General features: G+C 66.4%; 46 protein-coding genes (1 of these 46 cut by a window edge). 18 read left to right on the forward strand and 28 right to left on the reverse strand.

Annotated features, from left to right (window positions below; translation table 11 throughout):
* A protein-coding gene (locus tag CEX88_RS19755; RefSeq protein WP_094294768.1) for a TetR-like C-terminal domain-containing protein crosses the window boundary here: on the forward strand, window positions 1-167 show its end. 403 nt of this gene lie to the left of the window's left edge; 167 of the gene's 570 nt are visible here — the last part of the coding sequence; the start codon falls outside the window, past its left edge; the stop codon is at window positions 165-167.
* Between the two features lie 71 nt (window positions 168-238).
* A complete protein-coding gene (locus CEX88_RS19760) occupies window positions 239-1168 on the forward strand; it encodes a COX15/CtaA family protein (RefSeq protein WP_197506181.1) in 930 nt (309 codons plus the stop codon).
* Here the strand turns inward: CEX88_RS19760 and CEX88_RS19765 are convergent.
* Window positions 1118-2059 (reverse strand): ATP-grasp domain-containing protein, encoded by a 942-nt coding sequence (locus CEX88_RS19765; protein ID WP_094294769.1) that lies wholly within the window; start codon window positions 2057-2059, stop codon window positions 1118-1120. The genes CEX88_RS19760 and CEX88_RS19765 overlap by 51 nt on opposite strands.
* 18 nt (window positions 2060-2077) lie before the next feature.
* On the opposite strand from CEX88_RS19765, the gene CEX88_RS19770 reads away from it, so the two are divergent.
* Window positions 2078-3049, forward strand: coding sequence for a quinone oxidoreductase family protein (locus CEX88_RS19770; RefSeq protein ID WP_066850425.1), 972 nt, complete (start codon window positions 2078-2080; stop codon window positions 3047-3049).
* Window positions 3050-3051: 2 nt separating this feature from the next.
* Here CEX88_RS19770 and CEX88_RS19775 read toward each other — a convergent pair whose 3' ends face one another.
* Window positions 3052-3978 (reverse strand): heme o synthase, encoded by a 927-nt coding sequence (locus tag CEX88_RS19775; protein WP_066850427.1) that lies wholly within the window; start codon window positions 3976-3978, stop codon window positions 3052-3054.
* Between the two features lie 188 nt (window positions 3979-4166).
* Here CEX88_RS19775 and tkt point away from each other — a divergent pair, with 188 nt between their 5' ends.
* The 7 genes from tkt to CEX88_RS19810 all read left to right on the forward strand — a co-directional run bounded on the left by tkt (window position 4167) and on the right by CEX88_RS19810 (window position 12729).
* Window positions 4167-6260: a transketolase gene (gene tkt / locus CEX88_RS19780; protein ID WP_094294770.1), complete on the forward strand. Its 2094-nt coding sequence runs from the start codon at window positions 4167-4169 to the stop codon at window positions 6258-6260.
* 20 nt (window positions 6261-6280) lie between these two features.
* Window positions 6281-7399, forward strand: a complete 1119-nt coding sequence (tal, locus tag CEX88_RS19785) for a transaldolase (protein WP_094294771.1) — start codon at window positions 6281-6283, stop codon at window positions 7397-7399.
* Window positions 7396-8922, forward strand: a complete 1527-nt coding sequence (zwf, locus tag CEX88_RS19790; protein WP_094294772.1) for a glucose-6-phosphate dehydrogenase — start codon at window positions 7396-7398, stop codon at window positions 8920-8922. Before tal ends, zwf begins: the two co-directional genes overlap by 4 nt.
* Window positions 8919-9830: a glucose-6-phosphate dehydrogenase assembly protein OpcA gene (gene opcA / locus CEX88_RS19795; protein ID WP_094294792.1), complete on the forward strand. Its 912-nt coding sequence runs from the start codon at window positions 8919-8921 to the stop codon at window positions 9828-9830. The genes zwf and opcA overlap by 4 nt, the downstream gene beginning before the upstream one ends.
* Window positions 9827-10567, forward strand: a complete 741-nt coding sequence (pgl, locus tag CEX88_RS19800; protein WP_066850435.1) for a 6-phosphogluconolactonase — start codon at window positions 9827-9829, stop codon at window positions 10565-10567. The genes opcA and pgl overlap by 4 nt, the downstream gene beginning before the upstream one ends.
* A gap of 140 nt (window positions 10568-10707) precedes the next feature.
* On the forward strand, window positions 10708-12144 hold the full coding sequence (locus tag CEX88_RS19805) for an HNH endonuclease signature motif containing protein (RefSeq protein WP_094294773.1): 1437 nt from the start codon (window positions 10708-10710) through the stop codon (window positions 12142-12144).
* 213 nt (window positions 12145-12357) lie between these two features.
* A complete protein-coding gene (locus CEX88_RS19810; protein ID WP_066842294.1) occupies window positions 12358-12729 on the forward strand; it encodes an ATPase in 372 nt (123 codons plus the stop codon).
* A 15-nt stretch (window positions 12730-12744) separates the two neighbouring features.
* On the opposite strand, the gene CEX88_RS19815 is transcribed toward CEX88_RS19810, so the two are convergent.
* From CEX88_RS19815 to uvrC, 16 genes are all read right to left on the reverse strand, one after another.
* Complete coding sequence (locus tag CEX88_RS19815) at window positions 12745-13548, reverse strand: SDR family NAD(P)-dependent oxidoreductase (protein WP_066842296.1); 804 nt, start codon at window positions 13546-13548, stop codon at window positions 12745-12747.
* A gap of 10 nt (window positions 13549-13558) precedes the next feature.
* Window positions 13559-14185: a TetR/AcrR family transcriptional regulator gene (locus CEX88_RS19820; protein ID WP_066842297.1), complete on the reverse strand. Its 627-nt coding sequence runs from the start codon at window positions 14183-14185 to the stop codon at window positions 13559-13561.
* Window positions 14185-15330, reverse strand: a complete 1146-nt coding sequence (locus CEX88_RS19825) for a sulfotransferase family protein (RefSeq protein WP_066842298.1) — start codon at window positions 15328-15330, stop codon at window positions 14185-14187. The genes CEX88_RS19820 and CEX88_RS19825 overlap by 1 nt, the downstream gene beginning before the upstream one ends.
* Complete coding sequence (locus tag CEX88_RS19830) at window positions 15327-16550, reverse strand: DUF1214 domain-containing protein (protein WP_231987634.1); 1224 nt, start codon at window positions 16548-16550, stop codon at window positions 15327-15329. The genes CEX88_RS19825 and CEX88_RS19830 overlap by 4 nt, the downstream gene beginning before the upstream one ends.
* Window positions 16551-16653: 103 nt before the next feature.
* Window positions 16654-19452: a phosphoenolpyruvate carboxylase gene (gene ppc, locus CEX88_RS19835; protein ID WP_094294774.1), complete on the reverse strand. Its 2799-nt coding sequence runs from the start codon at window positions 19450-19452 to the stop codon at window positions 16654-16656.
* A 51-nt stretch (window positions 19453-19503) separates the two neighbouring features.
* Window positions 19504-19737: a preprotein translocase subunit SecG gene (gene secG, locus CEX88_RS19840; protein ID WP_066842301.1), complete on the reverse strand. Its 234-nt coding sequence runs from the start codon at window positions 19735-19737 to the stop codon at window positions 19504-19506.
* Window positions 19738-19783: 46 nt separating this feature from the next.
* Complete coding sequence (gene tpiA, locus CEX88_RS19845; protein ID WP_064426640.1) at window positions 19784-20569, reverse strand: triose-phosphate isomerase; 786 nt, start codon at window positions 20567-20569, stop codon at window positions 19784-19786.
* Window positions 20570-20583: 14 nt separating this feature from the next.
* Window positions 20584-21822 carry a phosphoglycerate kinase gene (locus tag CEX88_RS19850; protein WP_094294775.1) on the reverse strand — a complete coding sequence of 413 codons (1239 nt, stop codon included), beginning with the start codon at window positions 21820-21822 and terminating at the stop codon, window positions 20584-20586.
* A gap of 4 nt (window positions 21823-21826) precedes the next feature.
* Window positions 21827-22846 carry a type I glyceraldehyde-3-phosphate dehydrogenase gene (gene gap, locus CEX88_RS19855; protein ID WP_066842305.1) on the reverse strand — a complete coding sequence of 340 codons (1020 nt, stop codon included), beginning with the start codon at window positions 22844-22846 and terminating at the stop codon, window positions 21827-21829.
* Window positions 22847-22924: 78 nt separating this feature from the next.
* Window positions 22925-23635 carry an ABC transporter substrate-binding protein gene (locus CEX88_RS19860; protein ID WP_064428485.1) on the reverse strand — a complete coding sequence of 237 codons (711 nt, stop codon included), beginning with the start codon at window positions 23633-23635 and terminating at the stop codon, window positions 22925-22927.
* Window positions 23636-23639: 4 nt separating this feature from the next.
* Window positions 23640-23912 (reverse strand): nucleotidyl cyclase domain-containing protein, encoded by a 273-nt coding sequence (locus tag CEX88_RS19865; protein WP_126315865.1) that lies wholly within the window; start codon window positions 23910-23912, stop codon window positions 23640-23642.
* Window positions 23913-23917: 5 nt separating this feature from the next.
* On the reverse strand, window positions 23918-26593 hold the full coding sequence (locus CEX88_RS19870) for an ATP-binding protein (protein WP_338016230.1): 2676 nt from the start codon (window positions 26591-26593) through the stop codon (window positions 23918-23920).
* A gap of 42 nt (window positions 26594-26635) precedes the next feature.
* Window positions 26636-27613 (reverse strand): DNA-binding protein WhiA, encoded by a 978-nt coding sequence (whiA, locus tag CEX88_RS19875; RefSeq protein ID WP_094294794.1) that lies wholly within the window; start codon window positions 27611-27613, stop codon window positions 26636-26638.
* Entirely contained in the window at window positions 27610-28623 is a 1014-nt protein-coding gene (gene yvcK / locus CEX88_RS19880) for a uridine diphosphate-N-acetylglucosamine-binding protein YvcK (protein ID WP_094294777.1), read from the reverse strand. Before yvcK ends, whiA begins: the two co-directional genes overlap by 4 nt.
* Entirely contained in the window at window positions 28620-29519 is a 900-nt protein-coding gene (gene rapZ, locus CEX88_RS19885) for an RNase adapter RapZ (RefSeq protein WP_197506180.1), read from the reverse strand. The genes yvcK and rapZ overlap by 4 nt, the downstream gene beginning before the upstream one ends.
* 11 nt (window positions 29520-29530) lie before the next feature.
* Window positions 29531-31525 (reverse strand): excinuclease ABC subunit UvrC, encoded by a 1995-nt coding sequence (gene uvrC / locus CEX88_RS19890; protein ID WP_094294778.1) that lies wholly within the window; start codon window positions 31523-31525, stop codon window positions 29531-29533.
* Window positions 31526-31578: 53 nt separating this feature from the next.
* Between uvrC and CEX88_RS19895 the strand changes: the two genes are divergently transcribed.
* Entirely contained in the window at window positions 31579-33543 is a 1965-nt protein-coding gene (locus tag CEX88_RS19895) for a gamma-glutamyltransferase family protein (protein ID WP_202931578.1), read from the forward strand.
* Window positions 33540-34007: a GNAT family N-acetyltransferase gene (locus CEX88_RS19900; protein WP_094294779.1), complete on the forward strand. Its 468-nt coding sequence runs from the start codon at window positions 33540-33542 to the stop codon at window positions 34005-34007. Before CEX88_RS19895 ends, CEX88_RS19900 begins: the two co-directional genes overlap by 4 nt.
* On the opposite strand, the gene CEX88_RS19905 is transcribed toward CEX88_RS19900, so the two are convergent.
* Genes CEX88_RS19905 through CEX88_RS19915 form a run of 3 tightly spaced genes read right to left on the reverse strand, consistent with a single transcriptional unit; the run spans window position 33994 to window position 36235 of the window.
* On the reverse strand, window positions 33994-34443 hold the full coding sequence (locus CEX88_RS19905; protein WP_066842318.1) for a PH domain-containing protein: 450 nt from the start codon (window positions 34441-34443) through the stop codon (window positions 33994-33996). The genes CEX88_RS19900 and CEX88_RS19905 overlap by 14 nt on opposite strands.
* Entirely contained in the window at window positions 34440-34919 is a 480-nt protein-coding gene (ribH, locus tag CEX88_RS19910) for a 6,7-dimethyl-8-ribityllumazine synthase (protein ID WP_066842320.1), read from the reverse strand. Before ribH ends, CEX88_RS19905 begins: the two co-directional genes overlap by 4 nt.
* Window positions 34916-36235 carry a bifunctional 3,4-dihydroxy-2-butanone-4-phosphate synthase/GTP cyclohydrolase II gene (locus tag CEX88_RS19915; RefSeq protein WP_064395633.1) on the reverse strand — a complete coding sequence of 440 codons (1320 nt, stop codon included), beginning with the start codon at window positions 36233-36235 and terminating at the stop codon, window positions 34916-34918. Before CEX88_RS19915 ends, ribH begins: the two co-directional genes overlap by 4 nt.
* Before the next feature lie 179 nt (window positions 36236-36414).
* Between CEX88_RS19915 and CEX88_RS19920 the strand changes: the two genes are divergently transcribed.
* Window positions 36415-36741 carry a hypothetical protein gene (locus CEX88_RS19920; RefSeq protein ID WP_094294780.1) on the forward strand — a complete coding sequence of 109 codons (327 nt, stop codon included), beginning with the start codon at window positions 36415-36417 and terminating at the stop codon, window positions 36739-36741.
* A 34-nt stretch (window positions 36742-36775) separates the two neighbouring features.
* On the opposite strand, the gene CEX88_RS19925 is transcribed toward CEX88_RS19920, so the two are convergent.
* Window positions 36776-37375: a riboflavin synthase gene (locus tag CEX88_RS19925; RefSeq protein WP_094294781.1), complete on the reverse strand. Its 600-nt coding sequence runs from the start codon at window positions 37373-37375 to the stop codon at window positions 36776-36778.
* 103 nt (window positions 37376-37478) lie between these two features.
* On the opposite strand from CEX88_RS19925, the gene CEX88_RS19930 reads away from it, so the two are divergent.
* Together CEX88_RS19930 and CEX88_RS19935 are read left to right on the forward strand one after the other, a co-directional pair.
* Window positions 37479-38183: an LppX_LprAFG lipoprotein gene (locus tag CEX88_RS19930; RefSeq protein ID WP_094294782.1), complete on the forward strand. Its 705-nt coding sequence runs from the start codon at window positions 37479-37481 to the stop codon at window positions 38181-38183.
* Window positions 38183-39766 carry an MFS transporter gene (locus CEX88_RS19935; RefSeq protein WP_420799234.1) on the forward strand — a complete coding sequence of 528 codons (1584 nt, stop codon included), beginning with the start codon at window positions 38183-38185 and terminating at the stop codon, window positions 39764-39766. Before CEX88_RS19930 ends, CEX88_RS19935 begins: the two co-directional genes overlap by 1 nt.
* Here the strand turns inward: CEX88_RS19935 and CEX88_RS26120 are convergent.
* Entirely contained in the window at window positions 39763-39933 is a 171-nt protein-coding gene (locus CEX88_RS26120; protein ID WP_202931579.1) for a hypothetical protein, read from the reverse strand. The genes CEX88_RS19935 and CEX88_RS26120 overlap by 4 nt on opposite strands.
* A gap of 174 nt (window positions 39934-40107) precedes the next feature.
* Here CEX88_RS26120 and CEX88_RS19940 point away from each other — a divergent pair, with 174 nt between their 5' ends.
* From CEX88_RS19940 to CEX88_RS19950, 3 genes are read left to right on the forward strand one after another with little or no spacing between them, the layout of a single operon-like run.
* A complete protein-coding gene (locus CEX88_RS19940; protein WP_202931580.1) occupies window positions 40108-40662 on the forward strand; it encodes a type 1 glutamine amidotransferase domain-containing protein in 555 nt (184 codons plus the stop codon).
* A 47-nt stretch (window positions 40663-40709) separates the two neighbouring features.
* Window positions 40710-41759, forward strand: a complete 1050-nt coding sequence (locus tag CEX88_RS19945; RefSeq protein ID WP_094294784.1) for an ABC transporter permease — start codon at window positions 40710-40712, stop codon at window positions 41757-41759.
* A 4-nt stretch (window positions 41760-41763) separates the two neighbouring features.
* Window positions 41764-42825: an ABC transporter ATP-binding protein gene (locus CEX88_RS19950; protein ID WP_094294785.1), complete on the forward strand. Its 1062-nt coding sequence runs from the start codon at window positions 41764-41766 to the stop codon at window positions 42823-42825.
* Here CEX88_RS19950 and ribD read toward each other — a convergent pair.
* From ribD to CEX88_RS19975, 5 genes are read right to left on the reverse strand one after another with little or no spacing between them, the layout of a single operon-like run.
* A complete protein-coding gene (gene ribD, locus CEX88_RS19955; protein WP_094294786.1) occupies window positions 42812-43813 on the reverse strand; it encodes a bifunctional diaminohydroxyphosphoribosylaminopyrimidine deaminase/5-amino-6-(5-phosphoribosylamino)uracil reductase RibD in 1002 nt (333 codons plus the stop codon). The two genes, CEX88_RS19950 and ribD, sit on opposite strands and share 14 nt — an antisense overlap.
* Complete coding sequence (rpe, locus tag CEX88_RS19960) at window positions 43810-44487, reverse strand: ribulose-phosphate 3-epimerase (protein ID WP_094294787.1); 678 nt, start codon at window positions 44485-44487, stop codon at window positions 43810-43812. The genes ribD and rpe overlap by 4 nt, the downstream gene beginning before the upstream one ends.
* A gap of 4 nt (window positions 44488-44491) precedes the next feature.
* Window positions 44492-45865: an RsmB/NOP family class I SAM-dependent RNA methyltransferase gene (locus CEX88_RS19965; RefSeq protein ID WP_094294788.1), complete on the reverse strand. Its 1374-nt coding sequence runs from the start codon at window positions 45863-45865 to the stop codon at window positions 44492-44494.
* A 7-nt stretch (window positions 45866-45872) separates the two neighbouring features.
* Window positions 45873-46802: a methionyl-tRNA formyltransferase gene (gene fmt / locus CEX88_RS19970; protein ID WP_094294789.1), complete on the reverse strand. Its 930-nt coding sequence runs from the start codon at window positions 46800-46802 to the stop codon at window positions 45873-45875.
* Between the two features lie 42 nt (window positions 46803-46844).
* A complete protein-coding gene (locus CEX88_RS19975; protein WP_094294790.1) occupies window positions 46845-47381 on the reverse strand; it encodes a LemA family protein in 537 nt (178 codons plus the stop codon).
* Window positions 47382-47442: the final 61 nt, after the last annotated feature.

A 47442-nucleotide genomic window follows, 5' to 3' on the forward strand; every position in this document is an offset into this window, starting at 1 on the left:
GTATCGCCCGCGGCGACGTGCGCGCCGACGTTCCCGTCGAGATCGCCCGCGAATTGGGACAGAGCGTGCTGTGGCATCGGCTGCTGATCACCGGCGACCGCATCGACGACGATCTGGCGGTGCAACTGGTCGATGAGGTGCTGGTGCCGTTCGTGTCGCCGCGGTAGCCGCTCACCCGCTACTACGGCTTGTAGTTGCGCTGCTCTACCATCGAACCGTGCGACGTGCCTTTTTGCGGCTGGTCGATCTGCTGCCGCTGCCGAGCCTGCGGGCCCAGCGCGTCATCGCGTTCCTCGTCATCCTGACCCAGGGCGGGATCTCGGTGACGGGCGCCATCGTCCGTGTCACCGCGTCCGGCCTGGGCTGTCCGACGTGGCCGCAGTGTTTCCCGGGCAGTTTCACACCGGTGCCGGTCGCCGAGGTGCCGGTGGTGCATCAGGCGGTCGAGTTCGGCAACCGGATGGTCACCTTCCTCGTCGTGCTCACCGCGGCGGCTGCCGTGCTGGCCGTGACGCGGGCCCGTCGCCGCCGCGAGGTGCTCGTCTACGCGTGGCTGATGCCGGTGTCGACGGTGGTCCAGGCGGTGATCGGCGGCATAACGGTGTTGACCGGGCTGCTGTGGTGGACGGTCGCGATTCACCTGCTGGCGTCGATGACCATGGTCTGGCTGTCGGTGCTGTTGTTCGTCAAGATCGGCGAGCCGGACGACGGGGTCCTCGTCCGGCGGGCGCCAAAAGCGTTGCGGCAGCTGGCCCTCCTCAGTGCCGCGGCCCTGGCCGCCGTGCTGGTGACGGGCACGCTGGTGACCGGCGCGGGCCCACATGCCGGCGACAAGAGCGTGGACCGCACGATCCCCCGCCTCGAGGTCGAGATCACCACGCTGGTGCACGCTCACTCGGCGCTGATGGTGGCTTACCTGTCGCTGCTGATCGGCCTCGGCTTCGGCCTGTTGGCGGTGCGCGCACCCCGTCCGGTCCTGCTGCGGCTGGTTGTCCTTGTCGCGCTGGTGGTGTGTCAGGGTTTGGTCGGCACGGTGCAGTTTTTCACCGGTGTACCCGCCGCGTTGGTGGCGGTGCACGTCGCGGGTGCCGCGCTCTGCACCGCGGCGACCGCCGCGCTATGGGCGTCGATGCGAGAGCGGGCCAAGCCCGAACCGGTCGAGCGCTGATTCGACGGCGACGACGAACTCGCGCTGCTGTCGGCCTCTGGTCGTTTCGTCCAGCTGCATCCAGCCCAGCGACGGTTCGACGAGTTCGACTTCCAGCACGCGCGGGTCCGCGCGCCCGCCGATGACGTCGACGCGCGCGTAGAGCAACTCCTCCGCGGAGAGGTCGAGGTGCGCAGCCGCCGCCGCAAGTGCCTGGTGCCCGACGTCCCAGACCTCGAAATCGGGATCGGCGGGGCTGAGGGACTCCTGTGCGTAGGTGCCCGACTCGTCGAACGGAGGCGCCTCGCCGGGGCGCTGCAGGATCGGGCCCTTCCTGAAGGCGTGCGACTGCGCGCCGCCGATGAACACCAATGCGGTCTCGCCGTCTTCGATGCCCGGGTCGTAGGGCTGGATCAATACGGTCCGACCGGCCGCCAGCAACCGGTCGGCATGGCGCCGCGCATCCTCCCGATTCGAAAAGCGAAGGGTGTCAACCGATCCCACGCCGACAGCAGGTTTCACCACGACTTCGGCACTGTTCGGCAGCCTCACCGCGTCGCCGGGGTCGAAGAATCGGCCCGGGACCGTCGGCACACCCGCTGCCGCCAGGTCGGCCAGGTAGCGCTTGTCGGTGTTCCAGGGCACCACCCTGGCCGGGTTCAGCAGGTTGCGGACCCGTCGCGCCCAGGACAGGAACTCGTCGAGCCGATCGATGTAGTCCCACGTCGCCCGCAGGATCACCAGATCTGCCCTCAAGGTCGCCGGGTCATCCCAGGACATCCAGCGCGCGTGGAGTCCGTGCTTTCCCAGGGCCGCGACCAGGCCGGCGTCGTCGCCGTCCCCCTCCGGCAGTGCGGGGCATCCGGCCAACACGATGCGCGGATGGAACACGTCGGGCCGCGCAAGCTTCATAGTTGGCACGATAGAACCATGCATGCCATCGAAGTCGCCCAGACCGGCGGACCCGAAGTCCTCACCTACGTCGAGAAAACACAGCCCACGCCGGGCCCCGGGGAGGTGCTCATCAAGGCCGAGGCCATCGGCGTGAACTTCCTCGACACCTACTTCCGGTCGGGCCAGTACCCGCGGGAGACGCCGTTCATCGTCGGCAACGAGGTGTGCGGCACCGTGGCGGCGATCGGCGAAGAAGTCGCCGCGCTGAAGGTCGGCGATCGCGTCGTCACCGCTCAAGCCAACGGGGCCTATGCCGAATACAGTCTCGCCCCAGCTGATTTCGTGGCCTACGTACCCGAAGGCGTGGCTCCCGACGCGGCCGCCGCATCCCTGCTCAAGGGTATGACGGCGCACTACTTGATCAAGTCGCTGTATCCGGTACAGCAGGGCGACTCGGTTCTGGTGCACGCGGGCGCGGGCGGCGTCGGGCTCATCCTCACCCAATGGGCGACAAGCATGGCGGTACGCGTGATCACCACCGTCTCGACGCCGGAGAAGGCGGAGCTGTCGCGTCAGGCGGGTGCGGTGCACGTGCTCGACTATCCCGACGATCCGGCCGCGTTCGGCGCCGAGATCAAAGACATGACCGACGGTGGCGTCGCAGCCGTGTACGACGGGGTGGGAGCGGCCACGTTCGAAGCCAGCCTGGCCAGTCTCAGGGTGCGGGGCACGTTGGCGTTGTTCGGCGCTTCGAGCGGACCGGTGCCGCCGTTCGACCCGCAGCTGCTCAACGCCGCGGGCTCACTGTTCCTGACCCGTCCGACACTCGTGCACTACACCCGCACGGCCGACGAATTCGCCTGGCGTGCGGGCGAACTTCTCGATGCGATCGCCTCGGGCACGCTGACGATCACGGTCAGTGAGCGCTACCGGCTCGCCGATGCCGAGCAGGCGCACCGCGACCTGCAGGGCCGCAAGACGGTCGGTTCGGTGGTGCTGGTGCCCTAGGGCTAGAAAACGGTGGGCAGCGCCAGGACGGAGTCGACCGCCAGGGCCAGGAACACCACGGCGAGGTAGTTGTTCGACTGCAGGAACAGCCGCAGCGGCTTGACCGCCTCGCCGCGACGCACGCCGTTGTAGAGCTGGTGCGCCATCACCAGGAACCATCCGCCCGCCAGCAGCGCCACCGCCGCGTACAGCCAGCCCGTGACGGGCGTCAGCGCGAGCGTCGCGGCCACCGTCAGATACGTGTAGATCAGGATCTGCTTGGTGACCTGGCGTTCGGTGGCGACCGCGGGAAGCATCGGGACGCCCGCGGCGCGGTAGTCCTCCTTGTAGCGCATCGCCAGCGCCCAGGTGTGCGGCGGAGTCCAGAAGAAGATGATGGCGAACATGACCAGCGCGGGCCAGGCGATCGTCCCGGTGACCGCCGACCAGCCGATCATCACCGGCATGCAGCCGGCCGCGCCGCCCCACACCACGTTCTGCGAAGTGCGGCGCTTGAGCAACAGCGTGTAGACGAGCACGTAGAACGCGATCGTCGCGCCGGCGAGATGGGCCGACAGCATGTTCGTCGTCCACCACAGCCAGAAGAACGACGCGACGGACAGGGCCAGCCCGAAGATCAGCGCGTGACTGCGCGGAACCGTGGCACGCGCCAGCGGCCTGCGCTCGGTGCGCTTCATGACCTTGTCAATGTCGGCGTCGGCAACGCAGTTCAATGCGTTGGCGCCCGCCGCGGCCAGCAGTCCGCCGAACAGGGTGTTCAGAATTAGGAGCGGATCGACCGTGCCCCGGCTCGCCAGCAGCATGGCCGGGATCGTGGTGACCAGAAGCAGTTCGATGACGCGCGGCTTGGTCAGTGAGACGTAGCCGAGGAACTTGTCGCGAATCCGAATCTGCGCCCCGTCGACGAGGTGCACGTCGCGAACTCTCACGCAGTTACTCCTGTCGAAATGGTCCCAGCGCGCGGGCATCTACTACAGACGATGGTAGACCGCACGACAACACCGGCCTAATCCTGCCCAGACATCTCGCGCCGGCAGCCTGCATTGGACGACCATCCCGCACTAGGGTGGTTGAACGTGCAGCTGAGAAATGCTCTATGCCGACCAGGAGTGCGCCTGTGACCACACTCGAAGAAATCTCCGCGCTGACCCGCCCGAACCACCCAGAGGACTGGACCGAATTGGACTCGGTGGCGGTCGACACCGTCCGGGTGCTGGCGGCCGACGCGGTGCAGAAGGTCGGCAACGGCCACCCGGGAACGGCGATGAGTTTGGCGCCGCTGGCCTACACGCTTTTCCAGCGCCAGATGCGCCACGACCCCAGCGACGTGCACTGGCTCGGCCGCGACCGCTTCGTGTTGTCGTGTGGTCATTCCAGCCTGACCCTCTACATTCAGCTCTATCTCGGCGGATTCGGGCTCGAGCTGGACGACATCGAAGCCTTGCGGACGTTCAAGTCCAAGACCCCCGGCCATCCGGAGTTCCGCCACACCGATGGCGTGGAGATCACCACCGGCCCGCTCGGGCAGGGTCTGGCATCCGCGGTCGGTATGGCGATGGCCTCGCGCTACGAGCGCGGTCTGTTCGATCCCGACGTGCCGTGGGGTGAGAGCCCGTTCGACCACTACATCTATGTGATCGCCTCCGACGGTGACATCGAAGAAGGCATCACCAGCGAGGCGTCGTCGCTGGCGGGCACGCAGCAGCTAGGCAACCTGATCGCGTTCTACGACAAGAACCAGATCTCGATCGAACACGACACCAATATCGCGCTGTCCGAAGACGTCGCGGCCCGCTACCGCGCCTACGGCTGGCACGTGCAGGAGGTGGAGGGCGGCGAGAACGTCGTCGGCATCGAACAGGCCATCGTCGAGGCGAAGAAGGTCACCGACAAACCGTCGTTCATCGCGCTGCGCACGATCATCGGCTACCCGGCGCCCAACAAGATGAACACCGGCGACGTGCACGGTTCGGCGCTCGGCGAGGAGGAGGTCGCGGCCACCAAGAAGATCCTCGGCTTTGACCCCGACAAGACCTTCGAGGTGCGGCCCGAGGTCATCGAGCACACCCGCAAGCTGGTGGATCGCGGCAAAGAGGCACATGCGAAGTGGCAGATCGACTTCGACGCATGGGCCGAGCGTGAGCCCGAGCGCAAGGAACTGCTGGACCGGCTGCTGGCTCAGAAACTGCCCGACGGCTGGGATTCGGACCTGACCTATTGGGAGCCGGGCTCCAAGCCGTTAGCCACCCGCGCCGCGTTCGGCCAGGTCCTCAACGACGTCGCGCCCAAGCTGCCCGAGTTGTGGGGCGGTTCGGCCGACCTTGCGGGCAGTAACAACACCACGATCAAAGGCGTGAATTCGTTTGGCCCGCCGTCCATCTCGACCGACGACTTCACGGCCGACTGGTATGGCCGCGTGCTGCACTTCGGCGTCCGCGAACACGCGATGGGCGCGATCCTGTCCGGCATCGTGCTGCACGGCCCGACCCGCGCGTTCGGTGGCACGTTCCTGCAGTTCTCTGATTACATGCGGCCCGCTGTGCGACTTGCATCGCTGATGGACATCGACACCATCTACATCTGGACCCACGACTCGATCGGTCTCGGTGAGGACGGCCCGACCCACCAGCCGATCGAGCACCTTGCGGCGCTGCGCGCGATCCCGAACCTGTCCGTGGTCCGGCCGGGCGACCCCAACGAAACGGCGTACGCCTGGCGCAGCATCATCGCCCGCGGCAACGGCAGCGGTCCGGTCGGTTTCATCCTGACCCGCCAGGGCATCCCGGTGCTGGAGGGCACCGACGCCGACGGGGTGGCCCGCGGCGGCTACGTCCTCGGCGGCGGTAACCCCGCCGACGACGCGGACGTGATCATCATTGCGACGGGCTCCGAACTACAGCTGGCGGTGGAGGCGAGAAAGCAGTTGGCGGAAAAGGACATCACGGCCTACGTGGTGTCGATGCCGTGCGTGGAATGGTTCGAGTCGCAACCGCGCGAGTACCGTGATTCGGTTCTGCCTCCGAGCGTTTCGGCGCGCGTGGCGGTCGAGGCGGCCGTCGCGCAGAGCTGGTACAAGCTCGTCGGCGACACCGGGGAGATCGTCTCGATCGAGCACTACGGCGAGTCCGCCGACTACAAGACGTTGTTCCGTGAGTTCGGGTTCACCCCCGAGGCCGTGGTGGCCGCCGCGGAGCGATCGATAGACAACTGAGGTCTAGGAAAGGCACAGCTATGGCTCAGAATCCGAATCTCGCGGCAATATCCGAGGCAGGCGTGTCGGTGTGGCTCGACGATCTGTCGCGCGACCGACTGCAGACAGGAAATCTGCAGGAGCTCATCGACACCAAGAGTGTCGTCGGGGTGACCACCAACCCGTCAATCTTCCAGGCCGCGCTGTCCAAGGGACACGCCTACGACGATCAGGTCAATGAGCTGGCCGAGCGGGGCGCGGACGTGGACGCCACGATCCGCACCGTCACCACCGACGATGTCCGCAACGCCTGCGACGTATTGGCCAAGCAGTACGAGCTTTCCGACGGCGTCGACGGCCGGGTGTCGATCGAGGTGGACCCCCGGGTCGCGCACGACACCGACAAGACCATCCTGCAGGCGATCGATCTGTGGAAGACCGTCGACCGGCCGAACCTGCTGATCAAGATTCCTGCGACGATGGCGGGCCTGCCCGCGATCACGGCGGTGATCGCCGAAGGAATCTCGGTCAACGTCACGCTGATCTTCTCCGTGGAACGCCACCGGCTCGTGATGGATGCCTACCTCGAAGGCCTGGAGAAGGCCAAGGAGGCCGGCCACGACCTGTCCAAGATCCATTCGGTCGCTTCGTTCTTCGTGTCCCGGGTGGACACCGAGATCGACAAGCGCCTTGAGAAGATCGGATCGCAGGAGGCGCTGGATCTGCGGGGTAAGGCAGGTGTCGCCAACGCGCGACTCGCCTACGCCGCATACGAAGAGGTGTTCGTCGGGGGCAAACGCTACGAAGCGCTCAAGGGTGACGGCGCCCGTGTGCAACGTCCGCTGTGGGCCTCCACGGGCGTCAAGAATCCGGAGTACTCGGACACCTTGTACGTCACCGAGTTGGTGGCCCCGAACACGGTGAACACCATGCCGGAGAAGACGATCGACGCGGTCGCCGAACACGGCGTGATCACCGGCGACACCGTGACGGGCACGGCCGATGAATCGCAGGCGCTGTTCGACAAGCTGGCCGACGTCGGTATCGACCTACCCGACGTGTTCCGGCTCCTCGAGGACGAGGGTGTGGAGAAGTTCGAGAAGTCGTGGCTCGAGTTGCTCGAGGCGACGCAGGAACAGCTCGACGCCGCCAAGAAATGACGGACTGGGTGAATCCGCTTCGCGACAAGCGCGACAAGCGGATGCCGCGGATCGCGGGGCCCTGCGGGATCGTCATCTTCGGCGTCACCGGCGACCTGTCGCGTAAGAAGTTGATGCCGGCGATCTACGACTTGGCCAACCGCGGCCTGCTGCCTCCGTCCTTCTCGCTGATCGGATTCGCCCGAAGGGACTGGGCCGACGAGGACTTCGGTGAGGTGGTCTACGAGGCGGTGAAGAAGCATGCCCGCACGCCGTTCCGGCAGGAGGTGTGGGACCGCCTGGCCGAAGGCTTCCGGTTCGTGCAGGGCACGTTCGACGACGAGGCGGCGTTCGGCCGGCTTGCCGAGACCCTCGAGAAACTCGATGCCGAACGCGGAACGGGCGGCAATCACGTTTTCTACCTGTCCATTCCACCGAAGGCGTTCCAGCCGGTGTGCGAGCAGCTGCACAAGTCGGGGCTGGCCAACCCACAGGAGGGTCGCTGGAGCCGGGTGGTGATCGAGAAGCCGTTCGGCCACGACCTGGCGAGTGCGCAGGAACTCAACGAGGTCGTCAACAGCGTGTTCCCCGAGGAGTCGGTGTTCCGCATCGACCACTACCTCGGCAAGGAGACGGTGCAGAACATCCTCGCGCTGCGGTTCGCCAACGAACTGTACGAGCCGATTTGGAACAACAACTACGTCGACAGCGTGCAGATCACGATGGCCGAGGACATCGGGCTCGGCGGACGCGGAGGCTATTACGACGGAGTCGGTGCCGCGCGCGACGTCATCCAGAACCACCTCCTGCAGCTGCTGGCCCTGACCGCCATGGAGGAGCCTGTCAGCTTCGGTCCGAAGGAACTACAGATCGAGAAGATCAAGGTGTTCTCGGCCACACGACCGATGCAGCCACTGAACGAGACCACCGCGCGTGGGCAGTACGCCTCGGGTTGGCAGGGCAGCGAGAAGGTGGTTGGTCTGCTCGAAGAAGAAGGCTTCTCGAAGGATTCGAAGACCGAGACCTACGCGGCCATCGCCCTGGAGGTGGACACCCGACGGTGGGCCGGTGTGCCGTTCTTCCTGCGCACCGGAAAACGGTTGGGGCGCAGGGTGACCGAGATCGCGCTGATCTTCAAGCGCGCACCGCATCTGCCCTTCGACAAGACCATGACCGAGGAACTCGGCCAGAATGCACTGGTGATCAGGGTTCAACCGGACGAGGGCATCACGACCCGGTTCGGCTCCAAGGTGCCCGGTAGCGCCATGGAGGTCCGCGACGTCAACATGGACTTCTCCTACGGGTCGGCGTTCGCCGAGGACTCCCCGGAAGCTTATGAGCGGCTGATACTCGACGTGCTGCTCGGTGAACCCTCGCTGTTCCCGGTGAACAGAGAGGTCGAATTATCCTGGGAAATCCTGGATCCCGTACTGGACTACTGGGCCGCGCACGGCAAGCCAGAGGCGTACGAATCGGGTACCTGGGGCCCGGCCTCGGCCGACGAGATGTTGCATCGCATGGGCCGGGAATGGAGGCGGCCATGATTGTCGACCTGCCGGATACGAACACCAACGACATCAACAAGAAGATCACCGGTCTGCGCGAGGAGGGCGGTGCGATCACGCTGAGCCGAGTGCTCACCCTGGTGATCTCGCTCGACTCCGACGAGCTGCTGGAAGAATCCATCGAAGCCGCCAACTTCGCCAGCCGCGAACACCCCTGCCGGGTGATCATCGTGGTGCCCGGGGACCGCAACGCCGACGACGCGCGCTTGGACGCGCAATTACGTGTCGGCGGGGATGCCGGCGCCGGGGAGATCGTCGGGCTGCGCCTGTACGGCGAGCTCGCCGACCATGCGAGCGCCGTGGTGCTGCCCTTCTTGTTGCCGGATACACCGGTGGTGGCGTGGTGGCCCGCTGGTGGGCCTGCGGTGCCCGCCAAGGATCCGTTGGGCCGGTTGGCGATCCGTCGGATCACCAACGCGACGCAGTGTTCGGACCCGTTGGCCGCGATCAAAGGTCGACTGGCCGGCTATACCGCCGGAGACACCGACCTCTGCTGGGCGCGGATCACGTACTGGCGGGCCCTGCTGGCCGCGGCCGTCGACCAGGAACCGCACGCGCCGATCGCTTCTGCGGTGGTTTCGGGTCTACGGGACGAGCCGTCGCTCGACGTGCTCGCGGGTTGGCTCGCCGCACGCATCGACGGTCCGGTGCACCGCGAGGTGGGCGAGCTGAAAGTGGAGCTGATGCGCGACGGTGAGACGATCACTCTGCGTCGGCCGCAGACCGGCGTCACCGCGACACTGAGCCGCACCAGCCGCCCCGAGGCGCGAATCCCGTTGGCGCGCAGGGAAGCCAGAGAGTGCCTGGCCGAGGATCTGCGCAGGCTCGACCCCGATGAGATCTACCACGAGGCCCTGCAGGGAATCGACAAGGTGCAATACGCATGAGCGCGACCATCGAGCGTTATCCGGACGCCGCGACACTGGTGGCGGCCGCAGGTGATCGGCTTGTCGCAGCCATCGTCGCAGCCATCGACAAGCGTGGGTCGGCGCACATAGTGCTGACGGGCGGGGGCACCGGTACCAATCTGCTGAAGCGCGTGGCGGAGAAGGGCACCGAGATCGACTGGGCGAAGGTGCATCTCTACTGGGGTGACGATCGCTTCGTGCCGGCAGACGGTGACGAGCGCAATTACAAGCAGGCCCGTGAGGCGCTGCTGGATCGTGTGAGCATCCCGGATGGGAACGTGCACCCGATGGCCGCCAGCGGTGCGGAGTTCGGCGACGACCTCGACGCCGCCGCGGCCGCATACGAGCAGGTGCTGGCCGCCAACGCCGAGGGCGGCCAGCCAGCCCCCGACTTCGACGTACATCTTCTCGGAATGGGTGGCGAGGGGCACATCAACTCCCTGTTCCCCCACACCCCAGCGGTACGTGAGACCGAGCGTCTAGTAGTCGGTGTCGAGGACTCCCCCAAGCCTCCGCCGCGCCGAATCACGTTGACGTTGCCCGCGGTTCGACGGTCGCGGGAGGTATGGCTGGTGGTCTCCGGCGACGGGAAGGCCGACGCGGTTGCAGCGGCGATCGGCGGTGCTGACGCCGACGAGGTGCCCGCGGCGGGTGCGGTGGGTCGCAAGGCGACCGTGTGGCTGCTCGACGAGGCAGCGGCAAGCAAGCTTGGCTGATTGAGGCGGTGGAGCTCAGTGCCGCTCTACGACGAACGCCTCGATCCGCCGCTCGCCGGCCCAGACTTCTTCCTTGCTGAGACCCGGATACATGCGGTTGAACAGAATCAATGTCGGTGGGCGCGACTAGTATCGCACACATGTTCGAAACGCTCGACGACGCGGCGTTGGTTGAGTCCATCACCGCGGCTTCGCGCGAGCAGAGCGCGGCCTGCGGCCGTGAACTCATGGCGATCGGTGAGCTCTACGCCCGCCGCGCCCCCGAGGACGACGACGAACGAGCGAATTGGGCGATCGACGGCCACGCCAATGTGGTCGCCGAGGTCGCGGCGGCGCTCAACATCAGCCGGGGGCGAGCCGCCAGTCGCCTGCACTACGCGATCGACCTGCACGAGCGCTTGCCCAAGGTCGCCGAAGTCTTCGCGCGCGGGCAGATCGACTTTCGGATGATGACCGCTCTGGTCAACCGCAGCTCCAACGTCAAGGACGATGATCGCCTCGCCCGGCTCGACGCGGCTTTCGCGAAATGGTCGCCGAAATGGATGAAGCTGTCCGGGCCGAAACTGCATGAACGCATCGACATGTGGGTGGAGAAGTTCGACCCGGACGGAGTTCGGGAACCGAAGCCGCCCAACGACGACCGCTACGTCGAGGTCGGTCCGATCGGTCCTGGCATGGTCGGGGTCTGGGCCAAACTCGCCTTCGCCGACGGCATGGCTTTCGACACGCGACTCGACGAGATCGCCGCAACCGTATGCCGCGACGATCCGCGCACCGTTTCGCAGCGCCGTGCGGACGCGATGACGGCGATGAGCGCGGGGCAGATGCGGCTCGAGTGCGGCTGCGGGGCCGAGGATTGCCAGAACGGGTCCCCCGGCGGGCCCACCAGTCAGGTCGTCATCAATGTCATCGCCGAGCAGGCCACGATCGAGGGTCGGTCGGACAATCCGGGGTACCTGCCAGGCTTCGGCGCGGTGCCCGCCTCGATGTTGCGCGAGATGATCGCGACCGCGCAGGTCCGCCCGGTTCCGCTACCCGAACCCTGCGCCGAGCAGGGCTACCGGCCGTCTGCGGCGTTGGCTCGTTTCATCCGATGGCGCGACCTGACGTGCCGCTTTCCCGGTTGCGATGTGCCCGCATCCGCGTGCCAGATCGACCATACGGTCCCGTACCCCATGGGACCCACTCATCCGTCGAACTTGAAGCTGCTCTGCGGCTTTCACCATCTGCTGAAGACTTTCTGGTGCGGCTCCGACGGGTGGTCAGACCGACAATTCGCGGACGGCACTGTCATATGGACGGCGCCCAACTGGCAGACGTACACCACCACCCCTGGCGGTGCCGAGTTCTTCGAACAGCTAGGTAGGCCCACGGGCGACATCACGGTGGCATCGCACCCGAGCGGACCAGGCGACCTTCATCGCGGCGCGAAGATGCCAACCCGCAGGCGGACCCGCGCAGAGGACAAGGCGTATCGGATCGCGCTGGAACGTCAGCACAACGCCGCGCGCAACCGCCGCATTCAGTTCTTGCTAGCCGAACGGCTCGCCAGGGACGACGAACCACCGCCGTTCTGACCAGCGTTCAGCCCGAGAGGACCGAGAGATCATCGTCGTGTCCGTCGCGAAAGCCTGCGTCGTAGTCGGCCCTTGCGGTCCTGGTATCCGATCCGGCCATGACCATTCGCGGATCCACGGGGCACTGCCGGGACGCGGTTTCCTCTTGGTTCACATCTGTTCAGACGCCGGGTTACGGCCAGCGGTTCCCCGGCTGCGGTCATAATGGCCCTCATGGCAGACAAGGGTGGTCGACCGGTCCGCACAGGACCAGAACGCATCAGGAAGCTTGCCCAGGCGGCGCTGAACGCCGACGTCACCGTCGAGCAGGTCGACACCATCCTGGAGGGGCTGAGCGAGACGCTCGAGGACCTCAACAGCTCCACGGCCAACCTCGACGCCACCCTGGAGCGCTTCAACGAGACGATCAACCAGATCAATCAGCTGGCCCCCCGCCTGAACGCCGTGGTGGACCGCATGGAGGGCATCGTCGGGCGGGTGGAACGCATCGTCGGCCTCGGTGAGTCGGTGATCTCACCGCTCGCCGCGACCGAGCAGGTGGTGCGCGGAGCCGTGAACAAGGTGCGCCGCTCCGCAGGTCTCTAGTTCTGCCGGCGAGGCTCAGACGAAATCGGAGCCGCCGTCCACGTTGACGGTGGCACCGGTGACATAGCCGTTGCGCCTCGACGCCAGATAGACGGTGATCGATGCGATCTCCTCGGGCAGGCCGGCCCGGCCGAGATCGCACGGTTGATGGAAGTTGTTGTCGATCCAGGTCATCACGTCGGTGGGATCGGTGGCGTCGAGCCCGTCGGCGGCCAGAATATCCTTGAGCACCTCTGTGAAGCTTGCCGTCACGATCGTGCCGGGGCAGATGCAGTTGACCAGAATTCCGTCCTTGGCAAGGCTTTTCGAGAGATTCTTGGTGACGCTGCTGAGCGCCGCCTTCGACGCGGTGTAGGCGACGATCCGCGGGTTCTGGCGCTGGATCGAGTGCGCCGAGAGCGTCACGATCCTGCCCCACTCCGCGGCCCGCAGCATCGGCAACGCGGCCCGGATCACCCGGACACCCGACATCGTGCCTAGCGTGAAAGCCTGCTCCCACTGCGCATCGTCGAGATCTCCGAAGTACCCGTCTCCCGGCCCGACCGTGTGAATCAGGCTGTTGATCTCCCCCCACCGCTGGTCCACGGTGTCGAAGCCGGCGGCAATGGACTCGGGGTCGGCCATGTCGACGCTTATTCCGACGGCGTCGGCTGCACCCGCCTCGCGAAGCTTCGCCGTGGCCGTGTCGAGGGCTTCGACGCCCCTGGCCATCACCGCGACCCGGGCGCCCTCCTCCGCTAGCGTCGTCGCGATCGCCAAACCCATGCCCTTGCTGCCGCCTGTCACGACGGCAGCCGATCCTGCTAAGCCCAAGTCCATCGATTCACCTTCACGTGGGTTCTGCTACGCCGAGTCCGCGCATGCAGAAACGGATGATGTGTTCGCGCACCGCATGCTGATCGCTGTCGCCGGTCGTCCATTGGCGCTCAACGCTCGCCCAGATCGCGCCGTGGATCGACAATGCGTCGGCAACAGGGTCGATACCTGGGAAAAGTCCGGCAGCCCTTCCCTTCTCGAGCTGCTCGACGAGCGGCTTGAGGATCTCACCGTAGGCATCGCCGACCAACTCGGGCGCCGAGGACATCTGCGTCTGCGCCTCGAGCGACATTCGTCGCAAGTCTGATCGGATCTCCTGATTGAAGGCCAGATCCAGGCGCCCGTCGATCCATGCCGCTACCGCTTCCACCGGGTCGTCCGCCGCGGCCATCTTCCGCGTGAGCCTGCGCATCTCGGTGCGCGCCAACTGCAGGAACACCGCGGACACCAGTTCGTCTTTGGAACCGAAATGCCGATAGAAGGCACGTGTGCTCAACGCGGCCCGCTCGAGTACCCGGGCCACGTTGACCGACGCGATCCCCTCCTCGCGAAGAATCTCGGTGGCCGCGTGGACCAAAGCATCGCGCACGCCCGGATCGGGGTCCATCTTCTTGCGTCTCCGCCGGGCTACCGTGTCCATCACGCGGTGGCGTCGTAACTCGCGAGGTAATCGGCGAAGGCTTCGTGCACCTGCTCGGGAGTCAAGCCGTAGTCGGTGAGCTCGTATGTGTGCTCGCCGCGCGCGCCGGGACGGTGGCCGTCCGCCCACTCCTGCACCCGCCTGCGGGCTTCGTCGGTGAATGTCAGATCCAGCCGGTGGTAACTGTTCTCGAGGGCGCCGATCGGGTCGGCGTTCAAGTCGGCGAACGACACGTCGGTGAACCGGTCATCTCCGAAGCGCTTTCGGAAGTTCATTGCGCGCCTTACGGCTTCGACCCAGCACTGGAGTTGCTCGGCGCCCAGTTCATGAGGGTCGTCGCGATCGCTGCTCCAACTGCGGACGTACCGGATCAAGCTGCACACCGAGCCCAGTACCTTCGCCGGATCGCGGTGGCACCACAAGAACTTCGCCTCCGGATACGCCTCGACAAGAGCGCCAAGCGAGAACATGTGCACCGGCGTCTTCAGGTGCCATAACGTCGGCGGGCAATGCCACTGCAGGAGTTTGAGCACCTGGCGGTGGAAAGCGTATGTCTCGCGCATATCGCACTGCATCAGCCAGGCGAGGTACCCGGGCACCCGCACCACCCCGTCGAAGTGGAAAGTGCGAAAGCTCATGCCCATCAGGTCCTGGCATTCGGTGGGAGCCTCCGGCTCCGAATTCATCATGGTCCGCATGCGCGGAAACATGCTGTCCATGATGGCGATCGACTCGGCCGCCTGGGCGATCCGCGGATCGTCGTGCTGAGACGACGCTTCCGGTGGCGGAGTGCACGCCTGAGACTCCCACATCCGCAGCGAGCGGAACTGCGGATCACTGGCGACCAGTTGGCTCAGCGCCGTCGTTCCGGTTCGCGGTAACCCGATGACGAACACCGGGCCACCGACGACCTCGTCGTCGATCTCGGGATGCTGCCGATAGGTTTCGACGATCCGCAACCGTTGTATGAGTGCGTTGCTGATGGTCGCGTGCTGAATGACGTTTCCCATCTCGTTGAGGTCCGCTTCATTGTTCAGGGCGTCGACGGTGCGCTCCAAACCCTCGCGATAGTAGGGCGAACCGAAGTCGTCGAGGCCCGTCGCCACCCGTGCGCCTTCCTCGAGTTCGTCCACGATGAAGGTCATGCGGAGAACCTTTCGTGGACCGCGCGCCGCCGCGCCGCGATGACGGCCGCACGCTGCTCGGGACTGACGGTCGCGGAGTCGGCAGGCAGTTGGGAGCTGACATCGGCGAACTTGACCACTCGTACATCCGGGGTCGGTGCGGTCTCCGTGCGCACACACCGCAAGATCATCGCCCCGTTGCTGTGTCCAGCCGTGTCAAGCCAATTGGCGACGCCGGGATCGCGCGAACTGACGACCACCCGCAGAATCCCGTCGGCGTCGATCGTCGCTTGGTGCGCGTTGAGGCTGGATTGATGCTTGCCGTAATGAATGGTCTCCCACCAGGGGTTGCCCAGAGAGTAACTCCAGTACACGCCCCGCGGTGGTTCGACCTCCATGATCAATGCCTCGTCGGGTTCGAGTTCGTAGCGACCGATGACCGGGCGATTCTCAGCTGCCGCACCGATATCGGAGCGGTCGATCGGAGGCATGAAACCGTTGGCCGGCGGGCCCGCGTTGAAGTCGAGAAAGAATTTGAGGTTGTCGTGGACGAAGTCCCCCAGCGCGTGGATCTGGCGTGCGACGGCCACGCCGGTCGCTTCGTGCCGGTCCCTCGGTTCGACCTCGTCGCCGATGCGCTCGATCTGCAGCGAGGAGGGCTTCTCCGTTTCCCAGTCGTAGAAGAAGTGCCTCACCACCAGAGTGGGATGGTCGCCGTCCAGCCGCATCCAATTGCCGGGTTGTTCATCGGCCGAGAGCACCACTTCGAAATTGCCGTCGGCGTCCCGTTCGAGCTCATCGACCAGGCAATTGGAAGCGGATGCGATCCCGTCCATGGTCTGCAGGCCGACATACCGTGCCGTGCCCCGATTTCCGAACAGTCGGTATGTCTCGCCGTTGCGCAGCGCGGCTCGCAGGTAGAGACAGTCCGGGCACTCCATTCCCCACGTCAGCACGTCATCGGTGCTGGTGCGGGTCACCGCCAACACCGGATCACGATCGGCCCGCAGCGCCTCGTCGATGCCGACGGCCAACAACACCAACAAGTGGCGCATTCCGGATGCGTAGTCGACGTTGTTTCGGTTGACGTCGGTGGACGAGACGATCGAGCCGGCGGTCCTCAAGCGATCCAAGAGATGCCCCCACGCCGGGGCCAGCTCACCCACGTCGCTACCCGGGCCGGTCAGCCCCGCCTGGGCAACGGAGAACGGCAGCCACGCCATCGGGTTCGCGTCGCCCACGAGTCTCTCCAACCGTCAGGCAAGCTTAGATGAAAACTATGTTTTCACTTAAGACGCTTCGACTGTGACACCTCACGGCAGGAGTGTCAACGCTTGACCCGTGTCAGCCGCTGTTGCGCAGTGCGCTTGCCAACCCGCTCATCGTCAGCAGGATGCCGCGCTGGACGAGTTCGTCGTCGTCCCCGGATCGGTAGCGCCGCAGCAACTCGACCTGGAGATGGTTCAGCGGTTCCAGGTACGGGAAGCGGTTGAACACCGAACGGGCCAGCGCGGGATTGTCCGCCAACAGATCGTCCTGACCGGTGATGAGCTTGTGCATCCGGATCGTGCGCTCGTGCTCGGCGGCGATCTTGTCGAACACCCGCCGCCGCAACTCCTCGTCGTCGACCAGCTCGGAGTAGCGGGCCGCCAACCCCAGGTCCGATTTGGCCATGACCTGCGCCATGTTCGACAGCACCGTACGGAAGAACGGCCACCGCCGGTATAGGTCCCGCAACACCTCGACGCGGTCCTCCTCCGACTGCGGACCCTCGGCAATCCACTCCTCGAAAGCCGTGCCCGTGCCGTACCAGCCGGGCAGCATGACCCGCGACTGGCTCCACGCCAGCACCCACGGGATGGCGCGCAAGTCCGAGATCGACGTCGTCGGCTTGCGCGACGATGGCCGGCTACCGATGTTGAGCGCGCCGATCTCACTCACCGGGGTCGACGCCTTGAAATAGTCGACGAAGCCCGGTGTCTCGTGCACCAATTCGGCGTATGCGCGCTGAGCGCGTGCGGCCAGGTCGTCGAGCACTTCGTAGGCTGGGCCGGCCTCGTCACCGAGACCTTCCACATCGAGCAGCGTGGCCTCCAACGTGGCGGCCAGAAGGGTCTCGAGATTGCGGTACGCCGCTTGTGGTTCGGCGTATTTCGCCGCGATCACCTCACCCTGCTCGGTGAGGCGCAGCGATCCGTTCACCGCGCCAGGAGGCTGGGCCAGGATGGCATCATAGCTCGGCCCTCCGCCTCGACCCACGGTGCCACCGCGACCGTGAAAGAGGCGCAACCGAATTCCGGTCTTGCGCGCCGACTCCACCAGGTCCAGTTCCGCCCGGTACAACGCCCAGTTCGCCGCGAGGTAGCCGCCGTCCTTGTTGGAGTCGGAGTAACCGAGCATCACCTCCTGGCTCTCCCCGCGCGCGGACACGACCGAGCGGTACACCGGAAGATCGAGCGCCGCTTCGAGAATCGACGATCCACGCTGCAGATCGTCGATGGTCTCGAAAAGCGGGACGATGCCGACGGGTGCGTACGGCGTCTCCCCCGAGACGTCCAGCAGCCCGACCTCTTTGAGCAGGATCGCCGCCTCCAACATGTCCGAAACGGACTCGCACATCGAGATGATGTAGTTCGGAATCGCCCGAGACCCGAAGACCCGCACCGCTCGCGCAGCCGCCGCGACGATGTCGAGTTCTTTGCGGGCCAGCTCGGACAGTTCAGCGCCGGCCTTGACCAGCGGACGCCGAGTCGACAGCTCACCCGCGAGCAGCTCCACCCGGTCCGCCTCGTTCAGCGAGCCGTAGTCGGGATGCACACCGGCCCAGGCCAACAGCTCGGCGACGACCTCCTCGTGCACGTCGGAGTTTTGCCGCATGTCGAGACCACTGAGGTGAAACCCGAACGTGCGCACCGCCTCCCGCAACCTGGCCAGCCGGTCGTCGGCCAGCACCGCGCTGCCGTTGCTACGCAGCGACTCGTCGACCACATCCAAGTCGGCGAGCAGCTCTGCCGGCGATTCGTAACGCTCGAGCCCCAGATCGAGTTCGTGTTCGGGCTGCTCGTCGAGGATCTCCTTCGCCGTCGATGTCAGGCGGGAATGGATTACGCGCAGCGCTCGCCGATAGGGTTCGTCGGCCCGCGCGGGTTCCTCGCACCGCGCGGCCAGCGCTTCGAGCGCGTCGCTGATCCGCACCAGCCGCGCCGACATCGACAGCTCCTCTTCCAGCGCGGTGATCTCGGTGAAGTAGTGGTCCAGTGCCGTGTAGGCGGCTCTGCCGGTCGCGCGCCGGACGACGTCGGCGGTGACGTTCGGGTTGCCGTCCCGGTCCCCGCCTATCCACGAACCGGGCCGCACGATCGGCTCGTCGAGCAGCCCGGTGTCGGGCCAGCGGGCCTGCAGTTCAGTGCGGACGTCGGCGTTCACCTGCGGTATGACGTCGAAGAACGCGGCCGGGTAGTACCGCAGGCCTGTCTCGATCTCATCCTGGATCTTCAAGCGCGACAACCGAACCAGCGCGGTCTGCCATAGGGTCAGGATGTGGCGGCGCAATTCGAGTTCGATGTCGCGACCGTCGGCATCGCTGCGCCCGTGCAGGCGTAAGCGCATCAGCTCGGTGATGCGGTGTTGGGTGTCGAAGATCGTGCGGCGCCTGGTCTCGGTCGGATGCGCAGTGATCACCGGCGAAACCATTGCCCCGGTGAGGGCTTCGGCGACGGTGTCGGCATCGAGGTCGACGGCGTCGAGTTTGGCGTAGGTGGCGGCAAGGCTGCTGTTCTGCGGCGGCTCCCCTGCTTCGACATGAATCGCTCGACGACGTTCTCGGTGAATGTCCTCGGCGACGTTGGCCAACAGAGCGAAGTGGGTGAAGGCACGGATCACCGGGATCGCCCGACGGATGTCGATGCCCTCGAACATTCCCGCCAGTTCCGCGCGGTCGATCTCAGAGCGGCGCACACGGAACGACTCGACGCGGGCACGCTCGACGAGGTCGAACACCTCGTCGCCGTTCTGCTCGCGCACGGTGTCGCCGAGTATCGCGCCGAGAAGGCGGATGTCCTCTCGCATCGGCTCGGTGGCGTCACGCCCCACCTTGGTCCGCCTGACCGCGCCTATCGGTTCGAGCCCGGCGATTTCAGCCATGACTCAAGTATCGACGGGCCACAGTCGGCCCGCACGGCGAGGTGCTGGGAATCAGCTGTACTTGATCAGCAGCGCGACGCCGACGATCGAGACAAGCCAGATGCCGGTGACGAATAGCGTCAGCCGATCCAAGTTCTTCTCCACCACCGTCGACCCCGACAGGCTGGACTGGACGCCGCCACCGAAGAGCGTGGACAGACCGCCGCCCTTGGCGCGATGCAGCAGCACCAGGAGCACGACCAGGAGGCTGGTCACGACCAGGGTTATCTGCAGGGCCAATTCCATGGGCGCAAGACTACCTAATCGACGACGATGCTCACCAATCGGACGGTCAGGGCAGGGGGCCGCCGGCCGCGATGGCCGACAGGGTGGCGAACTGCTCGCCGTCGAGCGAGGCGCCCCCGACCAGAGCGCCGTCGATGTCCTCCTGCGCGACGATGTCGCCGACGTTCTTCGCGTTCACCGACCCGCCGTAGAGCACCCGCACACCGGCCGCCAGCTGCGGCGTCGCCAACTTGCCCAGCTCGTCGCGGATCGCCTTGCAGACCTCCTGGGCGTCGGCGGCGCTGGCCACCCGGCCGGTGCCGATGGCCCACACCGGCTCGTAGGCGATCACGGCCTGGCCGATCTGTTCGTTCGAGAGGCCCGCCAGCGACCCGCGCAACGACTCGACATTGTGCTCGACGTGGTTACCCGCCTCGCGCACTTCGAGTTGCTCACCGATGCAGATGATCGGCACCAGCCCGTGCCGGAAGGCGGCCGCCGCCTTCGCCGCCACGACGGCGTCATCCTCATGGTGGTACGTGCGCCGCTCGGAGTGCCCGACGACGACGAAGGTGCATCCCAGCTTGGCCAGGAACGCGCCGCTGATGTCGCCGGTGTAGGCGCCGGAGTCGTGCTCCGAGAGATCCTGCGCGCCGTAGGTGAGCAGCAGCTTGTCGCCGTCGACCAGGGTCTGCACGCTACGCAGGTCGGTGAACGGAGGGATCACCGTCACATCGACCTTGTCGAAGTACTTCGCAGGCAATGCGAACGCGATCTTCTGCACCAGTGCGATCGCTTCGAAGTGGTTGAGGTTCATCTTCCAGTTGCCGGCGATCAGCGGCTTGCGGCTCACGATTCCAGGACCTCTCACTCTTTTTCTAAAACAGCGATGCCGGGCAGTTTCTTGCCTTCAAGGTATTCCAGTGAGGCCCCGCCCCCGGTGGAAATGTGGGAGAAGCCCTCTTCGTCCAGGCCGAGCTGACGGACCGCGGCAGCCGAATCGCCCCCGCCGACGACGCTGAAGCCACCCTTACCGGTCGCCGCGATGATCGCCTCGGCGACGCCTTTGGTGCCCGCCGCGAAGGCCGGGAACTCGAAGACGCCCATCGGCCCGTTCCAGAACACGGTCTTGGCGTTCGACAGCAGCGTGGTGAACCGTTCGACCGAGCCGGGACCGATGTCCAGGCCCATCTTGTCGGCTGGGATCTTGTCCGCGGCGACGATCTCGGCCGTCGCATCGGCTGCGAACTTGTCGGCCACCACGATGTCGACCGGCACGTGGATCACGTCAGCGTAGGTGTCGAGCAGCTTGCGACACGTCTCGATCATGCCTTCCTCCAGCAGCGAGGTGCCGACCGAAACGCCTTGTGAGGCAAGGAAGGTGAAACACATACCGCCACCAATGATCAGGCTGTCGGCCTTCTCCGCGAGCGACTCGATGACCGCCAGTTTGTCCGACACCTTGGACCCGCCGAGCACGACGGCGTAAGGCCGGTCGGTGGAGGTGGTCAGCTGTTCGAGCACCTTGACCTCCGCGGCCACCAGGGTGCCCGCATAGTGCGGCAGCAGGGTCGCGACGTCGTACACCGACGCCTGCTTGCGGTGCACCACCCCGAAACCGTCGGAGACGAAAGCCCCCGGCGAACCGTATGCGCCGCTGACGAGTTCGGCGAGTTGCCGGGCCAACGCCATCCGTTCGCCATCGTCCTTGCTGGTCTCGCGGGGGTCGAAGCGGATGTTCTCCAGCAGCAGGATGTCGCCGCCGGTCAAGCCTTCGGCACGGGCCAGTGCGTCGGTTCCCACGACGTCACCGGCCAGTTGCACGTGGCCGCCGAGTTGCTCGCCCAACGCCTTGGCGACCGGAGCCAGTGACAGCTTCGGGTCGGGGCCGCCCTTGGGTCGACCGAGATGCGCGGTGACGATCACCTTGGCGCCGGCATCGGAGAGCGCCTTCAGCGTGGGCACCGACGCGGTGATGCGACCCGGGTCGGTGATGTTGCCGTCATCGTCGAGCGGAACGTTGAGGTCCGACCGGACGAGCACTCCCCGATCCGAAACACCTTCACCAAGAAGGTCTTCCAGAGTCTTGATGGAAGACGAAGCCACGGCGTTACAGCGACTTGCCGACAAGCGCGACCAGGTCGACCAGCCGGTTGGAGTAACCCCACTCGTTGTCGTACCAGGACACCGTCTTGGCCTGGTTGTCGATCACCTTGGTCAGACCCGCGTCGAAGATAGAGCTGTGCGGGTCGGTGACGATGTCGCTGGACACGATCGGTGCGTCGTAGTACTTGAGGATGCCCTTGAGCGGACCCTCCGCGGCGGCCTTGAACGCCGCATTGATCTCGTCGGCGGTGGCCGACTTGGACAGCTCCGCGGTCAGGTCGGTGCACGAACCCGTGGGGATCGGCACGCGCAGCGCGTAGCCGTCGAGCTTGCCCTTCAGCTCGGGGAGGACGAGGCCGATCGCTTTGGCGGCGCCGGTGGAGGTGGGCACGATGTTCAGCGCGGCGGCGCGGGCGCGACGCAGGTCCTTGTGGGGACCGTCCTGCAGGTTCTGGTCCTGCGTGTAGGCGTGGACCGTTGTCATCAGGCCCTTGACGATGCCGAACTCGTCGTTGAGCACCTTGGCCAGCGGGCCGAGGCAGTTCGTGGTGCACGAGGCGTTGGAGATGATGTTCTGGCTGCCGTCGTACTTTTCGTCGTTGACGCCCAAGACGATGGTGATGTCCTCATCGGTGGCAGGCGCGGAGATGATGACCTTCTTGGCGCCGGCGTCCAGGTGGCCTTGCGCCTTGTCGCGCTTGGTGAAGATGCCGGTGGACTCGACCACCACGTCGACCCCGAGGTCGCCCCACGGGAGGGCCGAGGGGCCCTCCTTGATCGACAGTCCCTTCATCTTGTGCCCGCCGATGATGATGTCCTCGCCGTCGACCTCTACGTCTTCGGGTAGCCGGCCCAGGATCGAATCGAACTTCAGGAGGTGCGCGAGGGTCTCGTTGTCGGTGAGGTCGTTGACAGCGACGATCTCGATGTCGGTGTTCCTGCCTTCGTGCTTCTGCGCGTCCAGCGCGCGGAAGAAGTTGCGTCCGATGCGGCCGAAGCCGTTCACGCCTACCCGGATGGTCACTGTTTCTCCCTTGATCGCCTCAACGTGTAGTGCTCGGCCGCCAGCCTAGTCGTGTGATAGCGGCCACGCGTCACCTGGTCAGTGCGCGGTCAGGCGCTGGTCGGCATAGGGGTTGCCGAGCCATTTACGGCGGATCCGTTGCAGCGTGCCGTCGGCCTCCAACTCGGCTTGCGCGACTGTCAGCCGACCGAGAAGCACCTGGTCACCGCGCGGAACGGCAATCGCAATGTCCTCGACCGTGATGCCGCGCTGGACGACCTCGACGCCAGGGACCGGCTTGACCAGTTCGGTCAGCACCGGCGCAAGCTTCATCACGGCATCACAGCCACCCGTCGAGAGGTCGCTCAACGCGTCGCGAATCGCGGTGTACTCATAGACGCGGACGGCACCGGCCTTGCCATCGGCGACGAGTCGCTCGGCGATCGGCCGGCTGGTGTTGCCCCGCTGAACGCCGATGGTCAGGCCTTCGAGGTCGTCGACGGACGTGACACGCGGCAGCCGGCGAGTGTCGACAGCCAGCGCCTGACCGGAGATCACGTAGGGCGGGAGGAACGTCGCCTTCTCCTCGCGCTGGGGCGTGACGGTAGTTCCGGCGGCGACGCAGTCGTACTTCGACCCGAGACCATCGAAGATGCCGCCGAAGTCGGCGCCGTCGTAGGGTACGAATTCGACTGTCGCGCCGATCTTCTCGCTGAGCGCGCGCATCAGGTCGATGTCGAGCCCACCGTCGTCGGGCATCCCGTTGAAGGGTGGGTCGGGCATCGCCACACCGACTCTCAGCGTCTCCATGGGTTCACCGTAGTTGCTGCAGCTGCGCGCGGGCCTGATCGATCTGCTCGTAGGCGTAGGTCGCGAGTTCGGCCACGAGGATGTGACCGCCGGGCCCGGCCGCCATCACCCGGTGGAGGACTGTGCCGAAGTAGTCCCCATCGCGAACCTTGGTCTCACCGGTCGCGACGCCCATGCGCACCGGTAGTTCGAATCGGCGCTGGGCGTCGACAGTAGCCTCGACGACGTGAAGGCAGCCCGAGTCCATCACCGCTATGGCTGAACACAAATTCGTCATGCGCCTCATGAGGGTCGGCCGAGTTCAGCTCGCGCATGGTCGATTTCGCCATAGGCGTACTCCGCGACGGCAGCCATCGACATCGACTCACCTCTGGAGGCCAGTGATTCGTAGGTGGCGTCACCGAGCACCGTCCGGAGGTGGGCGATGGAGGTGCTGAACTCCGGCAGTACCGCTTGAGCCAGAGGACTCATTGAAAACCCGCTGATAATCGCTGCCGATTCGTACAGACCCACGCGGTAAAGGAATGTACTCAGCACGGCGAGTGGACTGCGAATGCTACCGACGTTGCCGGAGTCGTGGTAATTGCGTAGGACCAACGTCAAGTGCTCGAGTGCCTCTGGGGTAACCGCCTCAAGTGCCTCAAACCTGGCCATCCCCAGAGCGAGAATCGAGGCGTTGAAACGATTTCCGCTATCCAGGGCCATCGCCAAACCTTCGCGGCAGTCCTCCAAGCCGGCGTCTGATCCTTCCGCATGGAGTGGGAACGTACTTGCGGCGATTGCGAACGTGTGCATATAAGGGTTTCGAGTTGCCGCCCCCGCTTCGACCAATCCCTTCGCCGCTTCCATCGCGTCGTCAACAAGCCCCCCGAACGAAAGACCGAACACCCGGCAGCCACGGATGTACACGTGGTTATCACCGCGCCGTTCGAGTTGAGCCTGACATAGTTCGGCCCACCGCAACGGCTCGCCGGCCGGAAGGTAGGCCGCTCCCAGCCAACCCTCCATCCCGTACGGCGGCGCATTCTCGTTGCGCGCCACTACGGCGGCGCCTGCTTCGGCATATCGAAGCGCGTTTTCCAACCTGCCGGCCATCCAGCACACCGCTGCGACCACATACAAACTCGACAGCCGGGGATGGTTTACAGCGACGGCAAGCTCGATCATCGCTTCGGCCCAGGTCATCGGCTCGTAACTCTCGACCCCTATGCCGAGAAGCCCCGCATACGTTGCGATTGTGGCGGCAACGTCAATGTCGCCTGTATCGGCCGCCCAGCGGAAGGCTGTGCGCAAGTTCGCCAGCTCCAACGCCAACCAGCGATACGCGTAGCGTTGCTCAGGGCTGTCCCACAAGGACAGCATCGTGTTCTCGAGTTGCGCGAAGTAGCGGGCGTGGGCGTTTCGAACGTCCTCTGCCGCACCGCAAGAGGCAAGCTGTTCCTCTGCGAATTGGCGAACGGTCTCGAGCATGGAGAACCGAGCCGTCTGCTCGGATCGGTCCACCGTGAGCAGCGACTTGCGCACCAAAGACTCGAGAAGATCCACGACCGCGAACTCGTCGTATTCCGGTCCGGCCACGGCGCAGGCGCTGTGGATGTCGAACCCACCGGCGAACACCGAACACCGCTCTAACAGTCTCTTCTCTTCGGCGCTCAAGAGGTCGTATGACCATTGCACCGCGTGACGAAGTGTCTGGTGTCTTTCCAAGCTTCGCCGTGCCCCCACGAGGAGGTTGAACCTCTTGTCGAGTCGGTCACGAATATCGGTCAGCGTCATCACCGAAACCCGAGAAGCAGCGAGTTCGATCGCCAGCGGAATGCCGTCGAGGCGACGACATATGTCGGTGACCGCATCCATTTCGCGGACGGCAGCGCCAGGAGCAATGCTGCCGGCGCGCTCCACGAACAGCTCCGCCGCGGCATCGTCAGAGAGTGAGCGGACCGGCCAGATCTGTTCTTCGGCGACGCCCAAGCCCTCTCTGCTCGTGGCGAGGATGCTCACGGTCGAGGACTTCGCGAGGATGGCCTCGACAAGTCCTGCGGTCGCGTCCAACACGTGTTCGCAGTTATCGAAGACCAACAGCCGCTTCCGGTTCTCCAAGACAGCCGCGACCGAATCACACATGCTCATCCCGGGTTGTTGAGCGATGCCTAGGATCGCGGCAACCGAATCAGCCACGGCACCTGCGTCGGCCACAGACGCAAGCTCGAAAACCCAGACCCCGTCGGTGAAATCGTTGGTCAAACGACCAGCGACCTCAAGCGCCAGACGCGTCTTGCCCACTCCACCGACACCGGTCAATGTGACGAATCGATTGGTGCGCAACACCGCCGCGATCCGGGCCACTTCGTCATCACGCCCAACCAACCTTCTTCCCACAGGTCGGAAATTTCCCCGGTCAGCGTCAAGGCTGCGTAATGGCGGGAAGTCACATGGAAGGCCTTGGGTTCGCAGCTGAAAGATCGTGATCGGGCGCGTCACGTCGCGTAAGCGCTTCGGCCCCAGGTTCAGCAGTTCGACACCGTCGAGCAGAACCGCCGTCGACTCGGCCACCAGGATCTGGCCACCATGCCCGGCCGCCGTGACGCGAGCAGCACGGTTGAGCACCGTTCCGAAGTAGTCACCGTCACGCAGTTCGGCCTCACCGGTCGCGATTCCCATGCGCACGGGGAGCTCCAACTCGCGCTGGGCGGCGATGGCTGCGTCGACGGCGGCGCTCGGAGACGCGAACGCAGCGGCGAGACCATCGCCGCTGTGGCTGAACACGAATCCGTCGTGCGCCTCGATCGCCGAGCGCAACACCTTGTCATGGCAAGCAAGTGCAACCCGCATGGCATCCGCGTCGGACTCCCACCGACGAGTCGAACCCTCGATGTCGGTGAACAGGAATGTCACGACGCCGGTGGGCGGGACGCCCGCGGACACAAGTGAAGTGTCGGCCGAGAGAGCGCTTGTCACACGCCTTTCACCGAAATGCGCCTGACAAGTGGCCGGTCGGCGCTAGGCGTCCTCGAGCAGGTCCGGCGTGACAGCCGACTCAGTGTCGGGAATGCCGTCCTGCTTGGCCTTGCGATCGGCCATGGACAGCAACCGCCGAATACGGCCCGCCACAGCGTCCTTCGTCATCGGCGGATCGGCGAGCCGGCCCAACTCCTCCAGCGACGCCTGCCGGTGCTCGACGCGCAGCTTGCCCGCGGCGGCGAGGTGGTCGGGCACCGTATCGCCGAGGATCTCCAGCGCCCGTTCCACGCGGGCGGCCGCGGCGACCGCCGCCCGTGCCGAGCGCCGCAGGTTGGCGTCGTCGAAGTTGGCCAGCCGGTTGGCGGTGGCCCGCACCTCGCGCCGCATCCTGCGCTCTTCCCATGTCAGCCGGGTGTCCTGCGCACCCATGCGCGTCAACAGCGCGCCGATGGCCTCGCCGTCACGCACCACCACCCGGTCGGTGCCGCGAACCTCGCGCGCTTTCGCGCTCACCCCCAACCTGCGGGCGGCGCCGACAAGTGCCAGCGCCGCCTCAGGACCCGGGCAGCTGACTTCCAACGCCGACGAGCGTCCCGGTTCGGTGAGCGATCCGTGTGCCAGAAATGCTCCGCGCCAGGCTGCTTCGGCATCGGCCACGCTGCCGCCGACCACTTGGGCCGGCAGCCCGCGCACGGGGCGACCCCGCAGGTCGAGCAGACCGGTCTGCCTGGCCAACGCCTCACCGTCCTTCGCCACGCGGACCAGGTACCGGGTGCTCTTGCGGATGCCGCTGGCCGATACGACGTGCACGGTGGCGTTGTAGCCGTACAGGTCGTAGATGTCCTTGCGCAACCGCCGGGCGATGATGCCGAGATCGACCTCCGCCTCGACGACCACGCGTCCCGAAACGATGTGCAATCCGCCGGCGAACCGCAGCAGGGAGGCCACCTCGGCGCGCCGAGCGCTGACCGAATTGACGATCAGCCGACTCAACTCATCCTTGACCTCGGCTGTCATCGCCACGGGTCGTCACCTCTCGGTCCATTCGCTGTCGACGTGGGCAGTGCCGGCGCCGGAGCCGCGGTGCCGCGAAGACGCACACTCTCCAATGCCGCGGCCAAGCGCGCCGGGTCATGTAAAGGTGTACCAGGTCTGGACACCTCAGCAAACTGAACTTGAGCACGAAGAATGTTCGCGGTCCGACGCAGTTGCTCACGCTCGCGCTCGCTGGGCACTCGACTCGCGTCGACGATGATGTCGTGCACGGTGAAGTCGGGCGCATGCTGCGACAGCACGTGGATATGTCGCTCGACGGAGAAACCCGCCGTCTCCCCCGGTTCGGCCACCAGGTTGAGCACCAACGCTCGGCGCGCCGCAGTCGCCTGCAGCGCCGCCGCGAGCTCGGGAACCAGTACATGCGGGATCACGCTCGTGAACCACGAGCCGGGGCCCAGCACCACCAGGTCCGCCGCCATGATCGCGTCCACGGCCTGTCGGGTGGCAGGCGGATCCCCCGGCAGCAGCCGCACGCGACGGACTTTGCCCACGGTGGTGGCGATCGCCACCTGGCCGCGAATCACCCGGCTCATTCGAGGGTCAGATTCCAGACCCGCCACGTCGGCCTCGATGCCGAGCCCCATCGGGCACATCGGAAGCACGCGACCCTTCACGCCGAGGATGCGGCCCAGTTCGTCGAGTGCGGCGATCGGGTCGGCCAACACCTCGCTGAGGCCCGCGAGCAGCAGGTTGCCGATCGGATGCCCGGCCAGCGCCCCGCTGCCACCGAACCGGTGCTGAATGATCGTCGCCCACAGTCGGCCATGCGGGCTGTCAGATGCCAACGCGGCCAACGCCATTCGAAGATCACCCGGTGGCACGACATCCAGCTCGTTGCGCAGTCGCCCTGACGAGCCGCCGTCGTCGGCGACCGTGACGATGGCCGTCACGTGCGGCGTCAGCCTGCGCGCCGCCGACAGGGTCGCATAGAGCCCGTGCCCACCACCGAGCGCAACGATCCGCGCGCTCATTCGCGCCCCAGATCCCGGTGCAACACCCGCACCGTCAGGTCATCACCGCCCTGCAGCCGCGCCGCCAGTGCCTCGGCGATCGCCACGCTTCGATGTTTGCCGCCGGTGCATCCGATGGCGACGGTCATATATCGCTTCCCCTCGCGACGGTATCCGTCGATGACTACATCGAGCAGCCGATGATAGGTCTCCAGGAAGTCGCCTGCACCCGGTTGCCCGAGAACATAGTCGCGGACCGCGGGATGCTGGCCGCTGTGCGGGCGCAGGTCGTCAACCCAGTGCGGGTTCGGCAGGAACCGGACGTCCATCACGGTGTCGGCATCCATCGGCAACCCGTACTTGTAGCCGAAGGACTCGACCGTGACGTTCGTGTGGGCGATGGTTTCGCCACCGAAGGCGCGCTCGATGCTCTCGCGCAGCGCGGGCACGGAAAGCGTCGAGGTGTCAATCACCAGATCTGCCGACGCGCGGACGGGGGCCAACAGCGCACGCTCGGCCGCAATGCCTTCTGCCAGAGTCTGATTGCCCTGTAATGGGTGACTTCGGCGGTTCTGTTCGTAGCGGCGCACCAGGCTCTCGTCCGAAGCGTCCAGGAACACCACCCGCGGCGCGATGTTGCGGGTCGCGAGTTCGTTGCGCACCCAGTCCAGGTCTCCGGTGAACCCGCGCGAGCGCACGTCCATCACCACCGCCAGCTGGGTGATCCGTGATCCGGCCGCCAGCCCCAACTCGACCATCTGCGCGATCAGCTCCGGCGGGAGGTTGTCGGCGACGTACCACCCCAGGTCCTCGAGCACCTTGGCCGCGGTGCCCCTGCCCGCACCCGAGAGTCCGGTGACCAGAACCACGTCGATGCCGGAGTCGGCGCTCGCCTCGTCGCGAAGATCCTCGTGCATTCCCTGGTCCGTCATCCCGATACCTTGCTCTGATCATCGTCGATCGCCGACTCGGGCGCGTCGCTTTCGGGCGGTACGCCAAGCGCGTCGAGCACGGCACGGGCGGTGGCGACACCGATACCGGGTACCGCGGTGATCTCCGCGATCGACGCCTCCTTCAATCGGGCCACCGAGCCGAAGTGGGTGACCAGTGCTTTCCGGCGATGCTCACCGAGCCCTCGAACCGAGTCAAGCGCCGACGCGGTCATCCGCTTGGAACGCTTGCTGCGGTGATACGCGATCGCGAACCGGTGCGCCTCGTCACGTACGCGCTGCAGCAGGTACAGCCCTTCACTGTTGCGCGGCATGATCAGCGGATCGGGCTCCGACGGAACCCACACCTCCTCGAGACGCTTGGCCAAGCCGATCACCGCGACGTCGGTGATACCCAGTTCGTCGAGCACGGCTTGTGCGGCGTTGACCTGTGGCGCACCGCCATCGACGACGAACAGGTTCGGTGGGTAGGCGAACTTGCGCGACTTTCCTTCCGGTGCAAGCTCTGTGGGATGCTGGCTGTCGTGTAGGTGACGGTAGAACCGGCGCCTGGTCACCTCGGCGATGGAGGCGACGTCGTCTGAACGGCCGTCGCCCGCGGCCTCTCGGATCGCGTAGTGCCGGTAGTCGGACTTGCGCGGTAAACCGTCCTCGAAGACCACCAGGGAGGCCACCACATCGGTGCCCTGCACGTGGCTGATATCGACGCACTCGATGCGCAACGGCGCCTCGGCCAGCCCCAGAGCATCCTGAATACTCTGCAGCGCAGCGGTTCTCGCGGTGAAGTCACCGGCACGCCTGAGCTTGTGCTGAGCGAGCGCATCCTGGGCATTGCGGCGGACCGTCTCGGCGAGGGCGCGCTTGTCACCGCGCTGCGGCACGCGCAACGACACCCGAGAACCCCGCAGCTGGCCGAGCCAGGCGGCCAATTCGTCGGAGTTGCTCGGCAGGCACGGAACCAGCACCTGACGAGGCACGGGATTGGTCGCCTCGTCCCCGCCGCTGTCGCTGGCGTCGCCCAATTCGGCCTGATCGCCGTAGAACTGGGTCAGGAACTGTTCCACCAAACGTTCCTGGCTCGATTCTCCCGGCTCACCGGACTTTTCCACGATCCAACCGCGCTGGCCGCGCACCCGGCCGCCGCGGACGTGGAAAACCTGCACGGCCGCTTCGAGTTCGTCGTCGGCGAATGCCACCACGTCGGCATCGGTGCCGTCGCCGAACACCACCGCCTGTTTCTCCAGCGCCCGTTTCAGAGCGCCGATGTCGTCGCGCAGGCGTGCTGCCCTCTCGAAATCCAGTTCCTCGGCGGCCTCGTTCATCTGGTGTTCGAGGTCGCGCACCAACCGATCGGTCTTACCGGCGAGGAAGTCGCAGAAATCGAGGACGATCTGGCGGTGCTCTTCGGCGCTCACCCGACCGATGCAGGGGGCCGAACACTTGTCGATGTAGCCAAGCAGACAGGGTCGATCGATTTGCCTGTGGCGCTTGAACACTCCGTTAGAGCATGTGCGCGCCGGGAACACCCGCGTCAGCAGGTCGAGGGTTTCGCGGATCGCCCACGCATGCGAATAGGGTCCGAAGTACCGGACGCCCTTGCGCCGGCCCCCGCGGTACACCATCAGCCGCGGATACTCCTCGTTGAGCGTGACCGCGAGCACCGGGTAGGACTTGTCGTCTCGATACCTGATGTTGAACCGCGGATCGAACTCCTTGATCCAGTTGTATTCGAGCTGCAGCGCCTCGACTTCGGTGTTGACCACCGTCCACTCGACGCTGCCCGCGGCCATCACCATCTGACGTGTACGTGGCGCCAGGCTCGCGACGTCGGCGAAGTAGGAGTTCAGTCGGCTGCGCAGGCTCTTCGCCTTGCCGACGTAGATCACCCTGCCGTGTGGGTCGCGGAATCGGTAGACGCCCGGTTCGACGGGAATCGACCCTGGGGCGGGTCGGTACGTCGAAGGATCAGGCACGCAATCCAGGTTACTGCCGCGTTCCGACCGGCCCGATCCACTACCGTCGGGTGATGCGGATCTCGTCGCTGACCAAGGTGATGGCCCCGCTGACCGGGTTGGTGCTGGTACTCGCCGGCTGCTCGAGCGACGACGGCAGCACCGGGTCTGAGGCCGCGGGACCGTGCGCGATCGTCGAGAACGGCACCCCGGTGGTCAAGACCACCGCCGCACCCTCTCCCGGGTCGCCGCCGACGTCCCGCGACATCTCAACCAATCCCGAGGTGGCCACGGGTTACCGCACCGACATGACGCCGGTGCGAACCAGCAGCTTCTCGGTGGTCACCGCTAATCCGCTGGCCACGCAGGCCGCGTGCGAGGTGCTCCGCGACGGTGGCACCGCGGCGGACGCGCTCGTCACCGCGCAGGCCGTGCTCGGCCTCGTCGAGCCGCAGGCGTCGGGCCTCGGCGGCGGCGGCTTCCTGCTCTATTTCGATGCGGCCTCCGGTGAGGTCCAGGCCTACGACGGTCGCGAAATCGCGCCCGCTGCGGCCACGGAGAACTATCTGCGCTGGGTTTCCGAAACCGACCGGACGGAGCCCAAACCGGACGCCAGGGCCTCGGGGCGTTCGATCGGTGTGCCCGGCATCGTGCGGATGCTCACCGAGGTGCACGCCGATCACGGCAAGACGGGCTGGCGCGACCTGTTCGCTCCCGCAGTCCGGATGGCCGACGACGGCTTCGACATCAGCCCGAGGCTGGCCGCGGCCATCGATGACGCGGCGCCCGAGCTCAAGCTCGACCCCCAAGCGGCCGAATACTTCCTCAACGGCGACGGCAGCCCCAAGACGGAGGGCACCCGGCTGACCAACCCGGCGTATTCGAAGACGTTGGGCGTCATCGCCACCGACCCTCAGACGTTCTACACCGGCGCCATCGCCCGCGACATCGTCGCCGCAGCGGCCGACGCCTCCGGGGGCCGGACGCCAAGCCTGATGACCGTCGAAGACCTCGCCAACTACTCGGTCAAGGAACGCGAACCGCTGTGCAGGCCGTACCGCGGACGGGAGATCTGCGGGATGCCACCGCCGTCGTCAGGCGGCATCGCCGTGCTGGCGACGCTCGGCATTCTCGAACACTTCCCGATGGCCGATCACAAACCCAGCGACGTCGACCTCAACGGCGGCCGACCGTCGGTCATGGGCGTACACCTGATATCCGAGGCGGAACGACTGGCGTACGCCGACCGCGACAAGTACGTCGCCGACACCGATTTCGTGCCGCTGCCGGGCGGGTCACCCGACACGCTGCTCGGCAGTGACTACCTCGCCGGTCGGGCCGCGCTGATCTCCGAGCAGCACAGCATGGGCACCGCGAAACCCGGCGAGTTCGGTCCGCCGACCAGCCCCGCACCGCCCGTCCCCGAACACGGCACCAGCCAGGTCAGCATCGTCGACTCACAGGGCAACGCCGCGTCGTTGACCACCACGGTCGAGTCGGCGTTCGGCTCGTTCCACATGGTCGACGGGTTCCTCCTCAACAACCAGCTCACAGACTTCTCGGCCGAGCCGGCCGGCCCCGACGGGGCGCTGGTGGCGAACCGGGTCCAGCCCGGCAAGCGACCGCGCAGCACGATGGCGCCGACCCTGATCTTCGACCGGGCACAGGGCCGGGCCGGCGAGCGCGGACGCCTCTATGCGGTCCTGGGTTCGCCCGGCGGTGCGGCGATCATCCAGTTCGTAGCGAAAACCATTGTGGGAATGCTGGATTGGGGACTCGACCCGCAGCAGGCGGTGTCGATGGTCGACTTCGGCGCGGCGAACACTCCGAAGACCAATGTCGGCGGTGAGCATCCGATCATCGACACCTCCGATAACGGCGATCTCGATCCGCTCGTGCAGGGGTTGCGGGCACTCGGCCATCAGGTGGATCTGGCCGACCAGTCGAGCGGCCTGTCGGCGATCATCCGAGACAGCACAGGCCTCATCGGCGGGGCGGATCCGCGCAGGGAAGGGTTGGTCATGGGCGACACCCGATGACCGAATGTGTGGCCCGGCTCGGTGAATTCGACTGGCAGACGTTCGCTGCCATCCGGTTGAGGGCGCTGTCCGACTCGCTGGGTGAAAAGGATCCAAGCTACCGGGACGAGGCGGCCTTCACCGCAGCGCAGTGGCGGCGGCGGTTGCGCGACCATGCGCAGTTCGTCGCGCTCGACGGTGACCGTCCCGTCGGCATGATCGGGGCGCAGCAGGAGAACAACGAGACCGTGTATCTGTACTCGCTGTGGCTGGAACCCGCGGCACGGGGTCGGGGCCTGGCGCGGCAACTGGTCGCCGCGGCTCTCGAATGGGCGCGCACCAGCAATGTGCACACGGTCCGCTTACGGGTGGCGATCGACAACGCGGCGGCGCGTCAGGTGTACGAGAGCATCGGGTTCACCGTCACCGACGACCAAACCACCTCCGAGCGCGACGAACTCGCGATGTCGCTCAGCGTGAGTTGAGGCCCTTGTAACGCTCGAGGACGTCGCGGACGCGGTCCATCGCGTCGATGGCGCGGCCCTTGTCGACGGCCTGGATCGCCATGATCGGAATGTACTCGTCGTCGGGCAGGTCCACGCGTGCCCATCGCGCGCCCCTCGGGAAAGAGATGTCGACCACATCGGACCACGGAATCGTCTTGTCGTTGACGAGGTTCCGCACGCTCACACCGGCGGCGCCGACTCGCAGCCGGGGCCGGGCGAACATCAAGACCACCCCGGCGATGACGACGCCGAGCAGCGCGATCGCCACCTGGTCGGCGGTCCGAAAGATCACCCCGGTCGAGCTGATCTTCAACAATGCGCCTACCGTCACATGCGCGGCGAGGATCAGCGCTGCGGCAGCGTAAGCGAAATACGGTGCCAGGTGCGGGCGTATCTCGATATCCCAGTCGGTCATGAGCGCGAGCGAATGTCGCGCAACGTCAGCGCGGTCGACAACGCGGCCGCCGCCGCCTGCGCGCCTTTGTCCTCAGACGACGACGGGAGCCCGGCCCGGTCGAGGGCCTGCTGCTCGCTGTTGGTCGTCAGCACTCCGTTGGCCACCGGTGTCGACGCATCCAGCGACACCCGGGTCAAGCCCTGCGTCACCGCGTCACACACATAGTCGAAATGCGGTGTCTCCCCTCGGATCACCACGCCCAGCGCCACGACTGCGTCATGGTCGGCCGCCAGCGCCTGTGCCACAACGGGAATCTCGATTGCGCCCAGCACCCGCACCACCGTGGGATTCTCGATCCCTGCGCCCGCAGCCACTTTGAGTGCCCCGTCGAGCAATGCGTCGCAGATGGTCTCGTGCCAGGTGCTCGCCACGACGGCTAGCTTGAGCCCCGATCCGTCGATGTCTGGAAGATCGGGTACGCCTGTACCACTCACAGGGCTCCACCGAGATCTGTTGGGCGGCGGTCACCGAGCAGGTATACGCCCTCGTCGTAGTCGGCCATGGTGGTGGCCTCGTGATAGGCGTCCAGACCACTCAGGTCGTGGCCCATCCGGTCCCGCTTGGTCATCAGGTAACGGATGTTCTCTTTGTTCGCCCGCACCGGTAGCGGCACGCGTTCGATGATGTGCAACCCGTAACCGTCGAGCCCCACCCGCTTGGCGGGATTGTTGGTGAGCAGCCGCATCGACCGCACGCCCAGGTCGACGAGTATCTGCGCTCCGATGCCGTAGTCGCGGGCGTCGGCGGGCAGGCCGAGCTTGAGGTTGGCGTCGACGGTGTCGTCACCGGCGTCCTGTAGTTGATAGGCCTGCAGCTTGTGCATGAGCCCGATGCCGCGGCCTTCGTGGCCGCGCATGTACAGCACAATGCCACGGCCTTCGCGAGCGACCATCGCCATGGCCGCGTCGAGTTGGGGCCCGCAGTCGCAGCGTCGAGAGCCGAACACGTCACCGGTGAGGCATTCGGAGTGCACACGCACCAATACGTCGTGGCCGTCGCTGGTCGGGCCTGCGATATCACCCTTGACCAGCGCGACATGCTCGACGTCGTCGTAGATGCTGGTGTAACCGACGGCGCGGAATTCGCCGTGGCGGGTCGGTATCCGGGCCTCGGCGATGCGCTCGATGTGCTTCTCGTGCTTGCGCCGCCACTCGATCAGGTCGGCGATCGAGATCAGCGCGAGGTCGTGTTCGTCGGCGAAGATGCGCAGCTCGTCGGTCTGCGCCATCGAGCCTTCGTCTTTCTGGCTGACGATCTCGCAGATCGCACCGGCCGGCTGCAGACCGGCGAGGCGGGCCAGGTCGACGGCGGCCTCGGTGTGCCCGGGACGGCGCAGCACGCCTCCGTCCTTCGCCCGCAGCGGCACGACGTGGCCCGGCTTCGTGAAATCGTCTGCGATGCTTGACGGATCCGCGAGCAACCGCATCGTCGTTGCCCGGTCGGCAGCCGAGATACCCGTTCCCACACCGTTCTTCGCGTCCACCGTAACGGTGTAGGCGGTACCGTGCTTGTCCTGGTTCACCGCGTACATCGGCAGCAGACCCAGCTTGTCGCAGATGGCGCCATCCAGCGGGACGCAGAGGTAGCCGGAGGTGTACCGAACCATGAACGCAACAAGCTCCGGCGTCGCCTTTTCGGCGGCGAAGATGAGATCGCCCTCGTTCTCGCGATCCTCATCGTCGATCACGACGACGGCCTTGCCCGCGGCGATATCTGCCACCGCGCGCTCAACAGTGTCAAGCCTCGTCACCACATCAGTATGAACCACCGGGGTTCAAAACTTATTGCCAGGCCGCTGAGCTGGGCATTTACTCTTGGTTTCGGCGTCGGCGGCACTCTGTGGAACCTCTGTGTATTTTCGGGATTGCTCCTTGGCCGAGGTGCCCGATGTCTACGCTACGTTTCCTGGTCACGCCCAAAGGGACTCATATGAATGCGTCACGATTCGCCGCTCCGAGGCTGCTCTTCGCCGCGTGCGGTGTGGCCGCCTCCGGTCTGTTCCTTGCCGTCGCACCGTCGGCGGCCGCCCAGCCGAGCGACATTGCTCCTCCAGGACCCGGCCCCACCGCGTCCGACGTGATCCCGGCAATGGGAGTGCTCGAAGGAATGTGGCAGCAGTACGTACCCCGAAATGTGGCCCCGCCCGACCAGATGGGCGCGGTCGACCGGTTCTTCAACGATTTCGTTCCGACCACGACTCAGGTCAGCGACCTCTTCACCATCATCCAGCATTTTCGCGGGCCACTCGGCTACTAGACGCTGACGACCGCTGCTCGAAAGTGGCGGCGGCTCAATCGCTTTGCGGAGCGAGCAGCCGCTCGACATACTTGGCGATCACGTCCACCTCGAGATTGACCAGCGTGCCGACCTCGGCACGGCCGAGCGTCGTGAGATCGAGCGTCGTGGGAATCAACGACACCTCGAACCAGTCGTGTCCGAGCCCGGACACCGTCAGCGAGACACCGTCGACGGTGATGGAGCCCTTCTCCACCACATACCGCGACAGCGCGGTGGGAAGTGCGATGCGCACCACGACCCAGCGATCCGACGGGGTGCGCGCGATCACGTGGCCGGTGCCGTCGACGTGGCCCTGCACGATGTGCCCGCCGAGCCGGCTGTTCACCGCCGCCGCACGTTCGAGGTTGACCCGGCCCCCCACCGCGAGACGGCCGAGGCTCGAGCGGTTCAGCGTCTCCCCGATCACATCGGTGGTGAACGTCGCATCCGGGCGCACCTCGACAACGGTGAGGCAGACGCCGTTCACCGCGATCGAGTCACCGTGGCGAGCGTCCGATGTGACGAGGGGCCCGCGGATGGCAAGCCGGGCGAAATCGCCGAGATCTTCCTTGGAGACGACCTCGCCGACCTCTTCGACGATTCCGGTGAACACCTCGCCAGACTATCGAGATCGCGGCCTCCTCCGGCGTGGCCCTGTTCGCCCTGGCAGCGCCCGCGCGCCGAGTCGGTGCACTCGGACCCTTTACGATGCACTCATGCCCACGCGCCTCCTGACGATCTTCGCCGCCCTCGTTGCCGCCATCGCCCTTCTGGCCGGTTGCTCCTCCACATCGGAGGAATCCACGAAGGACCTCCCCGACGGCGCAACCCTGCTGCAGCAGTCCAGCGAAACGACAAAGAAACAGACCAGCGCGCACCTGAAGCTGCAGGTGCAGGGCACGATCGAGAAGCTGCCGATCGAGCAGCTCGAGGGTGACCTGAGCAACGCGCCCACGTTCACCGCACAGGGCAAGGTCAACCTGTTGATGGGGGGCCAGCGCCTGGAGGGCTTGGAGTTCGTGGTCTTCGACGGCGATCTCTATGCAACGTTGACCCCCGGGGGTCAGTTGTCGAACTTCGGTCCTGCAGTCGATATCTACGACGCTTCGCTGATACTCAATCCTGAGACTGGTTTGGGCAACGTGCTGGACAACTTCTCCGACCCGAAGGCCGAGGGTCGCGAATCGGTCAACGGCGTGGAGACCATCCGTGTCACCGGGAACGTCAGCGCCGATGCGGTCAACAAGATCGCCCCGCAGCTCGACATGACCGGTCCAGCGCCGGCAACAGCCTGGATCGCCGAGGACGGCGACCATAAGTTGGCCCAGGTCAAGTTGCAGACCGACTCCGACAGCAGCGTCACTATGACGGTGACGGAATGGGGCAAACCAGTGACGGTCACCAAGCCGCCGGCCGCCTAATGTCGATATCAACTCGAGCCGCGGGCACCGAATCCGTCCTGAGGGCGGGGTCGAATCGGCGAATCGCGATCAGCGCCGGCAGCCTCGCGGTGCTGCTCGGCGCGCTCGATACCTATGTCGTGGTCGCGATCATCACCGACATCATCATCGACATCGGAATCCCGATAAACCAGCTGCAGCGGGTGACCCCGATCATCACCTGCTACCTGCTCGGTTACATCGCCGCGATGCCGCTGTTGGGCCGGGCCTCGGACCGGTTCGGCCGCAAGTTCATCCTCCAGGTGAGCCTGGCCGGCTTCGCGGTCGGATCCGTCGTCACCGCGATGTCGAACGACCTGGTCCCCATGGTGATCGGCCGCACCATTCAGGGCGTCGCCAGCGGTGCGCTTCTGCCGGTCACGCTCGCGCTGGCCGCCGACCTGTGGGCCAGCCGTAACCGCGCCACAGTGCTCGGCGGGATCGGCGCCGCACAAGAGTTGGGCAGCGTGTTGGGACCGCTGTACGGCATCGCCGTGGTGGCGGTGCTGAACACGTGGCGCGACGTCTTCTGGATCAACCTGCCGTTGGCCGCCCTCGCGATGGTGCTGATCCACTTCAGTTTGCCTTCCCGCCTCAAGCCCGAGAACCCCGAACGGGTGGACGTCGTCGGCGGGGTGCTGCTTGCCGTCGCGCTGGGCCTGATCGTGATCGGGCTCTACAACCCGGCGCCCGACGGCCGCAAGATCCTGCCGAGTTACGGGCTTCCGGTGCTGTTGGCCGCACTGGTGGCCGTCGTGGCCTTCTTTGTCTGGGAGAGGTACTCACGCACACGCCTGATCGAACCCGCCGGCGTGCATTTTCGGCCGTTCCTGGCCGCGTTGGGCGCGTCCTTGTGCGCGGGCGCGGCGTTGATGGTGACTCTGGTCAACGTGGAACTGTTTGGGCAGGGTGTGCTCGGAAAGAACCAGACCGACGCCGTGCTCTTGCTGCTGCGCTTCCTGATCGCGCTGCCCATCGGCGCCGTGATCGGCGGGTGGGTCGCGACCCGCATCGGGGACCGCCTGGTGGCCTTCGTCGGTCTGCTGATCGCCGGAGGCGGTTACTACCTGATCTCAATGTGGGGCACCGACGTGCTGACCACCCACCACGACCTCGGGTTCGTCTCCCTGCCGGTGCTCGACACCGACCTGGCGATCGCCGGCCTCGGCCTGGGCTTGGTGATCGGGCCGTTGACCTCGGCGACGCTACGCGTAGTGCCAGCCGCCCAGCACGGCATCGCGTCGGCGGCCGTGGTGGTGGCGCGGATGATCGGCATGCTCATCGGCCTGGCCGGTTTGACCGCATGGGGTCTGTACCGACTAAACCAGCACCTTCAGACCCTGCCATTCCCGCCGGCCAACACGCTTGCCGAACGACTGGCCGCCGAAGCGACCCGCTACCGAGAGGCCTACGTGCTGCAGTACGGCGACATCTTCCTCGTCACGGTCGTGGTCTGCGTCGTCGGCGCCCTGTTGGGCCTCCTCATCGGCGGCAAGCAGGAGCACGCCGACGAACCGGCGGAAGTGGTCGGGGAAACGGCCGCCGATCGCGTCGACGGCGCCTAGCAGCGCTCGAGGCCGGGGCGCAGCAGCAGCGGCTCGGCCGGCTTGACCGGCGCGGCCTCCTCTGCGACAGCCTGGTCGGGCTGAACCCGGAAGGTGTCGCAGATCAACGCCTTGAGGGTCCGGGGGTGCATCGGGCGATAGCTGAGCCAGTCCTGCAGTGCAGTCATGGGTCGTCGTCCTTTGTTCGTGCTCACCAGCGCGCAAATCGTCGGTGAAAGCGCGATTACGGCGGGCCGTACGCGGCCCACTCTGGTACGAGTGTACCGACGTGAGCGCGCTGATTGACTCCTCGACACGCGGGGTATGCGTGGCATCACATCTAACCTCAACGGAGAAAGCTCATGGCAAGTTCACTGAATGGCAAGAAGATTGCGTTCCTGGTCGCTACCGAAGGTGTCGAGCAGGTCGAGCTGACCGAGCCGTGGAAGGCCGTCGAGCAGGCCGGGGGCACCCCTGAACTGGTGTCGACGGAGGTCGGCAAGATCCAGGCGTTCAACCACCTGACCCCCGCCGACACGTTCGAAGCCGAGAAGTCCGCCGATTCGGTGTCGGCGTCCGACTACGCCGCGTTGGTGCTGCCCGGCGGCGTGGCCAACCCGGACAACCTGCGCATGAACGCCGACGCGGTCGCGTTCGCAAAGAGCTTCTTCGACGAAGGCAAACCGGTCGCGGTCATCTGCCACGGACCGTGGACGCTCGTCGAGGCAGACGTGGTGCGCGGACGCACCATGACGTCGTGGCCCAGCGTGAAGACCGACCTGGTGAATGCCGGAGCCAACTGGGTGGATGACGAGGTCGTCGAATGCTCGCGTGGGCCAAACACTTTGGTGTCCAGCCGCAAACCCGATGACCTGCCGGCCTTCTGCAACACGTTGGTCAGCGCTTTCGCGAAGTAGCCGAAACCCCACGCGCCGAGGGCCGTAGCCGGGGTAACGTCGCCGACATGCTCATCGCCGCGCTGCGCGACATGCAGTGGCGAAGGCGACGTTTCGCCATCGCGGTATTGTCCACCGCGATCATTTTCGGGATGACGCTGGTGCTCACAGGTTTGGCCAACGGTTTCCAGACCGAGGCCGAAAGGACCGTCGACAGCCTCGGCGTCGACCAGTTCATCGTGAAGGCGGGTGCGTCGGGTCCGTTCGTGGGTGCCACACCGTTCGCGCCCGTGGAATTGCGCCGTATCGCTGCCGCTCCCGGCGTCGACGCCGCCGCTCCCCTGGCCTACGCCGGCGGCACCGCCACCCTCGACGGGGCGACGCGCAACGTCGACATCTTCGGCGCGCCCGAACGCGGACCGGGTATGCCAGCCGTGATCGAAGGGCGCGCGCCCACGACCCCCGACGAAGTCGCGGTGTCCACCACATTGGGTCGCGGCGTCGGCGATGAGGTCGAGATCGCCTCGCAGACGCTACGTATCGTCGGCCTGGTGGAGAACTCGACCGCATTGGCGAACCTGCCCAATGTGTTTCTCACCACAGAGGGCGCACAGCAGTTGGTGTACGGCGGTGAGCGACTTGTCGCCTCCATTGGGGTGCGCGGCTCCCTTGAGCAGGTGCCGAACGGTTATCGGGCGGTCGACCGCACCGGAGCCATCGAGGATCTGCTGCGGCCGTTGAAGGTGGCCGTCAACTCCATCACGATCGTCGCGGTGCTGCTGTGGATCGTCGCCGCGCTGATCGTGGGTTCGGTCGTCTACCTGTCCGCGTTGGAACGGCTGCGGGACTTCGCCGTCTTCAAAGCGATTGGGGTGCCTACCCGTTCGGTGATGGCCGGACTCGCCCTGCAGGCGGTGATCGTGGCGCTGCTGGCCGCGTTGGTCGGCGCCGGGCTGTCGCTGTTGCTCGGACCGCTGTTCCCCATGCAGGTGATCGTGCCCACAGAGGCCTTCGTCGCGCTGCCGGTGGTCGCGGTGGCGATCGGCCTCATCGCCAGCGCGGCGGGGTTACGTCGCGCCGTGTCAGTCGATCCCGCACTGGCGTTCGGGGGGCCGTGAGCCCATGGGCGATCTGTCGATCCAGAATCTCGTCGTCGAGTACACCAGCGGCGGGCACGCCGTGCGCCCGATCGACGGCATGAACCTCGACGTCGCGGCCGGCTCACTGGTGATTCTGATGGGCCCCAGCGGATGCGGGAAGACAACGCTGTTGTCGTGCCTCGGCGGGATCTTGCAACCCACTTCGGGTGCGATCAAATTCGGCGACGTCGAGGTGACCTCGCTCGGAGCCAACGAACTCGCGACATACCGGCGCGAGACGGTCGGATTCGTGTTCCAGGCCTTTAACCTGGTGCCCAGCCTCACCGCGGTCGAGAACGTGATGGTGCCGCTGCGCGCAAACGGCATGTCGCGCCGGGCTTCCCGGAAGCGGGCCGAACAGCTGCTGGCGCGGGTAGGGCTGCAGGACCGTCTCGAGCACCGGCCAGGCGACCTCAGCGGCGGGCAGCAGCAGCGGGTGGCGGTGGCCCGGGCGATCGCACTGGATCCCCCGCTGATCCTCGCCGACGAGCCCACGGCGCATCTGGACTTCATTCAGGTCGAAGAGGTTCTGAAGCTGATCCGCGAGCTTGCCTCCGACAACCGGATGGTGGTCGTCGCGACACATGACAGCCGGATCCTGCCGCTGGCGGATCGGGTCGTCGAGATGGTGCCGAACTTCGCCTCCACCGACCGCCCACCGGAGACCGTAGAGCTAGAAGCCGGTCAGGTGCTGTTCGAGCAGGGCACCATGGGTGACCAGATCTACATCGTTGACGACGGCGAGATCGAAATCATCCGCGAACTGGCCGGCGGCGGTGAGGAATTGCTGAAGTTGGCGATCGAAGGCGACTACTTCGGCGAGATCGGGCCGCTGTTCCATCTGCCCCGGTCAGCGACGGCCAGGGCGCGCACCGACGCGACCGTGGTGGGCTACACGGTGCAGGCTTTCCGAAAACGGTTGGGGATGGCCGGAGTCCGCGACCTCATCGAGCACCGCCCGCTGAGCGGCGAATTGGACGGGGGCCCGCTGAGCAGCGAGGACGCGGGCCCGCTGGACACCGAGGGCGCGGCTACCCAGGAATGAGGCTCAGCAGCACGTCGGGGCCGATGGGGTCGATCTGATCGAAGCGCCACCGCTGGGCGTGCGCGATGCTCAGCACACCGACATCATCGACTGCGGTAATCGGGCCACCGAGGAGGATCGGTGCGACGTAGGCCAGGATCCGGTTGATGACGCCGGCGCGCAAGAACGCGCCCGCCAACGTCGGACCACCTTCGAGCAGCACATCGGTGCGATCGGACAGCGCCTTGATCACTTCGTGGGGATCGCGGGTACGGATCACCATGGTGCGCGAGTCGTCGTTGAGAACCCTTGCCTCTTGCGAGATCTCGCGCTCTCCGACGACGACCCGCAGCGGCTGACGGTCGGCGAGGGTGCCGTCGGGGAGACGCGCCGTCAGTGCCGGATCGTCGACGAACACGGTGCCGGTGCCGACCACGATCGCGTCGGCGACGGCGCGCCTGCGGTGCACATCCGCGCGGGCGGCTTCGCTGGTGATCCACTGGCTGCTGCCGTCGGCCGCCGCGCTGCGACCGTCCACGCTGGTCGCGAATTTCCATGTCACATGCGGCGATCCGGTGCGCTGTTTGTGCAGCCACTCGCGCAACGGGCCGCCTGCTACCGCGTCGGAGAGCACACCCGCGGTCACGGCCACCCCCTCCCCGGCGAGCCGCGCTGCCCCACCGGCAGCGATCGGGTTCGGGTCGGCGACCGCATACGCAACCGCCGAAACGCCTGCGGCAACAAGCGCATCCACGCAGGGCGGGGTGCGGCCGTAGTGATTGCACGGTTCGAGCGCCACGACGGCGGTTCCTCCGGCGGCGCGCTCGCCCGCCCTACGCAACGCGACCACCTCGGCGTGCGGCCCACCGGGAGGCTCCGTGGCCCCCACACCGGCCACCTCGCCGTCGCGGTCCAGAATGACCGCTCCGACCGGCGGATTGGGATAGGTTGTGCCCTTGACCTTCTCGGCTTGTTGGACCGCCAGCCGCATCGCGGCCTCGAGATTCATGCCCGCAGATGCTTGGAGGCAGCGGCGGCCTGCCTGCGCAACGACTCCACCGCCGCGGCGGGGTCCTCTGCGCTGTAGACGGCCGAGCCCGCGACGAAGCAGTCCACCCCCGCCTCGGCCGCCTGCTCGATGGTGTCGGCGTTGATGCCGCCGTCGATCTCGACGACGATCGTCAACTCGCCCGCGTCCACGAGGCGCCGGGCCGTACCGACTTTCACCAGCACTTCCGGGATGAACTTCTGGCCGCCGAATCCCGGCTCCACCGACATGATCAGCAGCGTGTCGAACTCGGGAAGGATCTCCAGGTACGGCTCCAGCGGGGTGCCCGGCTTGACCGACAGCCCCGCTCTGGCGCCCGCGGCGCGGATGTCGCGGGCGACGCCGACCGGGTTGTCGGTGGCCTCGGCGTGGAACGTGACGTTGTAGGCGCCCGCTTCGGCATACGGCGGCGCCCACCGCTCGGGGTTCTCGATCATCAGGTGGCAGTCCATCGGGATGTCGGTCACCTTCAGCAGCGACTCGACGACGGGCTGACCGATGGTCAGGTTCGGCACGAAGTGGTTGTCCATCACGTCGACGTGCAGCCAGTCCGCACCGCTCACGGCCTCGGCTTCGTCGGCGAGCCTGGCGAAGTCGGCCGCCAGGATCGACGGCGCGATCAGGGGTCCTGCCATGGGCCTACCCTACTTTGAGCACGGCGGCGAACATCGCATCGGTGCCGTGGCGGTGCGGCCACAACTGGACATAGGGCCCAGCTCCGAGATTGTCCGCGGGCGCGAACAGCGGCCGGGTGTCCAGCGCCGTCACGGGGTGTCGGCGCAACGCGTCGGCGACGACGCCAACGGTCTCGGCCAGGTGCGGCGAACAGGTGGCGTAGAGCACCACGCCGCCCGGCCGCGTCAGCCGGATCGCCGACGCCAGGAGTTCACGTTGTAGCTTGGCCAGCGGCGGCACGTCAACGGGCCGTCGCCGCCACCGTGCCTCGGGCCTGCGCCGCAGCGCACCGAGGCCCGTGCAGGGGGCGTCCACGAGCACCCGGTCGAAGCCGGGTTCCACGCCGGGGTCGCGACCGTCGACGCGCAGCACGTCCACGGGAAGGCCGCGGGTGTTCTGTTCGACGAGATCGGCGCGCGCGGGCGCGGGCTCCACCGCGGTGACCCGTGCGCCGTCGGGCGCCAACGCGGCGAGCATGGCCGTCTTCCCGCCGGGGCCCGAGCACAGATCCAGCCAGCGTCCGCCGTCGGTGCCGTCGATCTCGGCCAGGGTCAGCGCCCGCGCGACGAGTTGGCTGCCCTCATCCTGCACCAGCGCATTGCCGTCGCGCACCGCCTGCAACCGGCCCGGGTCACCGCCGGTGAGGTATACCGCGTGGGGCGAATACCGGCCGACCGTGCCGTCGACCTGCTTGGCCAGTTCCTGCGCACTCAACGCCCCTGGGCGCACGGCGAGGTGCACGGCGGGCCGAGCGTCGTCGGCGGCGAGCAGCGCATCGAGTTCACCAGCGTCGGGGCCCAGCGCATCGGCGAACGCTTGCGCGACCCACCGGGGGTGCGCATGCACGAACGCCGAATGACCGATCGGGTCGGTCGCCGCGTCCGGGGCCAGTTCCGCGACCCAGGACTGTTCGTCGCGCGAGGCGATGGTGCGCAACACGCCGTTGACGAAACCGGCACGTGCCGAATCGAACTCGATGCCGGCCTGCTCCACGGTGGTGGACACCGCGGCGTGTTGCTCGACCCGCGTGCGCAGCAGCTGATAGGCGCCGAGCCGCAGAAGGTCCAGCAGGACGGGGTCGATCCTGTCGGTCGCGCGGCCCGCGGCGTGGCTGATGACCGCGTCCAACAGTCCTTTGGTCCGGCAGGCGCCATACGCGAGTTCGGTGGCGAAGGCCGCGTCACGGCCGCTGATGCCGCGTTCCCGCAACAACGCCGGCAGGGCGAGGTTTGCGTAGGCGTCTTTCTCCGAGACGGCACGCAACACGTCGAACGCGACCCGGCGAGCCGGGTCCAGAGGCTTGCGCCGTTGCGGACGGTTGCTGCGCGGCTTGCTCATTCGGCTGTCATTCGGCTCGTGCCGAATCGTCGAGGCGGGCGCCGCGGGCCCAGTCGGCCGCGTTCATGAGCTTCTTGCCCGGTGGCTGAATCTGTCCGAGCAGCGCAGGGTGCGACGCGGTGCCGACGCGCACGCCATCGCGGCCGACGCGGATAGCGCCCGGCGCCAGGGCCTGCGAGGCCTCGTCGACGGTGACGGGAGCGACTTTGACGCGAAGGTCGCCGATCATCGTCCAGGCGCCGGGATTCGGTGTGACGGCGCGGATCCGCCGCTCGACGACATGGGCGGGCAGATCCCACCGCACGCGCGCCTCGTCGACGGTGATCTTCGGGGCGATGGTCACTCCCTCCGAGGGCTGCGGTACCGCCGTCAGCGTGCCGTCGGCGATTCCGTCGAGCGTGCGATCGAGCAGCTCCGCACCCGAAACCGACAGTCGCTCAAGGAGATCGCCTGCCGTGTCCGTCGGTCGGATGGTTTCGGTGACGACACCGTAGACGGGACCGGAGTCGAGGGCAGGTTCGATGAGGAACGTGGTCGCGCCGGTTACGGTGTCCCCCGCCGCGATCGCCGCTTGCACCGGCGCTGCTCCACGCCACGCCGGCAGCACCGAGAAGTGCAGGTTCACCCAGCCGTATTCGGGCACGGCGAGCAGCCGCTCGCTGAGCAGGGCGCCGTAGGCGACCACCGCGCAGCACTCCGGTGCCAGTTCGGTCAGTTCGGCGATGAACTCGTCGGAGTTGGGCTTCGAGGGCCGCAGCAGCGGGATGTCGTGCTCGAGCGCCAGCCTCGCGACCGGCGACGGTGAAGGCTTGCCGCGCCGACCCGATGCCGCATCGGGGCGGGTCAGCACCGCGACAACGTCGTGACGTGGCGATTCGATGAGACGGCGCAGCGCAGGCAGGGCGGGTTCCGGGGTGCCGGCGAAGACGATGCGCACCGCGTCAGTCTAGAGACGGCGCCGGTGACAACGTCCGGGTGCTCAGCGCGGGGTCTGGTAGTACTCCCGTTCGGACACCCCGGTCATCGGTGCGACGAACATCCACGGGATCGTGGTGATCAACCGGTTCAGTGTGGCGACCGAGTCGTTGTAGTACTGGCGCGCGAACGCCAGTTTGTTCTCGCTGTCGGTGAGATTCTCCTGCAGGTTGAGGAAGTTGTTCGACGAGTTCAGCTGCGGGTAGTTCTGGACGAGCGCCAACAGCGGGGCCAGCGCGGTGTCGAGTTGCTTTTCGGCGGCGCTTCGTAGGGCCACCGATGTGCCGGTGGTGGCCGAGGTCAGCGCGGCGCGCGCGTTGGTGACGTGGTCGAGGATGCCCTTCTCGTGCGCGGCGAAGGTCTGCACGGTGTGCACGAGGCTTGGAATCAGCGACGCGCGACGCGTGAGTTCGACGTCGATACCGCTCAGCGCCTCGGCAACGCGTACGTCGGCCGAGCGCAGTTTGTTGTAGCCGACGACGAAGACGATGAACGCCAGCACCGCCAGCACCAGTGCGATCGTCAGTAGCAGCGTCACCATGAGCCGCCTCCTCCCCCTCCGCTGTCTCTTATCCCCCTCTGACGCTGCCGACGAACGCGTA

It is taken from the genome of Mycobacterium neumannii (assembly GCF_002245615.1).
In the GTDB taxonomy this organism is placed as follows: domain Bacteria; phylum Actinomycetota; class Actinomycetes; order Mycobacteriales; family Mycobacteriaceae; genus Mycobacterium; species Mycobacterium neumannii_A.

Coding starts and splice junctions, on each gene's coding strand:
- CEX88_RS19765 (WP_094294769.1), bottom strand. CDS start 2,059: ATGAAGCTTGCGCGGCCCGACGTGTTCCATCCGCGCATCGTGTTGGCC.
- CEX88_RS19770 (WP_066850425.1), top strand. CDS start 2,078: ATGCATGCCATCGAAGTCGCCCAGACCGGCGGACCCGAAGTCCTCACC.
- tal (WP_094294771.1), top strand. CDS start 6,281: ATGGCTCAGAATCCGAATCTCGCGGCAATATCCGAGGCAGGCGTGTCG.
- zwf (WP_094294772.1), top strand. CDS start 7,396: ATGACGGACTGGGTGAATCCGCTTCGCGACAAGCGCGACAAGCGGATG.
- opcA (WP_094294792.1), top strand. CDS start 8,919: ATGATTGTCGACCTGCCGGATACGAACACCAACGACATCAACAAGAAG.
- pgl (WP_066850435.1), top strand. CDS start 9,827: ATGAGCGCGACCATCGAGCGTTATCCGGACGCCGCGACACTGGTGGCG.
- CEX88_RS19805 (WP_094294773.1), top strand. CDS start 10,708: ATGTTCGAAACGCTCGACGACGCGGCGTTGGTTGAGTCCATCACCGCG.
- CEX88_RS19810 (WP_066842294.1), top strand. CDS start 12,358: ATGGCAGACAAGGGTGGTCGACCGGTCCGCACAGGACCAGAACGCATC.
- CEX88_RS19815 (WP_066842296.1), bottom strand. CDS start 13,548: ATGGACTTGGGCTTAGCAGGATCGGCTGCCGTCGTGACAGGCGGCAGC.
- CEX88_RS19820 (WP_066842297.1), bottom strand. CDS start 14,185: ATGGACACGGTAGCCCGGCGGAGACGCAAGAAGATGGACCCCGATCCG.
- CEX88_RS19825 (WP_066842298.1), bottom strand. CDS start 15,330: ATGACCTTCATCGTGGACGAACTCGAGGAAGGCGCACGGGTGGCGACG.
- ppc (WP_094294774.1), bottom strand. CDS start 19,452: ATGGCTGAAATCGCCGGGCTCGAACCGATAGGCGCGGTCAGGCGGACC.
- secG (WP_066842301.1), bottom strand. CDS start 19,737: ATGGAATTGGCCCTGCAGATAACCCTGGTCGTGACCAGCCTCCTGGTC.
- CEX88_RS19860 (WP_064428485.1), bottom strand. CDS start 23,635: ATGGAGACGCTGAGAGTCGGTGTGGCGATGCCCGACCCACCCTTCAAC.
- CEX88_RS19865 (WP_126315865.1), bottom strand. CDS start 23,912: ATGACGAATTTGTGTTCAGCCATAGCGGTGATGGACTCGGGCTGCCTT.
- whiA (WP_094294794.1), bottom strand. CDS start 27,613: ATGACAGCCGAGGTCAAGGATGAGTTGAGTCGGCTGATCGTCAATTCG.
- yvcK (WP_094294777.1), bottom strand. CDS start 28,623: ATGAGCGCGCGGATCGTTGCGCTCGGTGGTGGGCACGGGCTCTATGCG.
- rapZ (WP_197506180.1), bottom strand. CDS start 29,519: ATGCACGAGGATCTTCGCGACGAGGCGAGCGCCGACTCCGGCATCGAC.
- CEX88_RS19895 (WP_202931578.1), top strand. CDS start 31,579: ATGCGGATCTCGTCGCTGACCAAGGTGATGGCCCCGCTGACCGGGTTG.
- CEX88_RS19900 (WP_094294779.1), top strand. CDS start 33,540: ATGACCGAATGTGTGGCCCGGCTCGGTGAATTCGACTGGCAGACGTTC.
- CEX88_RS19905 (WP_066842318.1), bottom strand. CDS start 34,443: ATGACCGACTGGGATATCGAGATACGCCCGCACCTGGCACCGTATTTC.
- CEX88_RS19920 (WP_094294780.1), top strand. CDS start 36,415: ATGAATGCGTCACGATTCGCCGCTCCGAGGCTGCTCTTCGCCGCGTGC.
- CEX88_RS19930 (WP_094294782.1), top strand. CDS start 37,479: ATGCCCACGCGCCTCCTGACGATCTTCGCCGCCCTCGTTGCCGCCATC.
- CEX88_RS19935 (WP_420799234.1), top strand. CDS start 38,183: ATGTCGATATCAACTCGAGCCGCGGGCACCGAATCCGTCCTGAGGGCG.
- CEX88_RS26120 (WP_202931579.1), bottom strand. CDS start 39,933: ATGACTGCACTGCAGGACTGGCTCAGCTATCGCCCGATGCACCCCCGG.
- CEX88_RS19940 (WP_202931580.1), top strand. CDS start 40,108: ATGGCAAGTTCACTGAATGGCAAGAAGATTGCGTTCCTGGTCGCTACC.
- CEX88_RS19945 (WP_094294784.1), top strand. CDS start 40,710: ATGCTCATCGCCGCGCTGCGCGACATGCAGTGGCGAAGGCGACGTTTC.
- CEX88_RS19950 (WP_094294785.1), top strand. CDS start 41,764: ATGGGCGATCTGTCGATCCAGAATCTCGTCGTCGAGTACACCAGCGGC.
- ribD (WP_094294786.1), bottom strand. CDS start 43,813: ATGAATCTCGAGGCCGCGATGCGGCTGGCGGTCCAACAAGCCGAGAAG.
- rpe (WP_094294787.1), bottom strand. CDS start 44,487: ATGGCAGGACCCCTGATCGCGCCGTCGATCCTGGCGGCCGACTTCGCC.
- CEX88_RS19965 (WP_094294788.1), bottom strand. CDS start 45,865: ATGAGCAAGCCGCGCAGCAACCGTCCGCAACGGCGCAAGCCTCTGGAC.
- CEX88_RS19975 (WP_094294790.1), bottom strand. CDS start 47,381: ATGGTGACGCTGCTACTGACGATCGCACTGGTGCTGGCGGTGCTGGCG.